Below are 56,419 nucleotides of genomic sequence, written 5' to 3' on the forward strand. Positions count from 1 at the left end.
GCCACCACCCACGGCCGCATCAGCAACGCCCTCAAGAACGACGGCGCCCCCGAGCTCGACATCCACGCCACCACCTCCCACGGCGACATCACCGCCCGCAGCCTGTGACCCGCGCCAGGTGGCCGGGGACCGTTGTCACGGTCCCCGGCCAGGAAGGCGTGTCGTCACGGCGGGAGAACTCACATCTGATAGGCCGCGGCCTGCAGCAGATACAGATCCGCGTACAGGCCGTTCAGCGCCATCAGACTCGCGTGATCCCCCGACTCGACGATGACGCCGTGGTCGAGGACGTAGATGCGGTCGGCGTAGCGGACGGATGCCAGCCGGTGCGTGATCAGCAGCACCGTGCGCCCCCCGGAGTGGTCGCGGATGCGCTCGAAGAGGGCGTGCTCGGCCCGGGCGTCGAGCGCCGCCGTCGGCTCGTCGCAGATGAGCAGCTCGGCGTCGCGGTGGAAGCCGCGGGCCACGGCGATGCGCTGCCACTGCCCGCCCGACAGCTCCTGGCCGTCCTTGAAGCGCCGGTCGAGCAGGGTGCGGTAGCCGTGGGGCAGCTCGTCGATCACCTCGGCGGCCCCGGCGACCGAGGCGGCGGCGTGCAGGGCGGGCTCGCCCCGGTCGGTGCCCATCGTGATGTTGTAGCGGGCCGTGAGGGGCCAGCGCGTGTGGTCCTGGGCGATGACGGTGACGCGTTCCCTGACCGCCCCGGGGCTGACGTGGCGCAGGTCGACGTCGTCCCAGAGGACGGCGCCCGAGTCGGGCTCGTAGAGGCCGGCGAGGATCTTGGACAGGGTGGTCTTGCCGGAGCCGTTCTCGCCGACGAACGCGATGACCTCGCCCCGCTTGATCTCCAGGGACACCCCGTTGAGCGCGGGCGTGCCGGTGCCCGGGTAGGTGAAGGCGACGTCGCGCACGCTGATCCGCTCGAAGCGTTCGGGCGGCGCGGCCGGGCGCGGGCCGGTCAGGCGGCGCTCGGCGTCGGCGCAGAACTCCAGGAAGTCGGTGAAGTACAGGCCGTTCTCGTAGAGCCGGTTGGTGGCGTACAGGAGCTGGGTCAGGGCGCTCTGCCCGGTCCGGATGGCGAGCACGGCGGTGCCGGCGACGGCCAGCGGGATCGCCCCGAGGGCCAGCAGGACGCCGAGCGCGACGTAGACCAGGCCGCTGCCGAGCCCGCCCAGCGCCTCGCCGCCGACCCTGGCCAGGGCCTCCCGCCGGGCCAGCCGGAGCAGCACCTCCTGCTCGGCCCGGGCCACCGCGTCGTACATGCGCAGCAGGAAGCCGCGCATGGTGAACGAGCGGACCTCGGCCGCCGGGGAGCGGTCGGCGAGCAGGTCGGCGATGATCCACTTGCGCCGGCGGACCGGGATGAGGGAGTTCATCGTCGAGTAGCGCATGCGGGCGCCACGCACGGCCGCCCACGCGTCGGGCAGCACGGCCAGCAGCAGGAGCGGCAGCAGCACCGGGTGGAGCACGCCGAGCACGCCGGCCACGGCGACGATGCCGACGGCGGCGGTCACGACGTCGATGGCCGACCACACCACGCTGTCGGCCATGTCGACGCCGCGCGACGAGGCCCGCTGGAGCGAGTCGTGGAAGTCGGGGTCGTCGTAGGCCACGAGCTCGACGCTGCTGGTCAGCCCGTAGAGGCGCTGCTCGGACTCGCGGCTGATCTGCGGGCCCAGGCGTGCCTGCGCCCAGCCGGCCCCGGCCTGCACGGCCGTGCGCAGGGCCGCCGCCGCGCCGACGAGCGCGAGGCTGGGCAGCGCCGCCCGCAACCGCTCGGGGGTGGGGCCCTGCTCGAACAGCGCTGTCAGGACCCCGGTCGTGGCCAGCAGCCCGAACGCGGTGAAGACGCCGCCGAGGATCTGCAGGACCATCGTGATCGCCGTGTCGCGCCGGCTGGCCCGCCACGCCATGGCCAGGGCCTGGCGGACGAGCGAGGGTAACCGGCGGGCGATCGTGAGAAAGCCCACCTGGTTCATGGTGTCGGAGTGGGCGTACCAGTCGGCGGTGGAGACCTCGCCGAGTTCCAGGGGCTCGTCCGGCATGTAGTGAGTGTTCCCGCGGGAGCCGGCACTTTCCCCTCTGGGAGGCCAGGCCGGTGAATCGCGTCGTGTTCCTCATGGTCCGGACGGGTATGCGGAGCTGTTACCGCGCACGCCTTGACGGCTCGGAGGCCGAAGTGGGTTGATGCCTTCTGACAACGTTGTCAATCAGGCGGCGTCGTCGACACGCGTTCTCGGGGGTTTCTCGAAGGGACGGTGCATGATGCGGCGTAGGTGGACAACCACCGTCGCGATCACTTTGGCGAGCGTGCTCACCCTCGCGGCCTGCGGCGGCAGCGGCGGGGGCCAGGGGGCGCAGCCCTCCTCGGGAGGGGGTGACGCCAAGAAACAGGTCGAGGTCTTCTCCTGGTGGACGGGGCCGGGAGAGGCCGACGGGCTCAAGGCGATGCGGCAGATCTTCGAGCAGAAGAACCCGTCGTACACGTTCTTCGACGCGGCGGTCGCGGGCGGCTCGGGCGACAAGGCCAAGGCGCTGCTGCAGTCGAAGCTCCAGGCGGACACCCCGCCCGACACCTTCCAGGGTCACGCGGGCGCCGAGCTGCAGGGCTACATCAAGGCCGGTGACCTGGAGGACCTCAACTTCCTCTACGACGAGCTGAAGCTGCGCGACGTGTTCCCGGCGCAGCTGGTCGACCAGATCAGCGTCCAGGGCAAGGTCTACTCGGTGCCGGTGAACATCCACCGCTCGAACGTCCTGTGGTTCAACCCGTCGGTGCTGAAGGAGGCCGGCATCGCGGGCGCGCCCAAGACGCTGGAGGAGTTCGTCGCCGACCTGGGCAAGGTCAAGGCCAAGGGCAAGATCCCGCTGTCGATCGGCTCCGAGTGGACGGTGACCCACCTGCTGGAGAGCGTCCTGCTCGGCTCGCTCGGCACGGACGCCTACAACGCGCTGTTCAAGCCGGGCGCCGACTGGAGCTCCCCGCAGGTCACCAAGGCCCTGGAGACGTTCAAGACGATCCTGTCGTACGCGGGCGACCCGCAGGACGACTGGCAGCCCGCGGCCAAGCAGGTCGCCGACGGCGAGGCCGCGTTCAACATCATGGGCGACTGGGCGTACGGCTACTTCCACAACCCGCCGGAGGGCGGCCTGGGCAAGACCTCGAAGACCGACTTCGACTGGGCGCCCTCGCCCGGCACCGAGGGCACCTACCTGTGGCTGTCCGACAGCTTCACCCTGCCCAAGGGCGCCAAGAACCGTGACGGCGCCGTCGCCTGGCTCAAGGTCGCGGCCAGCAAGGAGGGCCAGGACGCCTTCAACCCGAAGAAGGGCTCCATCCCGGCGCGCAAGGACGCCGACCAGTCGCTCTACACCGACTACCTGGCCGACGCCCTGAAGGACTGGTCGAGCGACAAGCTGGCCGGCTCCATCCAGCACGGCGTGTCCGTGAACCAGCCGTGGCTGGCCGCGATCACCGAGGCGGTCGGGCTGTTCATCGGCAGCAAGGACGTGGCCGCGCTGCAGAAGGCGCTGGCCGACGCCGCCAAGGCGAACGCCCAGTGAGCCGCGGGCCCGGCGGGCGCCCCTGCGGCGCCCGCCGCGCCTCCCGGATGACGTTCTGGAGGGATTCGCCGTGAGGCGGGCACGCACCTGGCTGCCGGGCCTGCTCCTGGTCGCGCCGTCGATCGTGGCGATCGGCGTGTTCGTGTACGGGATGCTGGGCTGGAACTTCCGGCTGGCCATGACGGACAAGCACGACGAGGTGTCCGAGGGGAAGTTCGTCGGGCTGGACAACTTCGCCGGCATCTGGGACCTGCCCAGATGGCACCTGTCGGTCAATCACGCGATCATGTTCACGGTCGTGTTCGTGCTGGGCGCGCTGGTGCTCGGCTGGTTCCTCGCCTTCCTCATGGAGAAGGGCATCCGTGGGGAGGGCACGTTCCGGGCGATCTACCTGTTCCCGATGGCCATCTCGTTCGTCGCCACCGGCATCGTGTGGCGGTGGCTGATGAACTCGGGCATGGGGGAGCGGGCGGTCGGGCTGAACCGGCTGTTCGACGCGATCGGGCTGCCGCAGTGGCAGTGGTTCCGGGATCCCGACTGGGGCATGGCCGCGATGGCATTACCGGCAATCTGGCAAATGTCGGGATATGTCATGGCGTTGTTCCTGGCGGGCTTCCGGGGCGTCCCGGAGGAGCTGCGCGAGGCGGCGCGGGTGGACGGCTGCGGCGAGTGGGGCGTCTACCGGCACGTGGTGCTGCCGCTGCTGCGCCCGGTGACGCTCTCGGCGCTGATCATCCTCGGGCACATCTCGCTGAAGGTGTTCGACCTGATCGTGGCGGTCTCCGGCAAGCAGATCATCACGGACGTGCCGGCGGTGTTCATGTGGGTGGCGGTCTTCGACTCCCACGACCCGGCCAAGGGCGCCACCATCGCCTCGTACATCGTGCTGAGCGTCGCGATCTTCGTCATCCCGTACCTGGTCTGGTCCGTGCGCAAGGAGAGGCGGTCATGACGGCGGTCGCCGCGCGGGGGCGGGTGTCGACCGGGGCGCGGCTGGTGATCCTGGTCGCGTTCGTGGTGGTCTTCCTGATCCCCGTGTACGTCCTGCTGGTCACCAGCTTCAAGCCGCTCACCGAGGCCGACCCCGGCCAGGCGTGGAACCTGCCGGGCACCTGGACCACCGAGGCGTGGCGGGTCGCCTGGGAGAAGCTGGCGCCCGGCCTGTGGAACAGCGTGCTGCTGGCCGTCCCCGGGTCGCTGCTGTCGTGCGCCCTCGGGTCGATGAACGGCTACGTGCTGTCGAAGTGGCGCTTCCCGGGCGCGGACGTGCTGTTCACGCTGTTCCTGTTCGGCATGTTCATCCCGTACCAGGGCGTGATGATCCCGCTGGTGCAGCTCCTCGTCGGCCTCAACGAGCTGACCGGGCTGCAGGGCGTCTTCTACGGCGGCATCCCCGGCCTCGTGCTCGCGCACGTGGTGTACGGCATCCCGATCTGCACGCTGATCTTCCGCAACTACTACGTCACGATCCCCGACGAGCTGATCGAGGCCTCCCGGGTGGACGGCGCCGGCATGCTGCGGACGTACTGGTCCGTGGTGCTGCCGGTCTCCGCGCCGGCCATCGCCGTGGTGGTCATCTGGCAGTTCACGTCGCTGTGGAACGACTTCCTGTTCGCGGTGTTCCTCACGGGGCCGCAGAGCTGGCCGGCCACGGTGATGCTGAACAACATCGCCGGCGCGCAGGCCACGCCGTACAGCCAGCAGATGGCCGCGGCGATCCTGTCGTCCATCCCCACCATGCTCATCTACGTGCTGCTGGGCCGCTTCTTCATGCGCGGCCTCATGGCGGGGGCGCTCAAGGGCTGACCGTGTCCCCGCTCCGGAGAAGGAGCGGGGACACCGGGCCGTCAGGACGTGGCGAACGACGGGTTCGCGCAGTGGGCCAGGGCCTCGCCGCGCACGTAACGCGCGACGTCGGCCGCCACGATCCGGGCCGCCTTCATCGCCGTCTCCTTGCTGGCGCCCGCCAGGTGCGGGGTCATCACCAGGTTGGGCGTGGTCAGCAGGCGCGACCCGGCCGGGATCGGCTCCTCGGGGAAGACGTCCAGGGCGGCGCCGAACAGGTGACCGGACTCCAGCGCGTCGCACAGGGCGTCGTAGTCGAGCAGCGCCCCCCGCGCGCAGTTGACCAGCACCGACCCGGCGGGCATCAGCGCGATCTGCGCCGCGCCGATCATTCCGGTGGTCTCGGGCGTGGCCCGCGCGTGCAGCGACACGAAACGCGAGCGCGACAGCAGCTCCGCCAGCTCCACCTTGCCGGGCACGTCGTCCACGTACGGGTCGTACACCAGCACCTCGGCGCCGAACCCTTCCAGCATGCGGCTCACGCGCCGCCCGATCGCGCCGTAGCCGACCAGGCCGACCGTGCTGCCCTCCAGCTCCGGCCCGACCATGTCGTAGCGGTAGTAGTCGCCCCGCCACACACCCCCGGCCAGGTCGGCGTGCGTCTGCGGGACCCGGCGGGTGGCGGCGAGCAGCAGCGCCAGCGTGTGCTCGGCCGTGGCCACGGCGTTGCGGCCGGGCGCGAACGTGACGGCCACGCCCGCCTCGGTGGCGGCCTCCAGGTTGGCGTTGACGGGGCCGCCCCGGCTGACGCAGAACAGCCGCAGGGCGGGGCTGGCGTCGAGCACGCGCCGGGTCAGCGGCGCCATCTGCGTGACGCACACCTCCACGTCGCGCAGCGCCTCGATCAGCTCGTCCTCCACGTCGGAGGCCTCTTTCACCTCGCCCACCGGGCCGAACGGGACGACCGGCCACGGCAGCGTCAGCTCGCGGATGTCCAGATCGCCGGGCACCTCGCGCTGGAGCGCGTCGATGAGCAGGCTGTTCTTCACGAAGTGGTCGCCCGCGGCGAGGACTCGGATGGTCAACGGTCGGCTCCAATCGGAGAGTTGAACTGCAGCATGGCGACCTGCCCGTCCCGCAGGCGCAGCTCGGTGACGGCGCAGTTGCCCAGGCTGGGGAACAGCCGGCGGTAGGAGCCGAGCGGCACCCCGATCAGCCGGCACAGGGCGAGCCTGATGGCGGTCGTGTGGGCCACCACCAGCACCCGGCCGTCCGGCTGGGCGGCGCGCACGTCCTCCAGCGCGGCCACGAACCTGTCGGCCACGGCGGCCGGGTCCTCGCCGCCGGGCAGCGGGTGCGCGGCGGGGTCGGCCTCGAACGCGGCGCGCGCCTCGGGGAAGCGCTCGTGCATCTCGGCCGAGGTCAGGCCGTCCCCCTGGCCGAAGTCGATCTCGCGCAGCCGCTCGTCCACGCGCAGCTCCACGCCGGCGGCCTCGGCGCTCGGCGTGGCGGTGATCACGGCCCGGCTGAGCGGCGAGGCCCAGACGCCGGTCAGCCCGGCGGTGGCGGCCCAGGAGGCCAGCTCGCCGGCCTGCTCGCGGCCGCGCGCGGTCAGCGCGACGTCGCTGAGTCCGGCGTAGCGGTTCTCGGCGTGCCAGACGGTCTCGCCGTGACGCACCAGAACGAGCCGAGTCAATGGGTGCTCCTCTTGCGGGCGTGGGCGGCGGCCGTGGCGGGCAGCCAGCCGCGGGTCTCCAGTTCGCCGACGAAGCGCAGGTAGTGCTCGCGCAGGTCGTCGCCGCCGTCCGGGTGGACGATCTCGCGGGTGCGGACCATCCCGTCCGTGGCGCCGGGGCCGGCCGCCAGGGCCGCCATGCCGAGCGCGGGCTCGGCGTTCTCCCGCAGGGTCACGGGACGGCCGAGGACGCCCGCGCGCAGCCGGTTCCAGTAGGCGCTCCTGGTGGCGCCGCCGGTCAGGATGATCTCGCCGTCGACGGGGGCGCCGAGCAGGTCGAGGTAGTCGAAGCAGAGCCGCTCGACGTACGCGGCGCCGCGCAGGATCGCGGCGTAGCGGTCGACGTCGTCGGCCACCTCGCCGAGCGTGAAGCTCTCCGCCTCCGGCGCGGCGAACGGGAACCGCTCGCCGCGCGAGACCAGCGGGTAGATGGTCGCGGCCGGTTCCCGGCCGCCGGGGCCGAAGCGGCGGGCGGCCTCCGCCGCGAGCGCGTCGAGGTCGCGGCCCGGCAGGTCGCGCGCCAGCACCCCGGCGCCGGTGCTGGACGCGCCGCCGGGCAGCCAGGAGCCGTCGGGCGCCCGATGGGAGTAGACGACGCCGAGCGGGTCGTGGACCAGCTCGGGGGTGACGCCCTTGAGGACGAGCGTCGTGCCCATCACGGAGTTCCAGCTCCCCGGCCGCAGGGCACCCGCGCCGAGCTGGGCGGCGCATCCGTCGGTGGTGCCGGCGACGATCGGGGTGCCCTCCGGGATGCCGGTCTCCTCGGCCGCCTGGGCGCACACCTGGCCGATCACGGTGCCCGGCCGCACGACCGGGGACAGCATCGCGGCGGGCACGCCGAGCGCGTCGAGCACGTCGTACGGCCAGCGCTCCTCGACGAGGTCCACGCCGGTCTTCAGCGCGTTGCTCAGGTCGGTGGCGACCTCGCGGCCGGCCAGGCGACGGTTGACGAAGTCGTTCTGGTGGGAAAGCCGGGCGCCCTCCGGGGCGTCGCGCAGCAGCCACAGCAGCTTGGGCAGCGCCCAGGTGGCCTGCATGCGCCGGTAGCCGAGCTTCTCCCACACGTGGGCGCCCGCCGCGTTGACCCGGTCCACCTCGCCGGCGGCGCGGCGGTCGTCGTACATGAGGCCGGGCGTCAGCGGGCGGCCCGCCCGGTCGGCGAGCAGGATCGTGCCGGAGGTGGCGTCCACGGCCACGCCCCTGACCCGTTCGGGCGCGACGCCGTCCAGCGCCTCGCGGGTGGCCGCGGCCAGCTCCTCCCACCACTGCTCGGGGTCCTGCTCGTGCCGGGGCCCGTCGCGGCGGCTGGTCAGCGACCGGCTCGCCGCGCCGAGCACCTGCCCGTCGGCGGCCACGGCCATCGCCCGCACGCTCTGCGTTCCGAGGTCGACGCCGATCCACACGCTCATGCCGTGCTCCCCGTCATGCCCGTCATGTCCGTCGTGGGGTGCGCCACCGTCATGCGCCGCTCCCCGTGCGGGCGCGCATCTCGGCCAGCAGCGGCCACGATCCCGCGGTGGTCTCGCGCAGGGCGAGGAAGTCCTTGTACGCGGTGCGGTACGCGCCCGGTTCGGGGCGCACGGTGTCGCGCAGCCGTACGTGCCGGTCGGCGGCGGCCTCGATGTCCGAGGCGGCGCCGGTGGCGGCCAGGCCGACGAGGAACGCGCCCCGGGCGCCCACCTCGGAGTCGGCCGAGCGGAGCACGGGCACGCCGGTGACGTCGGCGATCATCCGCACCCACAGGTCGCTGGCCGCGCCGCCGCCGCACACCCGCAGCTCGCGGGCCGGCGCGCCGGAGGCGGCCAGGCAGTCCTGGACGACCAGCGTCAGGCCCTCCAGCACGGCCCGCGCCACGTGCTCGCGGCCGTGCTCGAACGACATGCCCAGGAACGCGCCCCGGGCCAGCGGGTCGGAGAACGGCGCCCGCTCCCCGGCCGGCGAGAAGTACGGCAGGAACGCCAGCCCGGACGCGCCCGGCGGCGCGCCGGCGGCCAGCTCGCCCAGCTCGGCGGGGCCCGCCAGGCCCAGCATGCGGCACGCCCAGTGCAGCACCTCGGTCCCGGCGAAGGTGGGGAAGGCGCGCAGGTAGCCGCCCGGGACGGCGATGGTGATGCCCACGGCCGGGCCGTCCAGCTCGGGCTCGGCCACGACCGTCTCGGTGCACAGCGTGGTGCCGAGGATGCTGCACGCCTGCCCGGCCCCCACGGCCCCCGCGCCGATCGCGGTGGAGACGATGTCGTACGGGGCCAGCACGACCGGGGTGCCGGCAGGCAGCCCGAGCGCGCCGGCCGCCTCGGCGGTCAGGTCCGCGACGCGGTGCTCGTCGTCGCGCAGCTCCGGCAGCAGCCGCCGCGCCCACTCCAGGTCGAACAGCCGCAGCAGCTCGGGGGAGTAGGAGCGCGCCCGCAGGTCGAGGAACGGGGCGGAGGCGTCCGACTCGTCGGCCGCGAGCTCGCCGGTCATCCGGGAGAAGATCCACCCGCCGCAGGTCAGGAGCGCGGCCGAGCCGGTGATCCGGTCCGGGTCGTGCTCGTTCAGCCAGGTCAGGATGGCGTGCGGCAGCCCGGAGGCCGCCGCCGAGCCGTTGCCGCGGAAGGCGCGTTCGGCCAGGCCGGAGCGGTTCCAGCGGTCCACCACGGCGGCGGCGCGGGCGTCGTTCCACAGGATCGCCGGGCCGGTCGGGCGGCCGTCGCGGCCGACGAGCCAGGCGCCGTCGCCCTGCGCGGTGAGGGCGACGAAGCCGACCGGCCCGTCCACCTGGGACGCGACCTCGCGCACGGTGTGCGCGACCGCGTCCCAGACGTCGTCCATGTCCTGCTCGGCGTGTCCCGGCAGGGGCCGGGACACGCGGGTCTCGCGCCGGGCCACCGCGACCTCGGCGCCCTCCTCGTCGTAGCCGACCGCCTTGATCACCGTGGTGCCGGCGTCGACGCAGATGACGGCCATCAGGCCCTTCCGTGAGAGGTGCGCGACTTGCGCGCCACCGAGTCGACCACCACGGCCAGCAGCAGCACCACGCCCGTCACCACGAACCTGATCGAGGAGTCGAGGTTGAGCAGGGTCAGGCCGCTGGAGATGGACTGGATGACGATGATGCCGAGCAGCGCCCCGAACGCGGTGCCGCGCCCGCCGAACAGGCTCGTCCCGCCGATGACGGCGGCGGCGATGGCGTTGAGGTTGACGTCGCCGGCGCCGCTGCTCTGGTTGGCCGCGGCCAGCCGGGCGGCGGCCAGGATGCCGCCCACCGCGGCGAACGTCGAGCAGAGCACGAACACCGAGGTGTAGACGGCCTTGACGTTGATGCCGGCCCGCCGGGCCGCCTCGACGTTGCCGCCGACGGCGTAGACCGACCGGCCCCACTTCGTCCGGGACAGGAAGTAGTGCATGATCAGGACGAGGGCGACGAAGAAGACGAACATCCAGCCCACGCCGCGCGTCTGGCCGAGGTACCAGACTACGAACAGCAGCACGACGAGCAGCGCCGCGCTGCGCAGCGCGAGCACGGGCACGCCCTTGGCCGACAGCCCGGCGCGCCGGCGCTCGCGGGCGTGCACGTAGCCGGTGAGGAACAGCCCGCCCGCCGCGAGCACGGCGAACGTGTACGACAGCCACGCGGGCACGAAGTCGAGCTGGGCGAAGGCCACCAGGCCGGAGTCGAACGGCAGGTTGATCGACCCCTTGGTGCCCAGCACGTAGAGCTGGAGGCCGAGGAAGGCGAGCAGGCCGGCCAGGGTGATGACGAAGCTCGGCACCCCGAAGCGGTTGTAGAGCTGCGCGTACACCCAGCCGATCACCGCGCCCATGACCACGGAGGCGGCGATGGCCAGCCACACCGGCAGGTCCTGCCCGACGAACAGGACCGCCAGCACCGCCGCCGACAGGCCGCTGACGGAGCCGACCGACAGGTCGATCTCGCCGACGAGCAGGACGCAGACGATGCCGAGCGCGATGACGCCGACCGCGGCCGACTCCAGCGTGAGGTTGACCAGGTTGGCGCTGGACAGGAACACCGGGTTGAGGATCTGCAGGACGGTCCAGATCACGATCAGGCCGACCACGACGGGGATCACGCCCAGGTCGCCGCCGCGGGCGCGCTCCACCACGTCGGTGATCGCGCCGCGCAGCCCCTCGCGGCTCTGCAGCCGCTCGTCCTGGCGATCGGTGGTGAGCATGCTGTTCACGACGAGAGCCCTTCCTTGCTGCGCGCCTGCCGCTGCGACACCACGTTGTCGGTGGCGCCGGTGATGGCGGCGATGATGTCCTCGGTGGAGACGTCCGCGACGTCGAAGACACCGTTGTTGCGGCCGAGCCGGAGCACGGCCACGGTGTCGGCCACGGCCTTCACGTCGGCCATGTTGTGGCTGATCATGATGACGCCGAGGCCGTTCTCGCGGAGCCGCTCGACGAGGTTGAGCACCTCGGCCGTCTGGGCGACGCCCAGGGCGGCCGTGGGCTCGTCGAGGATGATGACCTTCGGGTCGCCGAGCAGCGACCGCGCGATGGCGACCGTCTGCCGCTGGCCGCCGGACAGCGACGCCACCGGCACCCGCACGCTGGGGATCTTCGCGGAGAGCTGCCGCAGCAGCTCCCACGAGCGGGTCTCCATCGCGACGTCGTTGAGCCGGAGGGGGCGCACCTCCTGGCCGAGGAACAGGTTCTGGATCACGTTGAGGTTCTCGCACAGGGCGAGGTCCTGGAAGACGGTGGCGATGCCCAGCTTGTGCGCCGCCGCCGGCGTCGGGATGTGCACCTCGCGCGACTCGAACGTGATCGTGCCCGAGTCCGGCGGGTGGACCCCCGACAGGATCTTGACCAGGGTGGACTTGCCGGCGCCGTTGTCGCCGACCACGGCCACGACCTGGCCGGCGGCCACGTCGAGATCCACGTCCGTCAGCGCCGCGACGGCGCCGAAGGTCTTACGGATCCCGCGCAGCGACAGGACGCTCTCGGCGCGCGGGGCGTCCGCCTGCTGGCTGTCTGCTTGCCGGATGGAGGACAAGGGGTCTCCTGTCGGTCTACTCGATGCCGAGCCGCTCGATGCGGGCTACTTGATGCCCAGCTCGGCGCAGCCCTTGGCGTACGCACCTGTGCACACGTCCGACGCCTTCATGATCCCGCTCTGGAACAGCACCTCGTTGATGTTCTGCCGGGTGACGACCGTGGGCACGAACAGCTCGGACGGGGTGTTGTAGAGGGTCGTCTTGCCGGCCGGCTTCTCGCCCTTCATGAACTGGTAGGCGACGTTCGCCGACGCCTCGGCCACGATCTTGATGGGCTTGGAGATGGTGTTGAACTGGTCGCCGGCGATGATCCGCTGGGCGGCGGCCGCCTCGGCGTCGTTGCCGGTGACCGGCGGCACCTTCACGCCCGCGGCCTTGAACGCGGCGATCGCGCCGCCGCCGGTGCCGTCGTTGGCGGCCACCACGCCCGCGATCTGGTCGCCGAAGCGGGTGATCTGGCCGCTGACCCAGGTCTGCGCCTTCTCGGGCTGCCAGTCGGGGGTGTCGTACTCGGCGAGCAGCTTGAAGCCGCTCGGGTCGATCGCGCTGTGGATGCCCTTCTTGATCAGGCCGGCCGCGGCGTCGGTGGGGGAGCCGTTGACCTCCAGCAGGCCGCCCTTGGCGTTCTCCTGCTTGAGGTGGTCGACCAGCGACTGGGCGATCATCGCGCCGATCTTCTCGTTGTCGAACGAGACGTAGTAGTCGGCGGGGGTGGCCGGGATGGGCCGGTCGTAGGCGATGACCGGCACCTTCTGGGACTGCGCCGTCTTGACGATCGTGGCCGCGGCGGCGGAGTCGACGGGGTCGATCACGAGGGCCTTGACGCCCTGCGCGAGGGCGGAGTTGGCCTGCTGCTGCTGCTTGGCGGCGTCGGAGTCGGCGTTCTGGTAGATGACCGTGCAGCTCGGGCAGAGCTGCTTCATCTTGGCCTCGAACAGCGGCTTGTCGGCCAGCTCGTACCGGGTGGAGGCCAGGTCCGGCATGAGGAAGGCCACCTTGGCGTTCTCCACTCCGCCGCCACCTGAGCCGGTGCCGCCGTTGGTGGAGCCCGAGCCGCAGGCGGTCAGGGAGACGCTCGCGGCGATTGCCGCCGCGGCGAGCGCGGAGGTCCGGATCTTGGCTCTGTTCACGGGTCGCTTCCTCACTTGCTAGGTCCTCGCGGAGCCGGTCGGGTCGGGATCCCGGGCACGCACGGATCGCTCACGGTCGGCGCCGTGCTGTGGTGCGTTTCACGCTAGCGCGACCTCGGAATATTTGTCCAGCAAAAGTGTTCACGGTATTTCCATGCGTTTGACCTGGGGTTCACCTAGGAACGTCGGCTGAGGGCATGGCGAGGCGCGCGCATGGCAAGGCGCGGGGGCGTGCCTTGGCGCGGGCGTGACAGGGCGCGTGAGAGGCGCGCGGGAAGGCGCGAGAGGGTCGTCGGGACCGTCGGGTCAGCGGGTGGCGGTGAGCAGGCTCTCGGCGGTGAGGGCGTCGGTGACGAGCTGGTTGAAGTAGCCGCCCTTGGCGCCGGCGACGATCGAGACGACCTTCTCCGGGCCGGCCGCGACCGCGATCGAGAACGGGATGCGGCGCAGCTCGTCCAGGCCGGTGGCGACCAGCCGCTCGCTGCCCGGGAAGCCCACCGTCTCGCCGTCGCGGTCGTAGAAGCGGGAGCAGACGTCGCCCACGGCCTGGCGCAGGCTGTCGGCGTAGCGGGGCACGAAGGCGGGCGTGACCTGCCGCATCAGCGGCGGCGAGCCGACGCCGACGATCGCGCACTTGGCGTGCGCCCACAGGTCCATGACCCGCCGGACCGACGGCTCGTGCTGGAGCGAGGCGAACAGCTCAGGGCCCGGCAGCGCGGGCGCGTAGAGGTAGCTGGGCACGCCGCCGACCCGCTCGGCCAGCAGCCGGGTGGTCTCGTTGGTCTGGAACCAGGGCTGCGGGTCCTCCTGCCCGCCCACGGCCGGCGCGATCGTCACGCCGGGGAAGTGGCCCAGGCTCTCGCGCGCGCACTCGTACACCGTGCTGCCGGAGGAGACGAGCACGGTGTCGCCGGACGTCAGCCCGACGCCCGCCAGCGCCCTGGCCAGCCCGGGGGCCAGCCACGGGCCCAGCGCCGGGCCGCTGACCTTGGGCACCAGGTAGACGCGCTGGAGCCGCAGGGCCTCGGCCACCTCGGCGGCGAGCGGGCCCTCCTCCAGGGTCGCGGGGCGGTGGACGCGGATCTCGACGATGCCGTGGCGGCGCGCCTCGGTGAGCAGGCGGCTCACGGTCGCCCTGCTGACGCCCAGCCGCTTGGCGATGTCGGCCTGGGTCGCGTCCTCCAGGTAGTACTGGGAGGCGGCCGCGTACATCAGCTCCTGAGGGAACCTGGTCTGGGCCTCCGGTGCGACGTCGGCGGCATTCATGCGCGCGTTCTCCCTGGGTGCGAGATCATCTGCGAGATCAGGTGCGTGAACACGTGTGCAGAACGGATGCGCACCGACTATACCTCCGCACACTCCGAGAAAAGGCTAGCGAGCCCCGGACCCCGGCGTGACCGGCACCGGCGAACCCTGAGGACGGCCTCAGGAAGACGACGAAGGCCTCCTCAGGAGAGCGACCCCGCGACCAGCGCGTCCCCCAGCGGCGTGCGCGTGTAGAGGACGGAGCGTCCGGAGCGCGTCCCGGTCACCAGACCCGTGCCGCGCAGGGCCGCGAGATGCCCGCCCGTGGTCCCGACGCTCTGCTCCAGCAGGGCCGCGAGGTGCGTGGTCGTCGCGGGCACGGCCAGCTCGGCCAGGATGCGCGCGCGGGTGCGCCCGATCAGCGCCGCGAGCCCCGCGTCGGCCGGCGGAGGCTCCACCGCCACGCCCCGCGCCGGGTAGATCAGCGCGTACGGCCACGCCTCCTCCAGGTAGGCGCCCACGTTGCCGGTGAACACCGACGGCAGGAAGAGCAGCCCGCGCCCGCCCAGCCGGTGGCGCTCGTCGGCGCCGCTCCTCATCGCGATCTCGATGCGCCCCTCGCGCCAGCGCACCTGCGAGCTGAGGTCGCCGAGCGCGGCGGCCCAGCCGTACGTGGCCAGCCGCCCGGCCCGCTGGATCACGTCCCGTTCCAGCGCCGCGTGGAAGCGCGGCCAGGCGTGGGAGACGATCTCCCGCCACAGCGTCCCGAACGCGTCCGCCAGCACCCGCACCACGTCCGGGCCGAGCAGCAGCTCCCGCACCCACGCGGGCACCGGCGGCCGGCCGGCCAGCACTGCGGTGATCTCCGCGTGGGCCTGCGCGACCGGCGTGGTGCGCATCGCGGCGAGCTCGGTCTCGAACGGCACGCTCATCCCGGCGGGCGGCGGGGCGACGAAGTCCACGTTGTCGCCCCGGTTGCCGGTGATCGCGGCCGTGGCGCGCAGCGCGGGCCAGGCGCGTTCGAGCTCCAGGTACGGCCCGCGCCACCGCTCCACCCAGCGCCGGTGCGGCCCGGCCGCCACCCGGCCGGCCAGGACCCACTGGGCGTGCATGGTCTCGATCAGCGGCGAGATGGCGAACCGGCTGGCGGCCACGTCCTGGGGCGTGACCTCGATCGTGAACACCTTTCGGTTATATCCGAAAGCTTCGCCACCCGACGTCCGCGGCCGACACCATCGGGAGTCCTGATGTGCCGTGGAAGGGGACGCTGTGAGCGGGCGTGGGGCGACGTTCCAGGAGGTGTTCGCGGTCCGCGAGTTCCGGGTCCTGTTCGGGAGCTTCGCGCTGATGATCGCGGGCGACTCGGTCAAGATGCTGGCGCTGTCGGTGCTGGTGTACGCGCGGACCGGGTCGCCGGGGCTGTCGGCCGCCGCGTACATGGTGGGGTGGCTGCCCTACATCCTCGGCGGGCTGTTCCTGCTGGCGCTGGCCGACCGGCTGCCCGCCCGGGGGCTCATGGTGGCCGGCGAGCTGGTGCGGGTGGCGGTCTGCCTGGCGCTCGCGTACGGCGGGCTGCCGGTGTGGGCGATGCTCGCGCTGGTGCTGGTGACGGGGCTGTTCTCGCCGGTGTTCGGAGCGGCGCGCAACGCCATGCTGCCCGAGGTGCTGCCCGGCGACGCGTTCGTGCTGGCCCGCTCGCTCATGGGGGTGACCTCGGCGGGGGCGCAGATCGCGGGGCTCGCGCTCGGGGGAGCGTTCCTCGCCGCCACGGGCCCGGAGGGGGCGCTCGCGGTCACGGCGGCGCTGGCGGCGATGGCCGCGGTCGTGCTGCGGGCGGGTCTGCCGCGGCGGCCCCCGAGGAGCGTGACGGCCGCCGACCAGGGCGCGCGCGGTGGGACGGTGCGCTCCACCGTGCGCGTGAACGGGCTGCTGGTGCGGGACCGGCGGGTGCGCGGCCTGCTGCTGGCGAGCTGGGTGCCGCCGGCGTGCCTGGCCGGGGCCGAGGCGATGGTCGTGCCCTACCTCGGCGGGCAGGGGCGGGCCGGCGCGGTGCTGGCGGCGGCGGCCGTCGGCATGGCGGCCGGGGAGTTCATGGTCGGCCGGTTCGCGGGGCCCGGGCTGAGGGAGCGGCTGTCGCTGCCGCTGGCCGTGCTGCTCGGGCTGCCGTGGCTGGGCTTCCTGGCCGGGCCGGGCACGGGCTGGGCGGCGGCGCTCGCCGCGGTCGCCACCGCCGGGCTGGCCTACCAGCTCGGGTTGCAGCGCCGGTTCCTGGAGGCCGTGCCGGAGGAGGTGCGCGGGCAGGCGTACGGGCTGCTGTCGGCGGGGCTGATGACCGGCCAGGCGGTGGGCGCGGCCCTGGTGGGGGCGCTCGGCGAGACGGCCGGGCCCCAGGTGGCGATCGCCGCGGCGGGCGCGGCCGGGGTCACGGCGGCCCTGGCGCTCATCCCGGTCTTCCGGGCCGGGCACGAGCCCGCGGAGACCGCCGCGGGAGCGGGGGACGGGGAGGTCACGGAGGCAGCTCGCCCGAGCCGCGGGGGACGAGCCGGACCGGGAGCGTGACGTGGCGCGGCGGGGCGTCCTCGCCCGACAGGCGGCGGAACAGCAGCTCCGCCGCGATCCGGCCCATCCCCGCCGGGTCCTGCGCCACCACCGTCACCCCCGGCGTCAGCAGGTCGGCCAGCTCGAAGTCGTCGAACCCGGTCAGCGCCATCGGCCGCCCCTCCAGCGCCCGCAGCGCCGTCACCGTGAGCCGGCCGTTGCCCGTGAACAGCGCCGTCGGCGGCCGGTCCAGGGACAGCATGCGCTCCAGGTCGGCGCGGACCGAGCCGGGCGTGGGCGTCCGCATCGCGACCAGCCGCTCGTCGTACAGGTGGCCCATCGCGGAGCGGTAGCCGTGCAGCCGCCGCGCCGCCGTGAAGATCGACGGGTCGTCGCCGAGGAAGGCGATCCGGCGGTGCCCGTGCGCGAGCAGGTGCCGGGTCGCCAGCACGGCGCCGCCCGCGTTGTCGCAGAGCACGGTGTCCACGTCGAGCCCCGGCCCCGGCGGCCGGTCCGCGAACACCGCGGGCGTGCCCGCCTCCAGCTCCTGGCGCAGGTACGAGTGGTCGTGCCCGGCCGGGACCATGATGAGCCCGTCCACCCGGCGCGCGCAGAACGTGCGCACCAGCTCCCGCTCCCGCGCCGGGTCCTCGCTCGACGAGGCGCTCAGCAGCAGGCAGCCCTCCCCGATGACGACGTCCTCGACGGCCCGGCCGAGCACCGAGTAGAAGGGGTCCGCGAGGTCCTCGATGACCAGGCCGACGGTGGACGTGCGGCCCGCGCGCAGCACCCGGGCGCTCTCGTTGCGGCTGTAGCCGAGCCGGTCGATGGCCTCGCGCACCCGCTCGGCCGTGGCCGGGTGGACGCCGGGCTCGCCGTTCACCACCCGGGACACGGTCTTGAGCGCCACCCCGGCGGCCGAGGCTACGTCCTTCATCGTCGGTCTCACGCCAGGATCATGTCCCATGCCGGTGAGGCGGACAACGTTGTCACCCGGGATGCCGGGTTGACCTTGGAGCGCGGGCCCCTGCTACCTTAGGTAAGGCTTACCTATTGATCTGCGGGAGTGTGGGCGACGTGGTGGCGACCGAGGTGCGCGACGTGACCGGGGTGCTGGAGCGCGTCGCGGCCGAGCGGGGCGGCGTGATCGGGGTGCCGCCGGGGCTCGTCGTCACGCCCGACGCGACGTGGACGCCCGCGAGCGAGCTGCTGCGCCCGCCGTACACGCTGCTGGGCGAGCTCGTCGAGCAGACCGCCGCCCGCTGGAACGCCCCCCGCCACGTCGGCGCGGCGCTGTTCTGGAAGACCTACGGCTACTGGCACACGCTGCCGATGGCGCTGGCCTGGGCGCTCGGCGGGCCGATCCCGGTCATGCCCCTCGCCGAGACGTACTTCAAGGTCTCCGAGGCCGGAGTGACCATCGGCGCGTCGCGGGTGCGCTGGGGCTCCGGGCCGGAGGCGATCCGCGAGGCCCTGGAGGAGTCGCAGGCGCCGCTGGTGCGGGTCCTCAGCGGGATGGCGAAGGTGGGGGAGCGCACGCTGTGGGGCTCGACCGCCGAGGCGTTCGCCCACCCGCTGACCCTCATGGTGCCCGGCGACTACATGGCGCTGCTGCGCGCGGTCGGACGGCCGGTCGACGGGCTGGTCGAGCCCGCCGGCGACGCGTACTTCCGCAGGACCTGCTGCCTGTGGGTGACCCTGCCGGACGTGGAGCCCTGCGGAAGCTGCTGCGTGCTGAAGCCGCGCCCCTGACCGGGGCGGGCGCTCAGGCTCTCGGGCTGCTCAGGCGACGGCCTCGTCCGTGACGGCGGCGGCCCGGCCGGCCCTGGCGACGGCCTCGTCCGCCGGCGGCGCCATGTCGTCGAGCGGGCGCAGCTCGTCGGCGTAGCTGACCGAGACGCGGCGCATCACGCCGGTCCCGTCGATCGAGTACTGCCCGAGCCGCCACAGCGGCGGCGAGTAGGCGTGGATCGAGACGCTGCCGTGCGTGGCGCCGGTCAGCCGGTGGATGTGGTCCGGGCCGAACGAGAACGAGCGGCCCTCCGGCACCACCGTCTCCAGGTGCTCGCCGCCGATGCGCGGGTTGCACTCCAGCAGCGCGCCCCGCACCACGTGCACCGCGCCGGACGACACGTCGTGGTCGTGCCAGCCCGTGTCGTCCTCCGGGCGCCAGCACAGCAGCCACACGTCCACGTACGCGTCCCGGTAGAGCGAGGCGTAGTGCCGCCCGCCGTCCTCGGGGAAGTCCACCTCGTGCTCCCACTCCTCGGGGCGGGCGGCCAGCGTGTCGACCAGTTGGCGCAGCTCGCGCCGGTCGAGCGTGCGCTCGGGCAGGTCGGCGCAGACACCCCCGTCCTGGGTCTGGCGCGCGTTGCCGTGGTCGATGTCCGGGGTGCCGGGTGCGGTGGCGACCGGGCGGATGGTCGGTTCGATGCCCTCGTTCACGTACGAGTCTCCTTTCTGGCGAGCAGACGACGGGGGTTGGTGACCCGGATGGCGTGCGCGGCGGCCTCGCCGAGGCCCGGGTCGGGTGCGGTGGCGTAGGGGGCGTCGGAGCCGTTGACGACGACGTCAACGCCGAGCTCGCGGACGATCGCGTCGATCGCGCGCGGGCCGTACGAGGAGGTCTCCACGAAGAAGCCGGGATCGACCCGGCCGCGCCCGCCGCCGCCCCTGGCGATCAGCCGTTCGGAGTGCAGCGGCGCGAGGCCGGCCAGCAGCGCGAAGCACACGCGCAGGCCGGGGTGGCGGGGGCGCACGACCGCGTGGAAGTAGTGCCAGGCCGCGTGCATCTGCTGCACGTACGGCACGACCGCCGGCCACCACGACGGCGCCTCGGCCGGCTGCGGCGCCTCGCCGGCGCGGGGCGGCGCGGCCGGGCCCGGATGGACGAACAGGGGCAGGTCGCGGTCGGTCAGCACCTTCAGGAGACGGTCGTCGGGCAGCGCCGTGGCGGGGATCTGCAGCCCGGCGAACCCCCGGTCGAGGTCGCGCGCCAGCCGTTCGGGATCGGGGTCGCTGTGGCAGGTGGCGGCCCACGCGCCGTACGGCTCGCCGAGGCCCAGCGCCCCCTCGTGGTAGGCGTCGATCAGCGGCCAGGACTCCTCGGGCGGCAGGAACTCGATGCCGAGCGGGCTCGACAGCGACACCAGCGCGAGGTCGAGCCCCGTGGTGTCGCGGGGGCCGTGGTCGGCCGGGTTCACCTCGTACGGGGGTTCGCCGTCGAGGTGGAGGGTCCAGCCGTCCAGGCGGGGAGGGGTCGTGCGGGCGCGCAGCGCCTCGATGAACCCGCGCGTCCACAGGTGCTGGTGCACGTCCACGGCCATGGCCGACCGCCTCCTCCCCGCATTTCCTACTGATAATATAGGTAACTGATCGCGTCTTCTGTCACGAAGGTGGTGAATCGCTTCAGTGATACGGTTCAGTGAACCGCTTCACCTCGCGGCTGTCAACGGGCGTTCGCCGGCGGTACGGGTTTCTGTCGGCGGCACGCAATAGGCTGATCCAATGCCCCGGAAGAGAGCGACGATCCGGGAAGTGGCCAAGGCGACCGGTCTGTCGCCGGCGGCCGTTTCCTACGCGCTGCGCGGCCTGCAGGTCTCGGAGGAGACCATGGAGCGGGTGCGCGCGGCGGCGGCAGAGCTCGGCTACGAGGCCGACCCCATCGCCCGGGCCCTGGCCAGCGGGCGCACCGGCATGATCGGGCTGCTGTGCGGCTCCCTCGAAGACCTCTGGCAGCAGTCGCTCGCCGTCGGCATCAGCCGGGGTCTGCGGGAGAAGGACCGCTACGCCCTGATCCTCGACGCCGTCGGCGACCCGGCCCGCGAGCGCGCGCTCGCCCAGCAACTGCGCGACCAGCGGGTCGACGGCATGATCGTGCAGCCGCTCGACCCGGCGGCGCCGTTCTGGCCCGAACTGTGCGAGTCGGTGCCCGTCGTGGCGATCGGCGACTCGCTGGCCGGCACGGCCGCCGAGGTCGTCTTCGACAACCGCAGCGGCGTCACCCTGGCCCTGGAGCACCTGCGCGAGCTGGGCCACCGGCGGATCGCGGTGCTGACCCCGACCCGGGCCAGCACGCCCGACCGGCCCGCCGACGTCCACGTGACGGCCGAGGCCGAGCGGCTCGGGCTCGACATGGAGGTGTTCACCGCCGCTCACGGCCTGGCCGCCGCCACCGAGGCCGCGCACCGCGCGCTGCGTCCGGGCGGCCCCACGGCGGTGTTCTGCTTCTCCGACTCGATCGCGTACGGCGTCTACGCGGCGGCGCGCGAGCTCGGCCTGTCGATCCCCGGCGACGTCTCGGTCATGGGCTACGACGACCACCCGATGTCCGGGCTGCTCACGCCGGGGCTGACCACCGTCGACTGGAACATCGACGGCATCGTGAAGGCGGCGGTCCGGCTGGTGTCGGCCGCCGCCGACGGGGGCGCCCGGCGCCGCCGGGTCGTCCAGAAGCCGACGCTCGAGGAGCGCGGCTCGGTGCGCGACCTGACCTGACCGGCGGAGCCGGGCGGGGGGTCAGGCGCCGTCGCCCACGAGGGCCAGGAGCTGTCTCGTGTGGCCCGGCAGTTCGACCTCCGCCAGGCCCGTGATGAGGTCCCTGAGCGGCACGGGCTGATCGACCAGGACCTTGTCCTTGGACAGGAGCAGGGTGGGCAGCGGCGTGTCGAGTTCGGCCTCGCCGAGCGCCGGCCCGCCGAGCGCGCACAGGGCGTCTGCTTGGCGGCGGACGCGGTCCCGGAGGGCCGCGCCGCCGCCGGTCAGCGCGACGACGCGGCCGATGGTCCACGTGTCGAGCGCCATGCGGTTGTCGTACGTCGCGTTGACCCCCGACGCGACCGAGGCGGCGGCGGCGATGGTGCCGGCGGTGACGAGGGCGACGTGCGCCAAAATCTGGTCGGCGTCCCACTCGCCCGGCGGCGGGCCGGGGCTCGGGTCGCCGGAGCCGGCCACCGTGGCGGCGGCGTCGAGCAGGGCGCGGTAGGCGTCCCGGAGCGGGGCGGTGTCCATGGGTGGGAGTTCCCTTCTCAGGAGTGCGCCGGGGACATCTCCCACGGCGCCTGCGGGAGGATGTCGCCCGTCTCCAGCAGCGACTTGAGGTTGGCCAGCACGGCCGGCCATCCGTGCGAGATCCCGTGGAACATGTCCATGTCGGCGAGGCTCTCGTGCGTCACGGTGAGGCGGACGATGTCGTGGTGCGGTTCGACGAGGAAGGTGACCACCGACGGCTCCTTCGGCGACCCGAGGTCCGCGGGGTCCTCGAAGGTGATGGCCAGGCGCGTCGGGGGCTCCGCCGCGATCACCCGGCCGACGACGTCGACGGCGTCCGATCCGTCGACGCGGCGGTGCTCCCAGGAGGAGCCCGGCTGCCAGTCCGAGACGTTGGCGTGCCCCCAGAAGCGCGCCGTCAGGTCCGCGTCGGTCAGGGCGTGCCACACCTGCTCCGGGTTCGCGCGGATGTAGGTGACGTAGACGTAGGTCGGCACGGATGCGGGTGCGTCGGTCATGGCGTACTCCTCTGCCTGGTTCTTGATCGCGCTGATGGCCCGTAGGCGGGGCCGGTCGAATCCGGAGATCCAGCGCTCCTCGATCTCGTGGAGCGGCATCGGGTTGAGGTAGTGGAGCCGTTCCCGCCCGCGCCGCACGACGGTCACGAGGCCGGCCCGCTCCAGGAGGTCGAGATGCTGTGTCGCCGACTGGCGCGCCATGTCCAGCCGCTCGCACAGCTCGCGCAGCGTCTGGCCGTTGTGCTCGCGCAGCCGGTCGAGCAGGAGCCGTCTGGTGGGATCGGCCAGCGCCTTGAAGACCGGGTCCATGTCACTCGCTTCGCGGCTCACACCTCGATTATGCAGGTATATGCCTGCATAATGTCAACCACGAGAGCAGCCGCGCGCGCAGAGGAGGTGGGCACGTCAGGGCCGTCGGTGCGCCTCAGCGTTCGCTAGGGCTGCGGATCCGGCTGCTCTGGGCGGCCGGTGAGGGCGAGGCGGCGCTGTTCTTCCTCCACGATCTGCCGGGCCAGCGACTGCTCCGAGATGTCGACGGCGTCGGCGGTGGACTCTGCCAGGTCGCTGCGCCGGGCGTAGGCGTCGAACAGCTCCGCCTTCGTGCCCAGGATGTCGAGCATGCGCTGGTCGACGGCGTCCACGGACAGCAGGCGGTGGACCTGCACGGTGCGTACCTGGCCCATCCGGTGCGCGCGGGCCACCGCCTGGGCCTCCATGCTCGGCTTCACCTGTGGCTCGCACATGATCACCACCGAGGCGGCCTGCAGGTTGAGTCCCACCCCGCCCGCCTGGACCTGGCTGAGCAGCACCGCATGCCCCTTGGCCCTGGTGAACGCGTCCACCTCCTCCTGGCGGCGGGCCGCGGTCAGGGAGCCGGAGATCGGGCCGTGGGCCCGGCCGTTCAGCGCCGTCCGCACGACGTCGAGGACGTCGCGGAAGTACGAGAAGACGATCACCTTGAGCCCGTTGGCCCGGGCGTCCGCCACCAGCTCCAGCAGCCGCTTGAGCTTGGCCGAGGTGTCGTGGGCGGCGTAGGCGGCCCGCCGCATGGCCATGAAGTTGCCCTCCGCGACGGCCTGGCGGTAGGCGGCGAGGTCGTCGCCGCTGAACTCCACCCACTCGTCCACCTCGACCCGCCCGGGCAGCTCCGTCAGCACGTCCTGCTGGTTGCGACGCAGGTAGGCGGGGGCCACGGCCTTGCGGAAAGCGTGCGCCCCGGCCACCACGTCGCCGCCGCGGAGCCGGGCGGCCAGGTCCGGCTGCAGGTACGAGACCAGCGTGCGGAACTCCTCGACCCGGTTCTCCATCGGCGTGCCGGTCAGGAACAGCACCCGTTCGGTGTGCCGGCACCATCCGGCGACCGCCTTGGCCCGCTTGGTCTGCGGATTCTTCACGTAGTGCGCCTCGTCCACCACCAGCAGGCCGACCTCTGTCACCGGGAGGCGGTGCAGGCTGTCCAGGGTCGTCACGGCGACCCCTCCCCGCCGTGCCCACTCCTGCCGGGCCGCGTCGCGGCCGGCGCCGTGGAGTGGGTGGACGGCCAGGGTGCTGCGTGATTCGATCTCCCGTACCCAGTTGACGAGCACGCTCGTCGGGCACACCACGAGGAAGTGGGTGGCCCCGCGCGCCTTCAGGTGGGCCAGGACGGCGATGGCCTCGACGGACTTCCCCAGGCCCATCTCGTCCCCGAGGATCACCCGGCGCTGAGCCAGGGCGAAACGGGCGCCGAAGGACTGGTAGCCGCGCAATGACACCCGGCGGTGGGTGTCGTCGAGCTCCTGAGCATCGACCTTGGCGAGCAGGTCGTCGGGCAGGGCTCCTCGATCGGCCACGACGGGTTCGCCGGCCACCTCCGCGAGCAGGCCGTAGTACTCCGCCGATCGGAGCTCGAAGTCCGACCACGCCTCAATGCCCGGCACCGCGGGCCGCAGCAGGTCGGCGGTCGTCTGGGCGAGCAGCAGCCTGGTCTCGCGCGCGTCCTCCAGCAGCTCAGCGAGCGATGCCAGCGCGGCGTGGGCCTGTCCGCGCCGCTCCCCTCCCATGAACAGCATCCGCAGCCTGCTGCGCGCGGGTCTCGCCTCCCGCAGCAGCCGGTCGAGGCGCGTGCCCAGCGTCCTCGCCACCTCCAGGGCGCGGGGCAGCTCCGGGCCGACGTCCACCAGCCGATGCAGGGCGATCACGAGCTCGGTGCTGTGCCGGTCCTGGTGCTCGATGTCCAGCCGGACGCCGACCGCCTGCTCGACGGCCGTGGCGATCTGGCGGGCCGCCGCGTGCACCTGTCCCGCGGTCTGCGCCCCGATCCCGGGCAGGAGCTGCAGCCGGTACGGCGTGGCGTCCAGGACCTGCCCCACCGTCGCGTAACCGGAGCGCTCCAGCGTGCCGATCCGTAACCGGCCATCGGTGACGTCCTTGATCCGGCTGACCGGGATCGACGCCAGCTCGGCCCGCGCCAGCTCGGCCCGCACGTCCGCCAGCGCCCGCCGGACCGCCCCCATGACCTGGGCGTGCTCCTCGACCAGGCTTCGAGCGTCGCCGAGGAGGAGGGCGGCGTCCGCGCACAGCGTCTTGACCTGCTTGGCGGTGAACCGCCTGTCCTCGATGTCGGCCACGCGCCGTCCTTCTTCGCTGAACGCCGGAGATGGAGGGTATCCGACGTGGCCGGGGCACGATCAAGTGCGGACGGGCCGGCGAGCGGAGCGCGAAAAGCAGAAGCCCCAGCTCGGAATCTTCCGAACTGGGGCTTCTCGTGTGGTGCGCCGCCAGGGACTCGAACCCCGGACCCGCTGATTAAGAGTCAGCTGCTCTGACCAACTGAGCTAGCGGCGCTTGCGACAGGTGTAACTGTAGCAGCCGCGGCGCACCACCCGCACACTCAGCCGAGGCGCGAGGCCAGCCGGGTGTAGGCGTCCAGCACCACGTCCCAGAACCTCTTCACGTCCATGGACGTCGCGACCAGGGCGTTCGCCTCTCGATCCGCCGCCTTGAAGTCCGTCACGGTCATCCCGGAGGTGTACCGGCCGGCGGTCTCCACCCGGACCACGGCCGGGACACAGGTGAACAGCGACGGGTCCAGGACGTAGGCGACCGCGCAGGCGTCGTGGATGGCGGGGCCGCCCTCGGCCGTGACCACGCCGTACGACGTGGCGGCCGGCACGACCAGGTCGGACAGCCGGCCCAGGGGGCGCATGCGCTCCAGGACGTCGGTGGTGACGAGGGCGGTCAGGGTGACGTCCAGGCCGAGCATCTTCACGGTCCAGCCCGCCTCGAACACGATCGCCGCGGCCTCGGGGTCGGCGAGCATGTTGAACTCGGCCGCCGGGTTGGTGTTGCCCCGCGTGTAGGAGCCGCCCATGATCACGAAGTCGCGGGCCCACTCCACGACGCGCGGCTCCTTGCGCACCGCGAGGGCGATGTTGGTCAGCGGGCCGATGGCCACGAGCGTGATCTCGCCGGGGGCCGCGCGCAGGGTCTCGATGATGAAGTCCACCGCGTGACCGTCCTCGGCCGGGCGGGTGGCGGGGGGAAGGACGGCGTCGCCGAGGCCGGAGCTGCCGTGGACGGTGGCGGCGCGGACGTCGTGCCGCAGCAGCGCCCCCGGGCTGCCCGCGACGACCGGCACCGCGCCGAGGTCCAGGAACTCCCGCAGGGCCAGCGCGTTGGCGGTGGTGAGGGAGAGGTCCACGTTCCCGCCGACCGTGGTGATGCCGGCGATCTCCAGGGACGGGGAGCCGGCGGCCAGGGCGAGGGCCAGGGCGTCGTCGATGCCGGGATCACAGTCGATGAGGAGTTTTGTCACGGATGCACCTTATGAGGCAGGCCGGTGACGCCAGACCCCGGGCATGAGTCGGGGCCGGGCAGTTCCCCCAAACCTGCCCGGCCCCGATCGAAGGCGGTCCAGGCCGACGCTTCCCCCAAAACGCCGGCGGTCCCGCACTGCGGACCACGGTCCCCCTCCGCGTCCGCTCGGTAAAGGCTCTTCCGGTCAGTCGGCGTACCTTCTGACCTGCCTCGACACTACCGAGAGGAATGCAACGGACGCGTCATAACGGGGTCGAATATCGGCCTAATCCGGCTAGGAAAGCTCCAAACGGACCTCCGTTCCCTCCTGCAGGGAACGGCTGACCGTGCAGTACTTCTCGTGCACCCGCTCCGCCACGGCTCGGTAAACCTCGCCGGCCTCCTCCGACGGCAGCTCGACGTCGTAGGTGATCGTCACGGGCCCGAGGAGGTTCGGCTCGATCTTCTCCGACTCCACCGTCATCGCCAGCCGCACCAGCCGGTGCCCACGCTTGGCCGTGAGCGGCTCCACGGTGACGATGTTGCAGCCGCCGACCGCGGCCAGCAACAGCTCGACCGGCGTGAAGACCCCGTCCTCGTCGCCGCCGCCCATCCGGACCTCGGCGCCGCGGGCGTTGGTCGCCCTGAAGCCGCCGTCATCGGTCCGCTCAACACGCACGTTAGCCATGATTTAGACCCTACTCAGACACCTCTCATGTTCGGCACGCATCGTTGATCCCATGGTTGGTAAGGCGAAGACGGATCAGTGGCCGATCCTGTTCTGGTGCGGGGTCGCCGTGGCGGAGTTCGGGGCGATCCAGCCGGGTCTGGGGTTCCCGTGGCGTCCGACGGCCTACGCGATGGCCGGCCTGCTGGTCGCCCTGGGACTGCTCGCGGTCAAGGCCGCGGACCTGGTCCGCTCCGAGACGGTCCGGCAGCGGCTGCGGCTCGCGACGTACCTGGCCGGCGTGCTGGTGCCGGTCCACCAGCTCAGCTCCACCGCGTACGTGACGCCGCTGAGCCGCACCGGCTCCCTCATCCTGTACGGCATGGCGGCCGTGATGGCCGTCTGGCACCACGCCACGCCGCCGCCGGCCAAGGGCGTGCTCGTGGTCGCCTCCGGCCTCGGCACCGCCCGGCTGCGGGCCCTGCTGGCCGAGCGCGCCGACGACACCGTGGTCATCTACCGCGCCGAGCGGATGACCGCCGAGCTGCGCGCCCTCCAGGACGAGTACGGCCTGACCCTGGTCGTCGGCGACGAGCACGACCCCCGTGCCAAGGAACGGGTCAGCGCCTCGGGGCTGCGGCGGCAGGTGCCCGACATCGGCGCCCGCAGGGTGGTCGTGGCCGGCCCGCGCCCCTTCCAGCGGTACGTGCGCGGCGCGCTGTCCCGCCTGGCCGTTCCCGGGGCCCGTATCCGCACGGCCCAGACGATCTGACCCGCCGGCGGATCACTTAGGGCGGCATTACGCCCCCTGTGGGACGGTGGCAGCCGATAGGCGAGCAAGGAGGCAAGGTGACGACTTTTCCCGGTGGCACCCGTGTCGAGATGATCGCCGGCGTTCCGGTCAGCGTGGACATCAGGACCCCGCTGCCCGTACGGGAGCTCACCCCCCTCCTCGACAACGCGTTCGCCTGGCTGCGCTGGGTGGAGGCCACGTTCCACCCCTCCCGCGAGGACAGCCAGATCGGGCGCCTGAACCGCGGCCGGACCATCGAGCAGGTGCCCGAGCTGATCGAGGTGCTGCACCGCTGCGACGAGCTGAGCCAGGCCACCGGCGGCTGGTTCGAGGCCCGCCGCGACGGCGTCGTGGACCCGTCGGGCTACATCAAGGGCTGGGCGCTGGAACGGCTCTCGCGCGCCCTGGCCAACACCGGCGCGGGCGACCACCGCCTCGACGCGGGCGGCGACATCAGGCTGCGCGGCTCGGCCGCCCCCGGCCGCCCCTGGGAGGTCGGCATCCGCGACCCGCGCACCGGCCTGGTGCGCGCGGTGGTGGCGGCGCACGACCTCGGCATCGCCACCTCGGGAGGCTCGCCCGTCGTCGATCCGCGCACGGGACGGCGGCGCACGGGCGTCGACTCCGTCACCGTGATCGGCCCCGACCTGGGCGTCGCCGACGCCTACGCCACCGCCATGTACGCGATGGGCCCGGTCCGCGCCCGGCGCTTCGCCGCCGAGACCGCGGTGCGGGGCCCGTACCAGAGCATGATCATCGAGGGGGACGGGCAGGAGTACACGACGCCCGGCTTCACCGCGCACATCGCGCAGCCCAGCCTGGCCGGATAGCCGGCGGGCCGCCCGCGCCCTCGCGGGGAGCGGGCGGCCCGGCTAGGCGTCCGGGTGCTTGGCCAGGTATTCGATGTAGATGGGCCGCAGCGCGTCGCCCAGCTCACCCTCACCCGCCGCCAGGGCGTCACTGAGCAGGGCCGAGACGCGGCTCAGGTCGGCGGCCGTCTCCTCCTCGTGGCCCGTGCTCGCCTCCGCGGCCGGGATGACCTTCAGCAGGTTCCACAGGAACCCCAGATCACCGTGGCGCACGGCGTATCGGACGGCGCGATCGTGCAGCTCGCTGGCGGGCAACGACTCCAGGCCCTCGGTGTTCATCTCATCTCCTCCCTGGGGCCTCCTTCCCTCCGCGAGCAGCCGATAACGGCCTCACCGGCCACCGCGGGAGGACGCGCCGTGATCGCCGGGCGCGTAGGGTCGAAGCACGTCGGCCTACCGGAGCGCCTGCCGGAATGGGAGGATCTTCCAGCGTGAAGTTCATCATCAGGACCCTGGCGGCCGCGGTCGCCCTGTGGGTCGCCATCCAGTTCCTGGACGGCATCCAGATCACCACCCCCAAGTACTCACCGCAGTACTGGGGAACGCTGCTCATCGTGGCGCTGATCTTCGGCCTCATCAACGCCATCGTGAAGCCGATCGTCAAGACCCTCGGCTGCGCGATCATCGTCCTCACGCTCGGCGTGTTCCTGCTCGTCATCAACGCGGCCATGCTGCTGCTGACGAGCTGGATCGCCGGGCAGCTCGACATCCCCTTCCACGTGGCGGACTTCTACCCCTCCGCCTTCTGGGGCGCGATCATCATCAGCGTCGTGAGCTGGATCCTCGGGCTCGTCCTCCCGGACGGCGACTGACCTCGTGGAGCGCGCTCCCGTGATCCTCGACGGCGCCGGGCTGAGCTGCGGCGACGTCCACGCGGTCGGCCACCGCCGCGCGGAGGTCGCCGCCGGCCCGGCCGGCCGGGCGCGCGCCGCGTGGGCCGCCGCCCGGGAGCTGACCGGGCCGGTGTACGGCAGGGCCACGGGCGTCGGCGCGAACAAGGACGTGGCGGTCGAGCACGGCGGCCACGACCTGCTGCGCAGCCACGCCTGCGGAGCCGGCCCGCTCGTCGCGCCCGAGCGCGCCAGGGCCATGCTGGCCGTCCGGCTCAACCAGCTCCTGGCGGGCGGGTCGGGGGTGGACCCGGCGGTGCTGCCGGTGCTGGCGCACGCGGTCAACGCCGGGTTCACGCCGCCGGTCCGTACGTACGGGGCCATCGGCACCGGCGACCTGACGGCCCTGGCGACGACGGCGCTGTGCCTGCTCGGCGAGCTGCCCTGGCGCGGCCCCGAGCAGGGGACCGAACAGGGCGAGGCGGCGGCATCGGAGGAGGCGGGGGCGGCGCCGGTGTTCGCGCTCGCGCCCGAGGACGCGTTGCCGTTCATCAGCTCGGGCGCCGCCACCCTGGCCGACGCCGCCCTCGCCTGCCATCGCCTGCGCGAGCTGCTCGACGCGGCCGTCGGCGTGGCCGCCCTGTCGTTCGCGGCGGCCGGCGCCTCGGCCGAGCCGCTGGCGGCGGCCGTCCAGGAGGCCCGCCCGCACCCGGGGCAGGCCGCCGTCGCCGAGCGCCTGCGCGCGCTGCACGCCCCCGGGCCGTCCGCGCGCGTCCAGGACCCGTACGGCTACCGCGCGTTCGCCCAGGTCCACGGGGCCGCGCTGGACGCGCTCGGCCGGGCCGAGCGCGCCGTCGAGACCGACCTGAACGCCGCCACGGAGAACCCCCTCGTCTCCGGCTCCCTCGCCTGGCACAACGGCAACTTCCACTCGGCGCCCGTCGCCCTGGCGCTCGACGCGCTGCGCGCCGCCCTGGTCCAGACGGCGCAGCTCGGCACGGCGCGGCTGGCCACGCTGATGGACCCCGCGTACACCGGCGGGCTGCCGTTCCTGGCCGACCGTCCCGGGGCGTCGGGGGCGATGATCCTGGAGTACGTCGCCCAGGACGCCCTGGCCGAGCTGCGCCACCTGGCGAACCCGGTGACGACCGGCACGGCGGTGATCTCCCTGGGCACCGAGGACCACGCGGGGTTCGCCACCCAGGCGGCCCGGCAGGCGCTGCGGTGCGTGGAGCCGTACGAGCTCGTGCTGGCCTGCGAGCGCGTCGCCGCGACCCGCGCCCTGCACGGCCCCGCCCCGGACCGCCCGCTGACCGGCGACCTCGACGCGGCCCTGTCCGCCCTCCGCGCCCCCTGACCGGCTCCCGGAGGGCTCGCGCTCACTGCGCCAGGAAGTCGCGCAGGGCCTCGACCAGCGCCTCCGGGCGGTCCTCCGGGATGAGCGTGTAGCTGTCGGCGATCTCGACCAGCCGCGCGTCCGGGAACAGCGCGGCCAGCTCCCGGCCGTGCTCGCGCGGCATCAGCCGGTCCTCGGGCGCCCAGACCACCAGCACCGGCCGGTCGAAACCGCGCATCCGCTCCGCCCAGTCGAGCAGCACCTCCTTGGCCGGCGTGGACCTGATGTAGGCGGCCAGGTCACGGCGGATCGCCGGGTCGGTCGCGGCCGGCCGGAACCAGCCGTCCATGACCTCGTCCGGGACCGGCCGCTTGCTCATCCACCCCCACCCGCCGGGGGCGCGGCGCATCGCCCCCAGGCGCAGCGCGTTCATGGTCAGCCAGAGCCCGCCGGGGATCCGCGCGGCGGCGGCGATGGTCCGGCCCGGCAGCCCCGGCGGGTAGTTGTCGAACGCCTCGCACGCCGTCAGCACCAGGCGGCCCACCCGCTCGGCCCGGCCCTCGGAGACGAGCACCTGCGCGCCGCCCCAGTCGTTGAGCACGAGGGTCACGTCGCGCAGCCCGAGCCGTTCCAGGAACTCGCCCACCAGCAGCGCGATGCCGCGCAGCGACAGGTCGGAGCCGGGCCGCATCGGCCGCCGGTGGCTGCCCAGCGGCAGGGTGGGCAGCACGCAGCGGTACTCGCCCGCCAGCCCGGGCACGACCTTGCGCCACACCGTGGAGTCGATGGTCAGCCCGTGCAGGAGGACGACGACGGGCAGATCGCCGCCGGTGTCCGTGTACTCGATCACTCCCGCGCCCAGCTCGATCTCCGGCACGTCCGCCTCCGCTCGTCAGGACCCCAGCGATGATCGTTCTTGATAGATCGCTCTAGCGATAGAGTAGCGACCATGAACGCGGGGCCCGCGACGGGGAGACCGTCCACCAAGGAGCGCATCGTGACCGCCGGCGCCGAGCTGTTCCGGCGGCAGGGCTACACCGGCACCGGCCTGAAGCAGATCGTGGCCGAGGCCGAGGCGCCGTTCGGCTCCGTCTACCACTTCTTCCCCGGCGGGAAGGAGCAGCTCGGGGCTGAGGTGGTGCGCACCTCCGGAGCCGCGTACGGCGCGCTGTTCACCGCCGCGATGGAAGCCGCGCCGGACCCGGTCACGGGCGTCCGCGACTTCTTCGCGGGCGCGGCGCGCACGCTGGTGGAGACCGGCTACGCCGACGCCTGCCCGATCGCCACCCTCGCGCTGGAGGTGGCGAGCACGAACGAGCCGCTGCGCGAGGCCACCGCCGAGGTCTTCACCGGGTGGATCGCGCTCGGCACGGCCGCGTTCGCGCAGGCGGGGATCGGGGAGCGCGCGGCGCGCGAGCTGACGATCGCGCTGCTGTCGGCGCTGGAGGGCGCGTTCGTGCTGGCCAGGGCGCTGCGCAGCACCGAGCCCCTGGAGGTCGCCGGGGAGTCGGTCGCCGCGCGGGCCTCGGCCCTGCTCACCGCGCCGGACGCCGGGCGGGGCTGACGCCTCGCTGGTCAGGCGCCGGCCGCGAGCGTGTCCCGGACGGTCATCAGGGCGAAGCCCAGCAGGTTGGTGCCCCGCCACGTCGACGGGGACGCGGCGCGCTCGTCGCCGGCCGTCAGGCCGATGCCCCACACCCGGTCGTTGGGCGCCGCCTCCACCAGGACGCGGCCGGCCGTGCCCGCCAGGAAGCGCCGCAGGTCGTCGTGCTGCCCGAACTTGGCGAGGTTGCCCTGGACCACGATGTCGAAGCGGTGGGCGTTCCACCGCTCCTCGTCGAAGCCCCGCACGGTCCGGCCCAGCTTCTTGGCCTCGCCCGGGTGCTCCGCGGCGAGGATCGCCTCCGCCGCCTCGTCGTCGCCGAACAGCCACGCCTTGTGGGCCATCATGTAGTGCTCGGCCGAGGCGAACGCGCGCCCGCCGGAGGTGAAGGTGACCGGCCACCACTGCGACAGGCAGCCGGGGCCCGCGCCGCCGTCGCGGGCCGGGCGGTGGCCCCAGAAGTAGAGGTAGCGCAGGGCGCGGCCGGCCTGCTCGGCGGCGACGGCCTCGTCGAGGGTGCGGGGGAGGGGACCGGACATGGTCCACACCGTGGCACATCGGTCCGTACGCGGTCGAGCCGATATCCCGGCTGGACGAAATGCGCTGGTCGGCGGCGGACGGGGTCTGGTCGCGTGGAGGCATGGGGGCGACGACGCGGCGGAGCTGGGAGGAACTGCCCGCCGGGCTGCGGCGCGAGGTGGCGCGGCGGCTCGGGGGAGAGCTTCGGGGCTTCGGCGACCGGCCGGGCCAGGCGTCCTGAACGAATCCGGAACGCCCGCGCGGAGGACGGGCGTTCCGGAAGGAGGCGTCAGGTGCCGTCGATGAGGCGGACGGCGATGGCCGGGCTGAACTGGCCGGCCGGGACGCCGGGCGCGATGCCGCAGTTGCCGTCCGAGTCGCCGGGCACCTTCACCCACAGCAGCATCTCGGCCGCCCCGCCGGCCTGGGCCGGGACGCCGAGCTTGCGGCCCGCCGGGTTGCACCACTCGCCGTTGGAGCCGTTGCCGTTGCGGCTGGTGTCGATGACGAACGTGGCGGTGCCGCCGAGCGCCGAGTTGACGGCCTTGGCGTAGGTCGCCGACTCGCTGGTGGTGTAGTAGTTCGAGACGTTCACCGAGAAGCCGCGGACGTTGCGCACGCCCGCGTTGGCCAGGCGCGTGGCCATGGTGCCCGCGGCGACCCAGCCGGAGTTGCCGCCGTCGAGGTAGGCCCACGTGCCGGTGGCCTTGTCGCGGAACTGCTGGGTGGCGTACGTGAGCATGCGGTTGCGCTCCTGGACGGCCGCGTCGCTCATGCAGGTGAGGTCGCCGAGGCTGTCGGGCTCGATGACGACGACCGCGGGACGGCTGCCGATGCCGGAGGCGAACGCGGAGATCCACGTCTTGTACGCGGCCTCGCTCCCGGCGCCGCCGCCGGAGTGGCCGCCGCAGGCGTCGCGCCCGGGGATGTTGTAGGCCACGAGGACGGGCAGCTTGCCGGCCTTGTCGGCGGCGGCCACGTAGGAGGACACGGCCGAGCCGATGTCGCCGCTCCAGTTGCCGAACCAGCGGGCGATCGGCTTGGAGGCGATGGCGGAGCGGATGCGGGCGGCGCGGGAGTCGCCGGAGTTGTCGCGCACCCAGACGGCCGGGTTGGAGTCGGGGTCCACGTAGAAGCCGTCGGTCTGGGCGAGCGGCCCGGAGCCGGGCTTCGGCGTGGTGGTCGCCGTCGTCGTGGGCGTCGGCTTGGGGCTGCTCGTCGGCGTGGTGGTCGCCGTCGGCGTGGGGGTCGGGGTGGCGGAGGACGTCTCGGTGAGGGAGACGTTGTCCACGGAGAAGGTGAAGCCGGCGTGGCCGCCGAGCTGGAAGGACACCTGCCCGCCGGTCGTGGCCAGGGTGGAGGTGAAGGGGAGGCTGTACCGCTTGCTCGTGGTGCCGAGCGTGAAGGTCTTGGTGAGCGTCCGCGTGTACGGCGAGGCGGCGAGCTGCACGGTGGTGACGGCGCTGACCGGGGCCGAGGCGGAGGCGTCGAAGGAGAGCGTGTAGGTCCTGCCCTTGGCCAGGGTGATGGCGTTCTGGCCGATCATGGCGTCCCAGGCGTTGGCGGTGCCGCCGGCCACCTTGACCTGGAGCCTGCCGCCGCTGACGGCCATCGAGGTGTCGGCGGAGTTCCACCACGGCGTGGTGCCGCCGGCGAAGGTGCCGTTGACCACGAGCTCGGCCGCCGCCGAGGCGGGCGTGGCGGCGGCGGCCGTGGCCACCGTCGCGGCCGAGGCGGTGATCGCCAGCACGCGGGTTAACAACCGCATGTATTCGTCCTTTCGGGCGATGCAGTAACGGAGATCCAACTATCACAGGTGATCAATGATCACGTGACGAAATGTCGGAACATTGGTCAGAACGCGTGGAGGGGGGCGGGCCGCAGGTCAGGGGTATATACGCTGGCCAGTAGGGGTTTATGCGACTCGGGTGTCTTGGTAGGAATGATCCACCCTGAGGAGGTTCCGCGCATGGATCTCGTACCGCTCGAACTCGAAGCGCTGGACGCCCGGGTCGCCGCCATCGGCGGCGACCGATGGCTCGAACGCCTCCACCGGGGCACCCGGTGGGCCGAGGGCCCGGTCTACTTCCCCGCCGGCCGCTTCCTCGTCTGGAGCGACATCCCGAACGACCGCATGCTGCGCTGGGACGAGCTGACCGGCGCCGTCGGCCCGTTCCGCACGCCCTCCGGCTACGCCAACGGCAACACCCTCGACCGCGAGGGCCGGCTGATCTCCTGCGAGCACGGCGCCCGCCGCGTGACCAGGACCGAGCACGACGGCCGGATCACGGTGCTCGCCGACCGGTGGGAAGGCCGCAGGCTCAACAGCCCCAACGACGTGGTGGTGCGCTCCGACGGCTCCGTCTGGTTCACCGACCCGCCGTACGGGATCCTCGGCCACTACGAGGGGCACCGCGCCGAGCAGGAGATCGACGGCTGCCACGTCTACCGGATCGACCCGGTGACCGGCGAGGTGCGCGTCGTGGCCGACGACTTCGCCCGGCCGAACGGGCTCGCGTTCTCCCTGGACGAGAGCCGCCTCTACGTCGCCGACACCGAGCGCGGCCACGTGCGCCTCTTCGACGTCCACGACGACGGCGGCCTGTCGGGCGGCAAGGTGTTCGCCGAGCACACCGGCAGGGGCGGCTTCGACGGGCTCCGGCTGGACGAGGAGGGCCGCGTGTGGGCGTCGGTCGGCGCGGCGATCCACTGCTACCACCCCGACGGCGCGCTCCTGGGCCGGATGATCCTGCCGGAGGAGACCTCCAACCTCGTCTTCGGCGGCCCCAAGCGCAACCGGCTGTTCGTGACGGCCACGACGTCCGTCTACTCGATCCTGCTGAACGTCAGAGGAGCCCGCCCGGTGTGGGCGGGCTCCTGACCGGACTTGTTCGATCAGGCGAACGCCCAGGCGAACAGGTGCAGCTCCCCGTCCTCGGGCGTGGAGAACGTCACGCTCTTGACCGTCTTGGCCGGGTCCAGCGCGATGGGCTGCGCCGCGAACACGTGCGTGCCGATCGGCTGCAACGCCCACGATCCCCAGAACAGCCGGAACGGCGCGCTGGCCACGATCTCGTTGCCGAACGCGGGCTGCGCCCCGCCGAAGTCCAGGATCCACTCGCTGAACCCGAGCTTCCCGGTGCCGGTCGAGCCGTCGGTGTAGGTGATCGTCACCTCCGTCTCGGGCCAGCCGTTGACCCCGGCGCCCAGGAAGGCCAGCTTGGTGGCCCCGGCGGGCGCGGCCATCTCGACGGGCTGGGTGCCGGGCCGCAGGTTGTCCACCTGGCCGGGCTTGCGTTCCGGCCAGGTGAAGCTGAAGCCCTTCCAGGCGACCGTGGCGCCCGGCTTGAGACCGGCCTCGGCCAGCGAGTGCGCCGGGTAGCTGAAGCCCGGCCCGTCGATGTTGGCCTCGTCGGGCCCGGCCACGTCGCCGATGCCGGCGTTGTTGTGGTACCAGGCGATCGTGCCGCGCCTGGCCACGTTGAGCCGCGTGCTCGCGGTCAGCTCGCCCACGCTGCTCCCCGCCGCGTTGGCCACGCTGACGGGCACGGTCACCAGGTCCAGCGCCGTGCCGGCGGCCACGGAGATCCGCACCTTCACCGCCGCGCGGCCCCCGGCCGGCACGCTGAGCATCCCGCTCGCCGGTGACACGGTGATGCCGGCGGGCGGCTTGGCCTGCCAGGCCACGGTGGCCGCCGCGCCGAGCGACTGGACCGACAGCTCCGCGTCCACCGCGCCGCCGGGCTCGACGGGCGCGGCGCCGGGGGTGAGACCGGCGAGGTACGGCTTGGAGCCCTGGCCGAACGACGGGGGCGCGTTGCGCGGGTCGGCGCCGAACGCCGGGTTGGGCCACGCGCCGAGCGTGAAGTCGAGCCGCCCGCCCTGGGTCGCGAACGACTCGGGCAGCCACGCCCTGCTGGTCGAGACGCCGTTCACCCGCAGCGTCTGGATGTAGCGGTTGGCGGCGTTGGGGGCGCTGACGACGATGTCGCCGGCCGGCCGGGAGACCGTGATCTTGTCGAACAGCGGCGTGCTGACCAGCAGCTCGGCCCGGCCGGGGATGGCCGGGAACAGGCCCATGGCCGACCAGACGTACCACGCGCCCATCGTGCCGAGGTCGTCGTTGCCGACGAGCCCGTCGGGGCCGGACTTGAACAGCTCCTGCTGCACCCGGCGCACCACGTTCTGCGTCTTGTACGGCTGGCCCGCCCACGCGTACAGCCACGGCGACTGCAGGGCGATCTCGTTGCCCAGGTAGGCGTACGCCTCGCGCGGGCCGGCGTTCAGCTTCTTGAAGTACTCGTCGAGCCTGGGGACGACCTTGCCCAGGCCGCCCATCGCGGCGAACAGCCCCTGCGGGTTGTGCGGCACCATCCAGTGGTACTGGGCGCCGTTGCCCTCCATGTAGACGTCCGGCGCGGCCGGGTCGAAGGGCGCGGTGAACGACCCCTCGCCCATGCGCGGCTGGATCCACCCGTTGCCCGGGTTGTACAGGTTCTGCCACGACTGGGCGCGCTTCATGAACTCCGTGGCCGTCGCCTGGTCGCCGAGCCGGCCGGCGAGCTGCGCGATCCCGAAGTCGGCGACGGCGTACTCCAGCGTGGACGACGGGTCGGACGGCACGTAGCCCTTGGCCATGTAGTCGGCGTTGCCGGGCCGCTCGTCGTACTGCGCCTCGGGGTGGCCGATGTCCTTCGCGCCGACGCGCCGGGCGGCCTCGGCCATCGCCTTCAGCGCCGGGCCGGCGTCGAAGTCGCGCGCGCCGAAGGCGTACATGGTGGACAGGATGCTGTGGTACGGGTCGCCGACCATGACGCCGGTGACGGCCGTCTGGTGCGACCAGCGGTCCCAGACGTTGCCGATCGCCTGGGCGTTGTCGTACATCGACTGCGCGATGTCGGCGCCCACGTCGGGCGCGAGCAGCGCGAGCAGCTGCGCCTCCGAGCGGTAGATGTCCCAGCCGGAGAACGTCGCGTACTGGTGGTGGCCGGGCCGCACGGTCCTCGGCTTGCCGTCGAAGCCGGTGTAGGTGCCGTCGACGTCCTCGAAGACGTACGGCTGGAGCAGCGCGTGGTACAGGTTGCTGTAGAACGTGCGCCGCTGGTCCTCGGTGCCGCCGGCGATCCGCACCTGGCCGAGCCGCTCGTCCCAGACCGCCGTGGCCTCCTGGCGCACCTGGTCGAGACTCTTGTCGCCGATCTCCTTGCCCAGGTTGTTCCGCGCGCCCTCGATGCTCACGTACGACAGGCCGACGCGCATCTGCACCGGCTTCGCCGGGTCGAACTCCAGGTACGCCCCGGAGCCGGGCCCGTTGACGGTGACGTCCTCGCCGGTGACCAGGTCGGCCCGGGCGCGGGCCGTCGAGGCGTCGTCCGTGGTCTGCGTGCCCGGCCGCACCTCGTCGTCCTTCCACGTGCCGTAGCCGGTGAACGGCTGGTCGAAGGTGGCGTGGAAGTACACCTTGTAGCGCAGGGGCGGGCCGCAGAAGCCGCCGGTCTTGATCCAGCCCTCGACCGTGTTCTGGCCGACGCGGGTCTCGCCGTCGTCCACGCCGTTGATGGAGCCGCTCGTGTTGAGCAGCAGCGTGGCGGGCTTGCCCGCCGGGAAGGCGAAGCGGGCGACGCCGGCGCGGGCGCTGACCGACAGCTCCGTGGAGATGCCGGTGTCGAGCGTGCTGCTGTAGAAGCCGGGCGCGGCCTTCTCGTTCTCGTGCTTGAACGTCTGGACGTAGTCCATGCCGTGCGTGGCGGGCGAGCGGCCGATCTTCCCGGAGAACGGCATGACGGGGAAGTCCTGCGCGCCGTTGCAACCGGGCCCGGAGATGTGCGTCATCGAGAAGCCGCGCAGCCGGTCGTCCTCGTACCGGTAGCCGCCCCCGGCGCTCTCCACCGTGTCGGGGCTCCACTGCATCATGCCGAACGGCAGGACGGCGCCGGGGAACGTCATGCCGCCGCCTCCGCCATGACCGAAATCGAGCGCCGCCTCCTTCGTGCCGTGGAACACGTTGACCAGCTCCACCGGGCTGATCACGCCGCCCGCGTCGTCGTCGGCGACGGCGCGCGGAGGGGCGCCGGGCGGCAACGCCAACGCGGCGAGCAGGACGGTGACAGTGGATACGGATAAGGACCACGGGGACATGCGGGCCTCCAAAAGGCGGTTTGCCACATGGAAACGCCGGCCCTCGGAGGCGGTCAACGAGCAGAAACGACGGCCGGAGCCTGCCAGTGGCACGGGCCGCCGGAAGCCCGAATAGGGGTTGGCGCGCCCCCGGGGCCGTTGGCACATTCGCAGAAGGTCCCTGTGCCGCACCCCAGCCGGAGGAGTTCCCGCGATGACTGTCTCGCCCCCGGTCCCGATCGGCGACTCCACAGACTCCCTGCTCGACGGCCGGGCACCGCAGGTACGGCTGGGACGGCTGCTCGACCCCGGCTCGGCCGTGCCGCTCCACGACGACGACGGCAGCGGCGTCCAGGCCGTCCACGGCCTGATCGACGGGCTGCCGGCCGTGGCCTACTGCACCGACGCCCGGCTGATGGGCGGCTCGCTCGGCGCGGCGGGGGCGCGGCGCGTCGCCGAGGCCATCGACACGGCCGTCCTGCACGGCTGCCCCGTGATCGGCCTGTGGCACTCGGGCGGCGCCCGGCTCGCCGACGGCGTCGAGTCGATGGACGGCGTGGGCCGGATGTTCGCCGCGATGACGCTGGCCTCCGGCGTGGTGCCGCAGATCTCGGTCGTGCTCGGCCCCGCGGCCGGGGCCGCCGCCTACGGGCCCGCCCTCACCGACGTCGTCATCATGGCGGAGGACGCCCGGATCTTCGTGACCGGGCCGGACATCGTGCGCAGCGTCACCGGCGAGCAGATCGACATGGCCGGGCTCGGCGGCCCCGGCACCCACGGCCCCAGGTCGGGCGTCGCGCACCTCACGGTCGAGGACGAGGACGAGGCGTACGCGCGGGCGCGCCGCCTGGCCGCCTTCTTCAGCCGGCCGGGCACGTTCGACCCGACCGCCCCGGCCTCGCCGGTGCCGGATCCGCGGGTGCTGCTGCCGCAGTCGCCGCGCCGCGCGTACGACGTGCGCCCGCTCGTGCACGCCCTGCTCGACCGCGACGCGGGCGGGCCCGTCTTCGAGGAGCTCCAGCCGCGCTGGGCGGCCAACGTCCTGACCGGGCTCGGCCGGCTCGCCGGCCGGACCGTCGGCGTGCTGGCCAACAACCCCATCCGCAAGGGCGGCTGCCTCGACTCGCTGTCGGCCGAGAAGAGCGCCCGGTTCGTGCGCATGTGCGACTCCCACGGCGTCCCGCTCGTCGTGCTGGTGGACGTCCCCGGCTACCTGCCGGGCGTCGACCAGGAATGGGGCGGCGTCGTACGGCGCGGCGCCAAGCTGCTGCACGCCTTCGCCGAGTCCGTCGTGCCCCGCGTCACGCTGATCACCCGCAAGGCGTACGGCGGCGCCTACATCGCGATGAACTCCCGCTCGCTCGGCGCCACCGCGGTCTTCGCCTGGCCGGGCGCCGAGGTGGCGGTCATGGGCGCCGAGTCGGCCGTCGGCGTCCTGCACCGCAAGCGGCTGGCCGCCGCGCCGGAGCACGAGCGCGAGGCGCTGCGCGCCGTCCTCACCGAGGAGCACCGCCGGATCGCGGGCGGCGTGGAGCGGGCGACGGCGCTGGGCGTGGTCGACGAGGTCATCGCGCCGGAGACCACGCGCGTCCGGCTCGCCGAGGCGCTCGCCCGCGCGCCGCGGGCCCGGGGGCGCCACTCCAACATCCCCTTGTGAACCCTGCCGTCCACCAGGAGGCACCATGTCCCACACCGCGTCCCAGCAGATCACCGCCGTCCTCGTCGGCGGGCCCGACCACCTGCCGGTGGACCGGCGCGTCCAGCGGATCAGCGCCGGCACCGACACGCTCAAGCTGCCGCACGGCGCCGGCTACGAGCACTTCCGGCACCACGGCGAGAGCACCACGCTCGACGGCGCCCACGCCCTGGTCTTCCAGTGGGTCATGCACACGGCCATCGCCGAGTGACGCCGACGCCCCGCCGGGCGATCCTCCCGGCGGGGCGCCGGCGCGTTCAGACCTGACGGCTCATCAGGTCGGCCGGCAGCTCGGTCCGGCGGGTGACGTTGAGCTTGCGGTAGATCCGGGTCAGGTGCTGCTCCACCGTGCTGACCGTGATGAACAGCTTGCCGGAGATCTCCCGGTTGGAGTAGCCGTCGGCCGCCAGCGCGGCGACCCGCCGCTCGGCGTCGCTGAGCACGGGCCGCAGCCCGGCCGGCTCGGCCTCGCCCCCGCCGCCGTCCTGCCCGGGCTCGAGGTCCGGGTCGAGCACCGTGATCTGGCACTCGTCGGCCAGGGCGCGCGCCCGGCGCCCCACCATCCACGCGCGCCGGAACTCGCCCATCGCCCGGTACGCCTCCGTGAGGTCGCCCAGGGTCCTGGCCAGCTCGTACCGGTCGCCGCTCGACTGGAGCAGCTCGGCCGACTGGCGCAGCACCATGACCCGGTGGCGCGGCTCGCCGGTGGCGGCCAGCAGCCGGAGCCCGGCCCCGTGGACCCGGGTGGAGCGGCGGTCGCAGCGGGCGAGCTGGTCCTCGACGAGCAGCCGCGCCTCCTCCGGCTCCTCCAGCACGACCAGCGTCTCGGCCACGTCCAGCCGCCACGCGATGAACCCCGGCGCGTCCAGGCCCCACGCCCTCATGAGCTCGCCGCACAGCCGCAGGTCGCGCAGCGCCTGCCGGGGCTGGCCGGCCATCAGGTGGAAGCGGCCCCGGCCGTACAGGTAGTGCAGGCCGAAGCGCGTCTCCAGCATCGCCTCCGGAACCGGCCGGTCGGCCTGGGGCAGGAACTCCTCGAAGCGGCCCATGGCCGCGCCCGCCAGCAGCAGGCTGCCGAGCGGCCCGCCGACGGCCACGCCCCAGCTCGCCGGCGGGATGATCTCCAGGGCGCGGCGCGCGTCGGCCACGGCGCCCGCGAGGTCGCCCCGCCGCAGGTGGATCTCCGCGCGGATCGCCGACAGCCGCGCCTGGCGGCTGGGGGCGTGGCGGGAGGCGGCCTCGGCGATGAACGCGTCGCACCACGGCGCGGCCCGGTCCGCCCGGCCCGTGTAGGTGAGGGTGAGCAGCGCGCTCTCGACGGTGTCCATGGACATCTCGTCCAGGCGGCAGCCGCGCAGCACCCGCTCGGCGGTGGCCGCCGGCTCGTCGGGGCACTCGCCGGCCAGCGCGCGGGCCAGCGCCCCCGCCGACTCCAGGCGGCGGCCCACGGTGAGCGAGTGCGCCGCGCCGCTGGCCTGCTCCTCGCTGAGCACCGGCAGATGGGACAGGAACGACGGGTAGCTGCTGCGGAACCAGGCGCGCGCCGCGGCCAGCTCGGCCACCGTCTCGCGGTCCGGTTCCCCGAGCTCGGCGAGCCGGGCCAGGACGTCCTTGGCATCGGCGTCGTGCCCGTGCCACAGCAGCGCCTTGGCCAGCACCACGGCGTCGCCGCCGCCCAGGTTGCCGTTGCGCAGGGCGGTGGTCAGCTCGGCGAGGTGACCGGCGGGGGTGCTCGGGTTGATACGCCACTTGGCGCGTACCAGCGTGGTGGTGATCCGGGCGCGGCGCCGCTCGTCGGCGCACGCCTGCCAGGCCAGCTTGAGGTACTCGATGGCGGGCTCCACGTCGCCGTCGCGCAGCGCCTGCTCGGCGGCCTCCTCCAGCACGGGCAGCGCCCACGGCCGGCCGGCGTGGCCCGCCTGGAGCAGGTGCTCGGCCACGACCGCCACGGGTGCGCCGTCGTGGTAGGCCAGCTCGGCGGCGCCGCGGTGCAGGCGGGCGCGCTCGGCGCCGTCCAGCCCGGCCAGCACCGCGCTCCGCGCCGCCTCGTGACGGAACCGGCCGCCGTCGAGCAGCCCCGCCCCGGTCAGCGCCTGCTCGGCCCGCGCCGCGTCGGCCTGCCCGTGGAGCCGGTCCGGCTCGCCCGCGTGCGTCCGGTCCGCGTGCGTCCGGTCCGCGTGCGTCCAGGCCTCGTGCGTCCGGGTCTCGTGCGTCCGGGCCGGCTGACCCCCGTACAGCCGGTCAGGGTCGCCGTCGTCCGTCCCGGCCCGGCCGAGCAGGCGGGCCGCCGCGGACGTGGTGCCCGTGACGGCCAGCGCGCGGGCCATGACCAGCGCCTCCGGCCCGGCGCGGTGCAGGCAGGCGACCACGGCCTCGCCGTAGCGCTCGCCCGGGGCACCGCTCTCCTGGAGGTCCTCCAGCGCCGCGTCCACGAGGAGCCGGTTGCCGCCGCTCACCTCGTGGCAGCGCGCCGCGTGCCGGGCCGCCGCCTCCTCGCCCGCCAGCAGCGTCACCCGCTCGGCCACGCCCTGCCGCGAGAGGTGGCCGAGCCGCACCTGCCGGCAGTGCGGCTGGCGCAGCACCTCGGTGTGCAGGAGGTTCGGCGGGTGCCCCTGGTGGCCCGGCGTGCCGAGGACCAGCATGATCCGCGCGTACTTCACCCGGCGCGCCAGGTAGGCCAGGCAGAGCTGCGAGGCGCGGTCGGCGTGGTGCATGTCGTCCACCGCGACCACCAGCGGGCAGCGCTCCGCCAGCTCCAGCAGGACCGTGCAGAGCGCGTCCACGATCTGGACGTCCACGTGCTCGATGGCGTCGGCGCGCGGGTCGCTCGCGAGGTGCGTGCGCGCGCCCTCGTGCAGCAGGCTGAGCGTGGTGGCCCGGTGCTCCTCGGTCATCGGGGCGTTGTGCAGGAGCTGCGCCAGCACCCCCAGGGGCAGGTCCCGCTCGGCGCGCGAACCCATGGCGCTCAGCGGGAGCGCGCCGTGCTCGAACGCCTCGTCGGCGAAGCCGTACAGCAGCCGGCTCTTGCCGGTGGCGATGGCGCCCGTGACGACGGCGATCCGCCCCCGGCCGGCCACCGCCTCCTCCAGCAGACCGTGCAGCAGGGATGTCGCCCGCCGCTCGTCGTCCACGGCCATGATGGCCCTCCTCGGGTGTCGTCGGTGGTGATGGCCCGTGCCGGTCAGTGGCCCGCGCGTTCGAGGGGGCGCCGCCGCGCGGAGCAGCCCGGGCGGCCGGACGCCGCCGCGTGCGGCTGCGCCGGGAGGGCCCGCTCATGGAAAGCGCTGTCCGGTACGGCACGGCCTTCGGCGGCGGGGACCAGCCGGGCGCACGCGGCGCGGACCGCGGCGTACGCGGCGGCGGGCACGTCGCGGCCGATGCCGGCGCCCCACGCCGCGGCCGGGCCGGAGCCGCACTCGGCGTAGATGACGACCTCCTCCGGCGACCGGTCGCCCAGCGCGGGACGGTCGGGCGTCATCCGGCGGTCGTCCAGCGCCGGCGCGGTGCGGTGGACCGCGCGGACGTCGATGCCCCACGGCGCGAGCACCGCCCCGATCGTGCGGACCGCGTCCGCGCGCGCCCCGCTGACCTCGAACCCGCCGTCGACGTACAGCGTCGTCGTCACGGGCGCGCCGCCCGGCGGGAGGGGCTCGGCCGGGTCGCCGCGGTGGAGGTACTCCTCCTCGAACAGTGCGCCGATCCGGCTCGGCGACAGCTCGCCGCCCTCCGCGTCGGCCCGCGCCTGGACCCTTCCCGCCAGGTCGGCCTGCAGGCCGCGGGGCAGGTTGAGGCCGTGCCAGGCGCTCATCACGTACGCCACGCCGCCCTTGCCGGACTGGCTGTTGATCCGCACGACCGCCTCGTACGTGCGCCCCACGTCGGCCGGGTCCACCGGCAGGTACGGCACCCGCCAGGGCAGGTCGGCGGCGCTCACGCCGTCACCGGCGGCGCGGCGTTCGAGGTCCTCGAAGCCCTTGTTGATGGCGTCCTGGTGCGAGCCGGAGAAGGCGGTGTAGACGAGGTCGCCGCCGTAGGGGTGGCGCGGGTGGACGGGGAGCTGGTTGCACTGCTCGACGGTGCGCCGGACGGCGTTGATGTCGGAGAAGTCGATGCCCGGGTCGACGCCGTGGGAGTACAGGTTCATGCCGAGCGTGACCAGGCAGACGTTGCCCGCCCGCTCGCCGTTGCCGAACAGGCAGCCCTCGATCCGCTCGGCGCCGGCGAGCAGGGCCAGCTCGGCGGAGGCGACGCCGGTGCCGCGGTCGTTGTGCGGGTGGATCGACAGGCACACGTGCTCGCGGCGCGACAGGTGCCGGCCGAGCCACTCGATCTGGTCGGCGAAGACGTTCGGCAGGGACCGCTCGACCGTGGTGGGGAAGTTGAGGATGATGCCGCGCCCCGGTCCGGGCTGCCAGACGTCCATGACCGCCTCGCAGACCTCCAGCGAGAAGTCCAGCTCGGTCTCGTTGAACAGCTCGGGGGAGTACTGGTAGCCGAGGTCGCAGTCGCGCAGCGTCCGGTCGGCGTGCTCCATCATCACCCGCGTGGCCCGGACCGCGAGCTCCTTGCAGCCGGTCCGGTCGAGGTCGAAGACCACCTCGCGGAACAGCGGCGACGTCGCGTTGTAGATGTGGATCATGGCGCGCGGCGCGCCCCTGAGGCAGTCGAGCGTGGCCCTGATCAGCTCCTCGCGGGCCTGGGTGAGCACGGTGATCCGCACGTCGTCGGGGATGCGGTCCTGCTCGATGAGCCGGCGGACGAAGTCGTGGTCGTCCTGGCTGGCCACCGGGAAGCCGACCTCGATCTCCTTGTAGCCCATGGACACGAGCAGGTCGAACATCATGAGCTTGCGGTCGGGGCTCATCGGCCGGGCCAGCGACTGGTTGCCGTCGCGCAGGTCGGTGGACAGCCAGCGCGGCGGCGAGGTGATGCGCCGGCTCGGCCAGGTGCGGTCGGTGAGGTCGAGAGGGGTGAATCCGGTATAGCGTTCGGCACCCTGCATCGTCGGATTTCCTTTCCGGGGACACGGCTTCGCCAGGAGGATCACAACGGTGGAATCGCGGCGCGGTCAGCGGGTCTTCCGCTTTCGCCGGCCCCGGGGTTAGAGTGCGAATTCCGGAATACTAGGGTGGGCACGAACATTCTGCTGGGGAGGGCCGGTCATAATCTCGGTGCGATGGCCCTGAAGCTATAGGGGTCGCCGGGGCCCGGCAAGACGGTGGACCAGGAGTTCAGGGGCGGATATCCAGGGGAGTACACCCGGGTATCGAAAGGCGCACCCCCGGCTACACCTTTCGGGTTACTCCCTTAACCGGGCCCCGGTCCCGAGGTCACAATCCGGGCTATGGCCGCTTCCTGGACATCCCCGGCCCCTCGTTCCCCTCTCTTTCTCGCCGCCTTGCGCGTGCCGCTGCTGTGCGTCGCCGAGGCCCGTCCCGGGGTGCTCGCCGTGTCGGCGCTGCGCTATCTGGCGGGGGTGGCGCTCGTGCTGCCCGCCGTGCCGGACCCCGATCCGCTGAAGGTCCTGCGGGGCGGGCTCGCGTGGGTCCTGTCCATCTTCGCCGTCTACCTGTTCAACGGGGTCACGGACGTGGCCGAGGACCGGATCAACGGGTCCGGCCGGCCGATCGCGCGCGGGCGGCTCGCCCCGCGGACCGCCGGTGTGGTGGCCGTGGCGGCGGGGGCGGCGTCGCTCGTGGCGACCGCCGGGCTGCCGCACGCCATGGTGTGGATCATCGCGGCCAACCTCGTGCTGGGCTTCCTGTACTCGGGGCCGCCGTGGCCGCTGAAGGACAGCTGCGGCGGCACGGTCGTGGTGCTGTGCCTGTCGGGGCTGCTGTCCTACCTGGCGGGGGCCGTGGTGGCGGACTCGGCCGCGATCGGGCTGGTGGCGGACCCGGCCACGGTCGGGCTGGTGGCGGACCCGGCCACGGTCGGGCTGGTGGCGGATTCCGTCACGGAGCAGCTCGTGGCGGGTGCCGTGGCGGTGGGGCCGGTCACGGTCCAGCTCGTCGTGTTCGCCGGGGCGGCCACGTGCTGGATGGTGCTCGTGGGGGTGCCGGCCAAGGACCTGTCGGACATCCCGGGTGACGCGGCGGCGGGGCGGCGTACGCTCGGGGTGCTCCTCGGCGAGCGGCGCGCGCGTCGGGTGATGGTGGCCGCGGCGGTCGGGGTGCTGGCCGCGTTCGGGCTCGCGGTGGCGCTCCTGCGGGTGCCTCTGACGGCGGTGCTCGCGGTCATGGCGGTCGGGGTCGTGGCGGTGGTCCTGGCCGGAAGGATGACCGGAACTCAGGCCGGATCCGAGGCGGGATCTGGGACCGGATCTGACGCCGGAACACTTGCTGCGGGAAAGCGTACAGGTAGTGCCGGTCGTGGCGTCCGCCGCCGCCCTTACCGGGCATTCATGTTAACGCAGCATCTACTCCACATTACCCCTCTTCTGACTAATATATGGCCATAAGTGTTGCATTAGTGTGCCCGCTGCGCGATGCTAGGCTCACTCGTGCACTCCCCATGGCGGAGGGTGGACCTTGGACGCGGCACACGGGGCGGCGGAGGATCCGGCGAGATTCGTCGAAGCATGTCGCGAAGAAGCTCTGGCGGAATTCGAAAGCGCACTCAGCAGCAGCGGAAACGCGCTCTTCGCCGATTCCGTCGCGCGCGGTCAGGCTCTGTCCACGGCCCGTTACGTTCTGGACGACGTGGCTGCTACGCTGCGCGCAGGAAAGATACAGATAAGTAGTCTTTCGAAATTGCACGCCTGGGAGGTCGGGAACGCCCGGGCGGCGGGCGGCGTCCATCCCAAAACGTCGCTTGAGGCAGGCTCACTTTTCTTCAGGATAGCGCTTTCGCACCTGACGCGACATATCTTCGCGGAAACCGGCGCGTGCGCCGAGACATTCCTGCTGGCCGCGGCCGGTCTGGAGGCGAGCCTGTCGCGCCGCATCCGCGAGGCCGCCGACAGCTACCACGGGTTCCTGCTCAACCAGGTGCACGAGGCCCAGGAGGCCGAGCGCCGCCGGATCGCCCGCGAGCTGCACGACCGCATCGGCCACGGCACGAGCGTCGCCCACCAGCAGCTCGCCCTGTCGGAGGCGTACCGGGCGACCGACCCCGCCCGCGCCTCCGCCAAGATCGTGGTGGTCCAGCAGGCCATCCAGGAGACCATGGACAACCTGCGCCAGATGACCTCCGAGCTGCACCCGCAGACGCCGGTGAAGAACCTGGAGAAGTCGCTGCTGGACTTCCTGGAGGCGGTCGGCGACGACTCGGTCTCCATCGCGTTCGACGTCAACGGCGACGAGTCGTGGGTCGAGCCGCGGGTGCTCGACGAGTCGTTCCTCATCCTGCGCGAGACCGTGCGCAACGCGCTCACCCACGGCGACCCGACGATCATCCTGCTCAAGGTGGACATCGCCCCGCACGCGCTCATCGCGTCGGCCCGCGACAACGGGCGGGGCTTCGACCCGGCGAACGCCCGCGAGCGCGGCGGCGTGGGCCTCACCTCCATGCGCGAGCGCGCGGAGCTGCTCGGCGGTACGGTGGCGGTCTCCAGCGAGCCCGGCGGCGGATGCCTCGTCGAGCTGTACATCCCACTCAGAGGACAGGCCGGTGGACCGGACGACGCCTAACCCCATCTCCGTCGCCTTGGTGGACGACCACACGCTGTTCAGGGAGGGCCTGCGCGAGATCCTGGAGTCCTTCGGCGGCATGGACGTCGTGGGCGAGGCCGGCGACTCGGGCTCCGCGATCGCCCTGGTCGAGGAGGCCGAGCCGGACGTGGTGCTGCTCGACGTGGAGATCCCGGGGGACGAGGTCACCGAGACCGTGGCCCGGATCCGCAAGCTGTCGCCCGAGACCCGGATCATCATCCTCAGCATGTACGACGGGCCGCAGCTCCTCACCCGGCTGCTCGCCGCCGGCATCCGGGGCTACCTGCACAAGAGCGTCCACCGGGACGAGCTGATCGCGGCCGTGCGCAGCGTGTACGAGGACGAGTCGAGGCTGGTGCTCGCGGTCTCGCGCAGCAGCCTGGCCCACGTGGAGGCGCCGGCCGGCGGGGTGCTGTCGGAGAAGGAGCTGGAGGTGCTCCAGCTCGCCGCGCAGGCGCTCAGCAACAGCCAGATCGCCCGCCGCCTGGGCCTGGCCGAGGCCACCGTGAAGCGGCACATGCGCAACATCTTCCTGAAGCTGAACGCGGTCTCGCGCATCGACGCGGTCAACAAGGCGCTCGCCGGCTCGCTCATCCTGCCTCAGACCAGGGGCGACGGCGACTGATCCCAGTCGTCGAGCGGGAAGACGCCGGCCAGCTTGTCGCGCACCTCGGGCGGCAGCTCGACGGCGGCGGCGGCGAGGTTCATCTCCAGGTGGACCTGGCTGCGCGTGCTCGGCACCGGCACCGTGTGCTCGCCCTGCGCGAGCAGCCAGGCCAGCGCGAGCCGCCCGGCGCTGAGGTCGAGCTGCGCGGCGGCGGCCTCCAGCGCCTGGAGCCCGGCGCAGTGGCGGCCCTGCTCGGGCCCGAAGCGCGGGTCGTCGCGGCGCCAGTCGCCCGCCTCGAACCGGGCGTCCACCCGGACCCGGCCGGTGAGGAAGCCCCGCCCGAGCGGGCGCGCGGCCACCAGCGCGACGCCCAGCTCGCGCGCCGCGGCGACCAGGCCGGGGTCGGCGTAGCGGCCCCACACCGAGTACTCGACGCCCAGGGCGGTCACCGGGTGGACGGCGTGGGCCTCGCGAAGCTGCCGCAGCGTGCCGTTGGTCAGCCCGACGTAACGGATCTTCCCGGCCCGCACCAGCTCGGCCAGGCGGCCCATGCTCTCCTCGACCGGCACGCGGCCGTCGCGGCAGTGCAGGTAGTACAGGTCGATGCACTCGGCGCCGAGCCGTTCGAGCGAGGCGTCGCAGTCGCGCTCCAGCGCGCCGGGGTCGTCGTCGTGGAGCACCCGGCCGTCGGGCCCCAGGGCGCGCACGCCGCCGCGGGTGCTCACCACCACCCCGTCCGACCGGCCGGCCAGGGCCCGCCCGATCAGCCGCTCGACCCGGCCCCCGGCGTAGAAGGCGGACGTGTCGAACAGGGTCACGCCCGCGTCCAGCGCCCGGCGGAGCAGCCGGTCGGCCTCGCCCTCGTGCACCCTGCCGTAGGCGCCGGCCAGGGCCAGCGAGCCCAGCCCGATGGCAGAGACGACCGGCCCCGTCCGGCCCAACCGCGTGTAACGCACCGAAATCCCTCCGTGCGCCTTTCCCGATCACCGGCTCCGATCGGGGACCGGAAAATCGGGGAACGAATGCAGGTCTTGCGCGGGAGCCCAGGCGCGGGTGTCGATTAGCGAGCTTCAGGTGTTACCCAATAGTAGGGGAAGCTCCGGCGTACGCAACGCCCAATACCCCTATTGAACCCCTTAATAGCCAGCATGGACCCATAAAGAGTTTTGTTGGTCTTTTGGGCTATTAGCCGCATTGGCTACTGTGCGAGTGTTCCGTGCGGACGGTGGTCAGGAGGTCGTGTGATCGAGAAGATCCTGCCGGCGACCGTCAAGGCATTCGAGGCCTTCAACGACCCGCCCGAAGCCGCCCTCTTTCCCGAGGAGGCCGAGCTGGTGCGCCGCGCCGCCGACAAACGCCGCCGCGAGTTCACCACGGCCCGCCACTGCGCCCGCAAGGCCATGGAACGGCTCGGCGTGCGCCCGGTCCCCGTGCTCAGCGGCCCGTACGGCGAGCCCTGCTGGCCGCACGGCACCACCGGCAGCATCACCCACTGCGCCGGCTACAGAGCCGCGGCCGTCGGCGCCGGCCCCGCGCTCATCGGCATCGACGCCGAGCCGGACGCCCCGCTGCCGCCCGGCGTGCTGGAGGCCGTCTCCGTGCCCAAGGAACGTGACATGGTCCGCCGGCTCGGCGAGCGGCACCCGGGCACGTCCTGGGACCGGCTGCTGTTCAGCACCAAGGAGGCCGTCTACAAGGCGTGGTTCCCGCTCGCCGGGCGCTGGCTGGACTTCCAGGACGCCGCGGTGACCCTGGACCCGCTGCGCGGCACGTTCACCGCGCACCTCATGGTCTCGGGGCCGCGCTGGCAGGGGGAGCGGCTGACCGGCTTCACCGGCCGCTGGACGGCCGGCCGGGGCCTGCTGCTCACCGCCATCGCCGTGGCCGGGACGCCCCGCGGCGCCGCCGCGGGCGCCCACCGGGCGGGGGCGCGGCCATGAGGTTCGGGGTGGTGCTCATCAGCGAGGGCGGCACGCGCGCCCAGTGGACGGCCACGTGCCGCCGCGCCGAGGCCCTCGGCTACGACGTCATCGCCGTGCCCGACCATCTCAACCTGATGGCGCCCTTCCCCACCGCCCTGCTCGCCGCCGAGGTCACCGAGCGGCCGGTCATCGGCACGTACGTGCTCAACGCCTCCTTCCACCGGCCCGCGCTGCTCGCCCGGGAGGTGGCCACCATGGACCTGCTCGTCGGCGGCCGGCTGGAGCTGGGGCTCGGCACCGGGTACGTGCGGGAGGAGTTCGAGGCGGCCGGCCTGCCGTTCGGCGCCGGACACCGCGTACGGGCCCTCGAACGGCTGACCGGCGAGCTGGACGGGCTCCTGGGCGGCCGGATGCCGCCGCTGATGGTCGGCGGGCACGGCGACCGCGTGCTGCGCCTGGCCGCCCGCCGCGCCGAGATCGTCAGCTTCACCGGCGCCCCGTTCCGCCCCGAGTACGGCAGGACGGCCCTCGTGGACGCGCGCGAGCTGACCCGGCGGGTCGCCTTCGCCCGGCGGGAGGCCGGGCCGCGCGCCGCCGACCTGGAGCTGAACGTCCTGTCCAAGGCGACTGTGCTCACCCGCGACCGGCGGGCCGGCGTGGAGGGCCTGCGGCGCTACGCCCCCGACCTGACCACCGAGCAGCTCCTGGAGGTGCCCATGCTGTTCGCCGGGACGCCCGAGGACATCGCCGAGCAGGTGCGCCGGCACGAGAAGACGTTCGGCTTCACCTACTTCACGGTCATGGAGCCCGCCATGGACGACTTCGGCAAGGTCATCGAACTCCTGCGGTGAGCAGCGGCACCCGCGCCCGTGGCGGCACGCCGTACGCGGGCCCGTGGGCCAGGCCGTGCAGGCAGGCCGTCAGGCTGCGGGCCTCCACGTTGAGGTAGTAGCTGTGCCGCAGCAGCTCGTCGATCTGGTGCAGCGCCAGCCAGCGGAACCCGGGGTGGCCCGGCAGCGGGTCCTCGTCCGTCTCGACCACGACGTAGCGGTTGCGCGCGTGGTAGAACCGGCCGCCCTCCTCCGACAGGACGGTGTCGAAGCGCACCCGGCCCGGGGCCGCGCCCGCCAGGGCGTCCAGCACGAGGTCCACGAGCGGCGGGCGGGCCGCCGGCGGCAGGTGGTCGTAGTTGCCCGGCGTGCACTGCACGGTCGGCGCCAGCTCCACCACGTCGGTGTAGCCGGGATCGACGCGCGCCCGCACGAGCGCGTGCACGACCCCGCCGATCCGGCGGACCAGGAACGCCACCAGGCCCGTGCCCACCGGCGCGAGCATCGGCTGCGACCAGCCGGACACCTCCCGCCCGCGCGCCGCCACCCGCACCCCGATCACGTCGAAGAAGCGGCCCGACTCGTGCGAGATGCGCCCGCCCGACCGGCGCCAGCCGCGCACCCGGTCGAGCGGCACCAGCGCGGCCCGCACGTCGGCCGTGGAGCGGGCCCCGCTGAGCCAGCTCAGGATCTCGCCCAGCTCGTGGCGGGCCCCGCGCGAGGCGTCGCGCGAGCGGGCCACCGCCGCCGCGAAGCCGCCCGCGGGCTCGGCGCCGCGCTGGGGCGGCAGGCAGGACAGCACGGTCCGCGCGTCCATGTTCACCCGGTCCGGCACCGCCAGCAGCCCGTACACCCGCGCGAGCGGCAGCCACCGGAACCCCTCCGCGGCCGGCACGTGCTCCGCGACCTCCACCACCATGTTGCGGTTGCGCTTGCGGTAGAACCACGCGCCCTGCTCCGACTGGCGCGTGTCGGCCAGCACCCGGCCGCGCGGCTCGCGGAAGAACTCGAGGTACGGCACCGGCCGCCCCTGGTGGACCCGCGTGTAGTTGCTCCGCGTGGCCTGCACCGTGGGGGAGACCTGAGGGCCGTCGGGATTGCCCGGCTCGTTCTTGGCCTGCGTCAGCACGTACGGCACCCCGTCCACCCGCTTGAGCAGGATGCCCAGGATGCCGGTCTCGGGCTGGTTGATGATGGGCTGGGTCCAGGCCGGCACCGGCTCGCCGGGACGGCGGACGTCGAGCCCCTCGACGGTGAAGAAACCGCCGCTGTCGTGCCGCAGGTTGCCCGTCGCCGGGTCCGTGTGCCAGCCGGGCAGCTCCTCCAGCGGCAGCCGCGTCACCTCCATGGAGGTGTGCCCGGCGACCTCGTGGAGCCAGTCGTGAACGTCGATGATGGCAGGCTCCTCACCCCGGGGTCCTGTCGTCCGAGCCCGAAGCTGTCACGCCCCGCGGCACCCCTCAACCCCTGACCGCCCCGCCCGCCACCCCAGCCCCTCGCGGGCCCCGGCGACCCCGGCAGGATAGGGGTTCTGCGGCGGGCGGCCCCTTCGTAGCCTTCTAGGGTGGACGCCATGACCGATCATCGGGACGTGCGAGCCAGTGACCAGGACCGCGAACGCGTGGCGGAGGCGCTGCGGGTGGCGGTGAGCGAGGGACGGATCACGCTGGAGGAGCTCAACGAGCGGATCGACCACACCTACCGGGCGCGCACACTCGGCGAGCTCGACGAGGTCGTGGCCGACCTGCCGAGGGACGGATCGCTGCCCGCGGTCCGCACCGCGGCCCCCGTCCAGGGCTTACCGGGGCCTGCCGAGCTCCAGCTCCACACGGGCAGCGGCAAGGTCGCGCAGGTGGGCCGCTGGGCGGTGCCCCGGCACATCAGCGCGAAGGCCGGCAGGTGGGGCACGGTGCGGATCGACTTCACCCTCGCCGACTGCCCCCACCGGGAGGTCCATCTCGACGTGGAGATCACCTCGTGGTTCGGCGACATCGTGGTCGCGGTCCCGCGGGGCTGGCAGGTCCGTGACGAGCAGGTCGTCCGCCGGTGGATGGGCGCCGTCCACAACCGCCCCCCGGCGCCGCTCGCGCCGGACGGCGTCACCGTACGGCTCACGGGCTACGTGCAGACCGGGGACGTCTGGGTGAGGTACCGCCGGCCGGTCACCTGAGCCGGCCGCAAGCTGAGGAGGAACGCATGGCGTGCCGGATCTGTTCGGGCCGTCTCCACCAGTTCGCCGACTTCGGGAGCCAGCCGGTCTCGGACGCCTTCGTCACCCCCGGCGACCCCGCCGAGGAGTACATGTTCCGGCTGGCCGTGGGCGTCTGCGAGAGCTGCTCCATGGTGCAGCTGCTCGAAGAGGTGCCCCGCGAGCGCATGTTCCACGAGGGCTACCCCTACCTGTCGTCCGGCTCGGCCGTCATGCGCGAGCACTTCTGGAGCCTCGCCGAGCGCTTCCTCGCCACCGAGCTGTCCGGCGACGACCCGTTCGTCGTCGAGCTGGGCTGCAACGACGGCACCATGCTCCAGCGGGTGGCCGAGGCCGGGGTGCGGCACCTCGGCGTCGAGCCGTCGGGCGGCGTCGCCGACCTCGCCGCCGCCAAGGGCGTGCGGGTGCGCAAGGACTTCTTCGAGGCCGCCACGGCCGCCGCCATCCGCGCCGAGGACGGGCCCGCCGACGTCGTCTACGCGGCCAACACCCTCTGCCACATCCCGTACATGGACTCCATCCTCAGCGGGGTCGCCACGCTGCTGCGGCCCGGCGGCGTGTTCGTCTTCGAGGACCCGTACCTCGGCGACATCGTCGAGCGCGCCTCCTACGACCAGATCTACGACGAGCACTTCTACTTCTTCTCCGCCCGCTCGGTGCGCGGCATGGCCCGGCGGCACGGGTTCGAGCTGGTCGACGTCGAGCGGCTGCCCGTCCACGGCGGCGAGGTCCGCTACACCCTCGCCCGGCAGGGCGCCCGGACTCCGTCCCCGGCCGTGGCCGAGCTGCTCGCCGCCGAGGACGCCGCCCAGATCAGCGACCCGGCCACCCTGCGGGCCTTCGCCGAGCGCGTGGCGCGCAACCGCGACGAGCTGGTGGCGCTGCTGACCCGCCTGCGCGACGAGGGCGCCCGCGTGTACGGCTACGGCGCCACGGCCAAGAGCGCCACCGTGCTCAACTACTGCGGCATCGGCCCCGACCTCGTCACGTTCGTCTCCGACACCACTCCCGCCAAGCAGGGCCGGCTCACGCCCGGCTCGCACATCCCCGTGCGCGGCCCCGAGGCGTTCGCCGACCCCTACCCCGACTACGCGCTGCTGTTCGCCTGGAACCACGCCGAGGAGATCATGGCCAAGGAGGAGGCGTTCCGCGAGGCGGGCGGGGCCTGGATCCTCTACGTGCCCGAGGTCCGGCTGGTCCGGGACCGATGAGGAACCTGACGAGCCCGGTCATGAGGCATCGGCGGCTGGCGGTGGACGGGGCGGTCGAGTTCGCCCCCGAGGTCTTCCACGACGAGCGGGGCGACTTCGCCTCGCCGTACCAGGAGCACGTCTTCGCCGCCGCCGTCGGCCGCCCGCTCTTCCCCGTCGCGCAGGTCAGCCGCAACGTGTCGCGGCGCGGCGTCGTGCGCGGCGTCCACTACACGCTCGTGCCGCCCGGCACCGCCAAGTACGTCTACTGCCCGGCCGGCCGGGTCCTCGACATGGTGGTGGACCTGCGCGTGGGCTCGCCCACGTTCGCCCGGTGGGAGGCGGTCGAGCTGGCCGCCGACACCGCCCGCGCCGTCTACGTCCCGCCCGGGGTGGGCCACGCCTTCGCGGCGCTGGAAGACGGATCGGTGGTCTGCTACCTGCTGTCGCGCGAGTACCGCAAGGAGCACGAGCTGACCCTGTCGGTCTTCGACGAGGAGCTCCGGCTGCGCCTGCCGGCCGGTCTCGGGCCGCTCGTGCTGTCGGAGCGGGACAGAGAAGCCCCCACGCTCGCCGAGGCGGCGGCGCGGGGGCTGCTGCCGGAATACACCCGCTGAGCGGGCCGGGAGCCGTCAGTGCCGCAGGACCTCGCGCAGGGCGTCGATGACCTTGTCCTGGACGCCCCTCGGCAGCGACGGGTACATCGGCAGCGAGAAGATCTGGCCGGCCAGCTCCTCGGTCACCGGCAGGCTGCCCCGGCCGTAGCCGAGGTGGGCGAAGCCCGACATGGTGTGCACCGGCCACGGATAACTGATGTTGAGATGGATGTCGAACGCCCGCAGCGCCTCGACGATCTCGTCGCGGCGCGGGTGGCGGACCACGTACACGTAGTACACGTGCGTGTTGCCGGCGGCGGTGACCGGGAGCACCAGCTCGGTGTCGCCCAGGCCCTCCTCGTAGCGGGCGGCCACGGCCCGGCGGTCCTCGACGTAGCGGTCGAGCCGGGTCAGCTTGCGGCGCAGGATCTCCGCCTGCACCTCGTCCAGCCGCGCGTTGTGGCCGGGGGTCTCCACGACGTAGTAGGTGCGCTCCATGCCGTAGTAGCGCAGCCGCCGCAGGTTCGCCTCCACCTCGTCGTCCGAGGTGATCGTCGCCCCGCCGTCGCCGTACGCGCCGAGCACCTTCGTCGGGTAGAAGGAGAAGGCCGCCGCCCGGCCCATCGACCCGGCCGGCCGGCCGTGGTGCAGCGCGCCGTGCGCCTGCGCGCAGTCCTCCAGGATCGCCAGGCCGCGCTCCTC

Annotated in this window: 50 protein-coding genes and 1 tRNA gene (1 of these 51 cut by a window edge); 22 read left to right on the plus strand and 29 right to left on the minus strand. The window is 73.2% G+C overall.

The annotated features are described in order from the left end of the window. Positions 1–179 precede the first annotated feature (179 nt). A complete protein-coding gene (locus tag HT134_RS18795) occupies positions 180–2,045 on the minus strand; it encodes an ABC transporter ATP-binding protein (protein WP_175601738.1) in 1,866 nt (621 codons plus the stop codon). A 217-nt stretch (positions 2,046–2,262) separates the two neighbouring features. Here HT134_RS18795 and HT134_RS18800 point away from each other — a divergent pair, with 217 nt between their 5' ends. From HT134_RS18800 to HT134_RS18810, 3 genes are all read left to right on the plus strand, one after another. Beyond that, positions 2,263–3,564 carry an ABC transporter substrate-binding protein gene (locus tag HT134_RS18800; protein ID WP_312888223.1) on the plus strand — a complete coding sequence of 434 codons (1,302 nt, stop codon included), beginning with the start codon at positions 2,263–2,265 and terminating at the stop codon, positions 3,562–3,564. A gap of 70 nt (positions 3,565–3,634) precedes the next feature. Continuing rightward, positions 3,635–4,516 carry a carbohydrate ABC transporter permease gene (locus HT134_RS18805; protein WP_175601739.1) on the plus strand — a complete coding sequence of 294 codons (882 nt, stop codon included), beginning with the start codon at positions 3,635–3,637 and terminating at the stop codon, positions 4,514–4,516. Continuing rightward, on the plus strand, positions 4,513–5,370 hold the full coding sequence (locus tag HT134_RS18810) for a carbohydrate ABC transporter permease (protein WP_175601740.1): 858 nt from the start codon (positions 4,513–4,515) through the stop codon (positions 5,368–5,370). Before HT134_RS18805 ends, HT134_RS18810 begins: the two co-directional genes overlap by 4 nt. Positions 5,371–5,411: 41 nt before the next feature. Here the strand turns inward: HT134_RS18810 and HT134_RS18815 are convergent, their stop codons facing one another. From HT134_RS18815 to HT134_RS18855, 9 genes are all read right to left on the minus strand, one after another. Continuing rightward, the gene (locus tag HT134_RS18815; protein WP_175601741.1) at positions 5,412–6,434 is read right to left on the minus strand and encodes a 2-hydroxyacid dehydrogenase; all 1,023 of its coding nucleotides are present in this window, start codon (positions 6,432–6,434) and stop codon (positions 5,412–5,414) included. After that, a complete protein-coding gene (locus tag HT134_RS45725) occupies positions 6,431–7,045 on the minus strand; it encodes a histidine phosphatase family protein (protein WP_175601742.1) in 615 nt (204 codons plus the stop codon). Before HT134_RS45725 ends, HT134_RS18815 begins: the two co-directional genes overlap by 4 nt. Beyond that, on the minus strand, positions 7,042–8,493 hold the full coding sequence (locus tag HT134_RS45730; RefSeq protein ID WP_175601743.1) for an FGGY-family carbohydrate kinase: 1,452 nt from the start codon (positions 8,491–8,493) through the stop codon (positions 7,042–7,044). Before HT134_RS45730 ends, HT134_RS45725 begins: the two co-directional genes overlap by 4 nt. A gap of 49 nt (positions 8,494–8,542) precedes the next feature. Further along, positions 8,543–10,030 carry an FGGY-family carbohydrate kinase gene (locus tag HT134_RS18830; protein ID WP_175601744.1) on the minus strand — a complete coding sequence of 496 codons (1,488 nt, stop codon included), beginning with the start codon at positions 10,028–10,030 and terminating at the stop codon, positions 8,543–8,545. Further along, a complete protein-coding gene (locus tag HT134_RS18835; protein ID WP_246364738.1) occupies positions 10,030–11,256 on the minus strand; it encodes a sugar ABC transporter permease in 1,227 nt (408 codons plus the stop codon). Before HT134_RS18835 ends, HT134_RS18830 begins: the two co-directional genes overlap by 1 nt. Positions 11,257–11,261: 5 nt before the next feature. Further along, positions 11,262–12,083: an ATP-binding cassette domain-containing protein gene (locus HT134_RS18840; protein ID WP_217708081.1), complete on the minus strand. Its 822-nt coding sequence runs from the start codon at positions 12,081–12,083 to the stop codon at positions 11,262–11,264. A gap of 45 nt (positions 12,084–12,128) precedes the next feature. After that, complete coding sequence (locus HT134_RS18845; RefSeq protein ID WP_175601746.1) at positions 12,129–13,214, minus strand: ABC transporter substrate-binding protein; 1,086 nt, start codon at positions 13,212–13,214, stop codon at positions 12,129–12,131. 306 nt (positions 13,215–13,520) lie between these two features. After that, positions 13,521–14,480, minus strand: a complete 960-nt coding sequence (locus HT134_RS18850; RefSeq protein WP_175601747.1) for a sugar-binding transcriptional regulator — start codon at positions 14,478–14,480, stop codon at positions 13,521–13,523. Positions 14,481–14,662: 182 nt separating this feature from the next. Continuing rightward, a complete protein-coding gene (locus HT134_RS18855; RefSeq protein ID WP_312888225.1) occupies positions 14,663–15,643 on the minus strand; it encodes an ArsR/SmtB family transcription factor in 981 nt (326 codons plus the stop codon). An 85-nt stretch (positions 15,644–15,728) separates the two neighbouring features. Between HT134_RS18855 and HT134_RS18860 the strand changes: the two genes are divergently transcribed. After that, positions 15,729–17,018 (plus strand): MFS transporter, encoded by a 1,290-nt coding sequence (locus HT134_RS18860; protein WP_312888226.1) that lies wholly within the window; start codon positions 15,729–15,731, stop codon positions 17,016–17,018. Here the strand turns inward: HT134_RS18860 and HT134_RS18865 are convergent. Then, entirely contained in the window at positions 16,966–17,946 is a 981-nt protein-coding gene (locus HT134_RS18865; protein WP_312888227.1) for a LacI family DNA-binding transcriptional regulator, read from the minus strand. The genes HT134_RS18860 and HT134_RS18865 overlap by 53 nt on opposite strands. A gap of 119 nt (positions 17,947–18,065) precedes the next feature. Between HT134_RS18865 and HT134_RS18870 the strand changes: the two genes are divergently transcribed. Further along, the gene (locus HT134_RS18870) at positions 18,066–18,749 is read left to right on the plus strand and encodes a hypothetical protein (RefSeq protein ID WP_217708082.1); all 684 of its coding nucleotides are present in this window, start codon (positions 18,066–18,068) and stop codon (positions 18,747–18,749) included. Positions 18,750–18,779: 30 nt separating this feature from the next. Here the strand turns inward: HT134_RS18870 and HT134_RS18875 are convergent, their stop codons facing one another. Then, positions 18,780–19,442 (minus strand): cysteine dioxygenase, encoded by a 663-nt coding sequence (locus tag HT134_RS18875; protein ID WP_312888229.1) that lies wholly within the window; start codon positions 19,440–19,442, stop codon positions 18,780–18,782. Then, complete coding sequence (locus HT134_RS18880) at positions 19,439–20,323, minus strand: amidohydrolase family protein (RefSeq protein WP_175601749.1); 885 nt, start codon at positions 20,321–20,323, stop codon at positions 19,439–19,441. Before HT134_RS18880 ends, HT134_RS18875 begins: the two co-directional genes overlap by 4 nt. 181 nt (positions 20,324–20,504) lie before the next feature. Between HT134_RS18880 and HT134_RS18885 the strand changes: the two genes are divergently transcribed. Next, on the plus strand, positions 20,505–21,494 hold the full coding sequence (locus tag HT134_RS18885; RefSeq protein ID WP_175601750.1) for a LacI family DNA-binding transcriptional regulator: 990 nt from the start codon (positions 20,505–20,507) through the stop codon (positions 21,492–21,494). A gap of 21 nt (positions 21,495–21,515) precedes the next feature. Here the strand turns inward: HT134_RS18885 and HT134_RS18890 are convergent, their stop codons facing one another. The 6 genes from HT134_RS18890 to HT134_RS18915 all read right to left on the minus strand — a co-directional run bounded on the left by HT134_RS18890 (position 21,516) and on the right by HT134_RS18915 (position 26,969). Further along, positions 21,516–22,007 carry a hypothetical protein gene (locus tag HT134_RS18890; RefSeq protein WP_175601751.1) on the minus strand — a complete coding sequence of 164 codons (492 nt, stop codon included), beginning with the start codon at positions 22,005–22,007 and terminating at the stop codon, positions 21,516–21,518. 17 nt (positions 22,008–22,024) lie between these two features. Beyond that, the gene (locus tag HT134_RS18895) at positions 22,025–22,834 is read right to left on the minus strand and encodes an ArsR/SmtB family transcription factor (RefSeq protein ID WP_312888230.1); all 810 of its coding nucleotides are present in this window, start codon (positions 22,832–22,834) and stop codon (positions 22,025–22,027) included. A gap of 104 nt (positions 22,835–22,938) precedes the next feature. Further along, complete coding sequence (locus HT134_RS47035) at positions 22,939–25,113, minus strand: DEAD/DEAH box helicase (protein ID WP_312888231.1); 2,175 nt, start codon at positions 25,111–25,113, stop codon at positions 22,939–22,941. Between the two features lie 140 nt (positions 25,114–25,253). Next, positions 25,254–25,330: transfer RNA gene (locus HT134_RS18905), tRNA-Lys, on the minus strand. Positions 25,331–25,376: 46 nt separating this feature from the next. After that, positions 25,377–26,300, minus strand: a complete 924-nt coding sequence (locus tag HT134_RS18910) for a nucleoside hydrolase (RefSeq protein ID WP_175601752.1) — start codon at positions 26,298–26,300, stop codon at positions 25,377–25,379. Positions 26,301–26,576: 276 nt separating this feature from the next. Beyond that, a complete protein-coding gene (locus tag HT134_RS18915) occupies positions 26,577–26,969 on the minus strand; it encodes an OsmC family protein (protein WP_175601753.1) in 393 nt (130 codons plus the stop codon). 52 nt (positions 26,970–27,021) lie between these two features. On the opposite strand from HT134_RS18915, the gene HT134_RS18920 reads away from it, so the two are divergent. Together HT134_RS18920 and HT134_RS18925 are read left to right on the plus strand one after the other, a co-directional pair. Continuing rightward, complete coding sequence (locus tag HT134_RS18920; protein WP_175601754.1) at positions 27,022–27,720, plus strand: ferredoxin reductase domain-containing protein; 699 nt, start codon at positions 27,022–27,024, stop codon at positions 27,718–27,720. 77 nt (positions 27,721–27,797) lie between these two features. Beyond that, positions 27,798–28,571: an FAD:protein FMN transferase gene (locus tag HT134_RS18925; protein WP_175601755.1), complete on the plus strand. Its 774-nt coding sequence runs from the start codon at positions 27,798–27,800 to the stop codon at positions 28,569–28,571. Positions 28,572–28,613: 42 nt separating this feature from the next. Here HT134_RS18925 and HT134_RS18930 read toward each other — a convergent pair whose 3' ends face one another. Continuing rightward, positions 28,614–28,889: a hypothetical protein gene (locus HT134_RS18930; RefSeq protein WP_175601756.1), complete on the minus strand. Its 276-nt coding sequence runs from the start codon at positions 28,887–28,889 to the stop codon at positions 28,614–28,616. 152 nt (positions 28,890–29,041) lie between these two features. Here HT134_RS18930 and HT134_RS18935 point away from each other — a divergent pair, with 152 nt between their 5' ends. Continuing rightward, entirely contained in the window at positions 29,042–29,422 is a 381-nt protein-coding gene (locus HT134_RS18935; RefSeq protein ID WP_175601757.1) for a phage holin family protein, read from the plus strand. Between the two features lie 4 nt (positions 29,423–29,426). Further along, positions 29,427–30,797: an aromatic amino acid ammonia-lyase gene (locus HT134_RS18940; protein ID WP_175601758.1), complete on the plus strand. Its 1,371-nt coding sequence runs from the start codon at positions 29,427–29,429 to the stop codon at positions 30,795–30,797. A 22-nt stretch (positions 30,798–30,819) separates the two neighbouring features. Here HT134_RS18940 and HT134_RS18945 read toward each other — a convergent pair whose 3' ends face one another. Beyond that, complete coding sequence (locus HT134_RS18945; protein ID WP_175601759.1) at positions 30,820–31,653, minus strand: alpha/beta fold hydrolase; 834 nt, start codon at positions 31,651–31,653, stop codon at positions 30,820–30,822. A 72-nt stretch (positions 31,654–31,725) separates the two neighbouring features. Here HT134_RS18945 and HT134_RS18950 point away from each other — a divergent pair, with 72 nt between their 5' ends. Continuing rightward, complete coding sequence (locus HT134_RS18950; RefSeq protein ID WP_175601760.1) at positions 31,726–32,340, plus strand: TetR/AcrR family transcriptional regulator; 615 nt, start codon at positions 31,726–31,728, stop codon at positions 32,338–32,340. Between the two features lie 11 nt (positions 32,341–32,351). On the opposite strand, the gene ybiA is transcribed toward HT134_RS18950, so the two are convergent. Both ybiA and HT134_RS18960 read right to left on the minus strand, forming a co-directional pair. Continuing rightward, positions 32,352–32,918: a riboflavin biosynthesis intermediates N-glycosidase gene (ybiA, locus tag HT134_RS18955; protein WP_175601761.1), complete on the minus strand. Its 567-nt coding sequence runs from the start codon at positions 32,916–32,918 to the stop codon at positions 32,352–32,354. Between the two features lie 269 nt (positions 32,919–33,187). Further along, a complete protein-coding gene (locus HT134_RS18960) occupies positions 33,188–34,666 on the minus strand; it encodes a glycoside hydrolase family 6 protein (RefSeq protein ID WP_175601762.1) in 1,479 nt (492 codons plus the stop codon). A 201-nt stretch (positions 34,667–34,867) separates the two neighbouring features. Between HT134_RS18960 and HT134_RS18965 the strand changes: the two genes are divergently transcribed. After that, a complete protein-coding gene (locus tag HT134_RS18965; RefSeq protein ID WP_175601763.1) occupies positions 34,868–35,779 on the plus strand; it encodes an SMP-30/gluconolactonase/LRE family protein in 912 nt (303 codons plus the stop codon). Positions 35,780–35,793: 14 nt separating this feature from the next. On the opposite strand, the gene HT134_RS18970 is transcribed toward HT134_RS18965, so the two are convergent. Beyond that, positions 35,794–39,036 carry a GH92 family glycosyl hydrolase gene (locus HT134_RS18970; RefSeq protein ID WP_175601764.1) on the minus strand — a complete coding sequence of 1,081 codons (3,243 nt, stop codon included), beginning with the start codon at positions 39,034–39,036 and terminating at the stop codon, positions 35,794–35,796. 193 nt (positions 39,037–39,229) lie between these two features. Here HT134_RS18970 and HT134_RS18975 point away from each other — a divergent pair, with 193 nt between their 5' ends. Together HT134_RS18975 and HT134_RS18980 are read left to right on the plus strand one after the other, a co-directional pair. Continuing rightward, complete coding sequence (locus tag HT134_RS18975) at positions 39,230–40,672, plus strand: acyl-CoA carboxylase subunit beta (protein WP_175601765.1); 1,443 nt, start codon at positions 39,230–39,232, stop codon at positions 40,670–40,672. Between the two features lie 25 nt (positions 40,673–40,697). Continuing rightward, entirely contained in the window at positions 40,698–40,922 is a 225-nt protein-coding gene (locus HT134_RS18980; protein ID WP_175601766.1) for a DUF5988 family protein, read from the plus strand. Positions 40,923–40,968: 46 nt separating this feature from the next. On the opposite strand, the gene HT134_RS18985 is transcribed toward HT134_RS18980, so the two are convergent. Then, a complete protein-coding gene (locus tag HT134_RS18985; RefSeq protein ID WP_246364680.1) occupies positions 40,969–43,848 on the minus strand; it encodes a helix-turn-helix transcriptional regulator in 2,880 nt (959 codons plus the stop codon). 44 nt (positions 43,849–43,892) lie between these two features. Further along, positions 43,893–45,713, minus strand: a complete 1,821-nt coding sequence (locus HT134_RS18995) for a 2-isopropylmalate synthase (RefSeq protein WP_175601767.1) — start codon at positions 45,711–45,713, stop codon at positions 43,893–43,895. 402 nt (positions 45,714–46,115) lie between these two features. On the opposite strand from HT134_RS18995, the gene HT134_RS19000 reads away from it, so the two are divergent. From HT134_RS19000 to HT134_RS19010, 3 genes are all read left to right on the plus strand, one after another. Beyond that, on the plus strand, positions 46,116–47,171 hold the full coding sequence (locus HT134_RS19000; RefSeq protein ID WP_312888294.1) for a UbiA family prenyltransferase: 1,056 nt from the start codon (positions 46,116–46,118) through the stop codon (positions 47,169–47,171). Positions 47,172–47,463: 292 nt separating this feature from the next. Further along, the gene (locus HT134_RS19005) at positions 47,464–48,342 is read left to right on the plus strand and encodes a sensor histidine kinase (RefSeq protein ID WP_175601769.1); all 879 of its coding nucleotides are present in this window, start codon (positions 47,464–47,466) and stop codon (positions 48,340–48,342) included. Continuing rightward, positions 48,323–48,988, plus strand: a complete 666-nt coding sequence (locus HT134_RS19010) for a response regulator transcription factor (protein ID WP_175601770.1) — start codon at positions 48,323–48,325, stop codon at positions 48,986–48,988. The genes HT134_RS19005 and HT134_RS19010 overlap by 20 nt, the downstream gene beginning before the upstream one ends. Here HT134_RS19010 and HT134_RS19015 read toward each other — a convergent pair. After that, positions 48,964–49,926, minus strand: a complete 963-nt coding sequence (locus tag HT134_RS19015) for an aldo/keto reductase (protein ID WP_175601771.1) — start codon at positions 49,924–49,926, stop codon at positions 48,964–48,966. The genes HT134_RS19010 and HT134_RS19015 overlap by 25 nt on opposite strands. 285 nt (positions 49,927–50,211) lie before the next feature. Between HT134_RS19015 and HT134_RS19020 the strand changes: the two genes are divergently transcribed. Together HT134_RS19020 and HT134_RS19025 are read left to right on the plus strand one after the other, a co-directional pair. Further along, positions 50,212–50,910, plus strand: a complete 699-nt coding sequence (locus HT134_RS19020) for a 4'-phosphopantetheinyl transferase family protein (RefSeq protein WP_175601772.1) — start codon at positions 50,212–50,214, stop codon at positions 50,908–50,910. After that, on the plus strand, positions 50,907–51,743 hold the full coding sequence (locus HT134_RS19025; RefSeq protein ID WP_175601773.1) for a TIGR03621 family F420-dependent LLM class oxidoreductase: 837 nt from the start codon (positions 50,907–50,909) through the stop codon (positions 51,741–51,743). The genes HT134_RS19020 and HT134_RS19025 overlap by 4 nt, the downstream gene beginning before the upstream one ends. Here the strand turns inward: HT134_RS19025 and HT134_RS47680 are convergent. After that, positions 51,724–53,070 carry an NDP-hexose 2,3-dehydratase family protein gene (locus tag HT134_RS47680; protein ID WP_175601774.1) on the minus strand — a complete coding sequence of 449 codons (1,347 nt, stop codon included), beginning with the start codon at positions 53,068–53,070 and terminating at the stop codon, positions 51,724–51,726. The two genes, HT134_RS19025 and HT134_RS47680, sit on opposite strands and share 20 nt — an antisense overlap. A 225-nt stretch (positions 53,071–53,295) precedes the next feature. Between HT134_RS47680 and HT134_RS19035 the strand changes: the two genes are divergently transcribed. Genes HT134_RS19035 through HT134_RS19045 form a run of 3 tightly spaced genes read left to right on the plus strand, consistent with a single transcriptional unit; the run spans position 53,296 to position 55,738 of the window. Then, a complete protein-coding gene (locus HT134_RS19035; protein WP_175601775.1) occupies positions 53,296–53,892 on the plus strand; it encodes a DUF1707 SHOCT-like domain-containing protein in 597 nt (198 codons plus the stop codon). Between the two features lie 26 nt (positions 53,893–53,918). Further along, positions 53,919–55,142, plus strand: coding sequence for a class I SAM-dependent methyltransferase (locus HT134_RS19040; RefSeq protein ID WP_175601776.1), 1,224 nt, complete (start codon positions 53,919–53,921; stop codon positions 55,140–55,142). Between the two features lie 20 nt (positions 55,143–55,162). Continuing rightward, complete coding sequence (locus tag HT134_RS19045; protein ID WP_175601777.1) at positions 55,163–55,738, plus strand: dTDP-4-dehydrorhamnose 3,5-epimerase family protein; 576 nt, start codon at positions 55,163–55,165, stop codon at positions 55,736–55,738. 15 nt (positions 55,739–55,753) lie between these two features. Here the strand turns inward: HT134_RS19045 and HT134_RS19050 are convergent, their stop codons facing one another. Beyond that, positions 55,754–56,419, minus strand: the 3' portion of a protein-coding gene (locus tag HT134_RS19050; RefSeq protein ID WP_175601778.1) for a DegT/DnrJ/EryC1/StrS family aminotransferase. It continues 441 nt past the right edge of the window; the window shows 666 of its 1,107 coding nt (coding positions 442–1,107); the start codon falls outside the window, past its right edge; it ends in the stop codon at positions 55,754–55,756.

Origin of the sequence: Nonomuraea rhodomycinica, assembly GCF_013363995.1 — a bacterium.
Classification (GTDB): Bacteria; Actinomycetota; Actinomycetes; order Streptosporangiales; family Streptosporangiaceae; genus Nonomuraea; species Nonomuraea rhodomycinica.

Excerpts from the sequence above, each read along its gene's own strand:
- HT134_RS18795 (WP_175601738.1), bottom strand. The coding sequence starts at position 2,045 with ATGCCGGACGAGCCCCTGGAACTCGGCGAGGTCTCCACCGCCGACTGG.
- HT134_RS18800 (WP_312888223.1), top strand. The coding sequence starts at position 2,263 with ATGATGCGGCGTAGGTGGACAACCACCGTCGCGATCACTTTGGCGAGC.
- HT134_RS18810 (WP_175601740.1), top strand. The coding sequence starts at position 4,513 with ATGACGGCGGTCGCCGCGCGGGGGCGGGTGTCGACCGGGGCGCGGCTG.
- HT134_RS45730 (WP_175601743.1), bottom strand. The coding sequence starts at position 8,493 with ATGAGCGTGTGGATCGGCGTCGACCTCGGAACGCAGAGCGTGCGGGCG.
- HT134_RS18830 (WP_175601744.1), bottom strand. The coding sequence starts at position 10,030 with ATGGCCGTCATCTGCGTCGACGCCGGCACCACGGTGATCAAGGCGGTC.
- HT134_RS18835 (WP_246364738.1), bottom strand. The coding sequence starts at position 11,256 with ATGCTCACCACCGATCGCCAGGACGAGCGGCTGCAGAGCCGCGAGGGG.
- HT134_RS18850 (WP_175601747.1), bottom strand. The coding sequence starts at position 14,480 with ATGAATGCCGCCGACGTCGCACCGGAGGCCCAGACCAGGTTCCCTCAG.
- HT134_RS18880 (WP_175601749.1), bottom strand. The coding sequence starts at position 20,323 with ATGGCCGTGGACGTGCACCAGCACCTGTGGACGCGCGGGTTCATCGAG.
- HT134_RS18885 (WP_175601750.1), top strand. The coding sequence starts at position 20,505 with ATGCCCCGGAAGAGAGCGACGATCCGGGAAGTGGCCAAGGCGACCGGT.
- HT134_RS18890 (WP_175601751.1), bottom strand. The coding sequence starts at position 22,007 with ATGGACACCGCCCCGCTCCGGGACGCCTACCGCGCCCTGCTCGACGCC.
- HT134_RS18915 (WP_175601753.1), bottom strand. The coding sequence starts at position 26,969 with ATGGCTAACGTGCGTGTTGAGCGGACCGATGACGGCGGCTTCAGGGCG.
- HT134_RS18920 (WP_175601754.1), top strand. The coding sequence starts at position 27,022 with ATGGTTGGTAAGGCGAAGACGGATCAGTGGCCGATCCTGTTCTGGTGC.
- HT134_RS18930 (WP_175601756.1), bottom strand. The coding sequence starts at position 28,889 with ATGAACACCGAGGGCCTGGAGTCGTTGCCCGCCAGCGAGCTGCACGAT.
- HT134_RS18950 (WP_175601760.1), top strand. The coding sequence starts at position 31,726 with ATGAACGCGGGGCCCGCGACGGGGAGACCGTCCACCAAGGAGCGCATC.
- ybiA (WP_175601761.1), bottom strand. The coding sequence starts at position 32,918 with ATGTCCGGTCCCCTCCCCCGCACCCTCGACGAGGCCGTCGCCGCCGAG.
- HT134_RS18960 (WP_175601762.1), bottom strand. The coding sequence starts at position 34,666 with ATGCGGTTGTTAACCCGCGTGCTGGCGATCACCGCCTCGGCCGCGACG.
- HT134_RS18965 (WP_175601763.1), top strand. The coding sequence starts at position 34,868 with ATGGATCTCGTACCGCTCGAACTCGAAGCGCTGGACGCCCGGGTCGCC.
- HT134_RS18970 (WP_175601764.1), bottom strand. The coding sequence starts at position 39,036 with ATGTCCCCGTGGTCCTTATCCGTATCCACTGTCACCGTCCTGCTCGCC.
- HT134_RS18975 (WP_175601765.1), top strand. The coding sequence starts at position 39,230 with ATGACTGTCTCGCCCCCGGTCCCGATCGGCGACTCCACAGACTCCCTG.
- HT134_RS18980 (WP_175601766.1), top strand. The coding sequence starts at position 40,698 with ATGTCCCACACCGCGTCCCAGCAGATCACCGCCGTCCTCGTCGGCGGG.
- HT134_RS18985 (WP_246364680.1), bottom strand. The coding sequence starts at position 43,848 with ATGGCCGTGGACGACGAGCGGCGGGCGACATCCCTGCTGCACGGTCTG.
- HT134_RS18995 (WP_175601767.1), bottom strand. The coding sequence starts at position 45,713 with ATGCAGGGTGCCGAACGCTATACCGGATTCACCCCTCTCGACCTCACC.
- HT134_RS19025 (WP_175601773.1), top strand. The coding sequence starts at position 50,907 with ATGAGGTTCGGGGTGGTGCTCATCAGCGAGGGCGGCACGCGCGCCCAG.
- HT134_RS47680 (WP_175601774.1), bottom strand. The coding sequence starts at position 53,070 with ATGGAGGTGACGCGGCTGCCGCTGGAGGAGCTGCCCGGCTGGCACACG.
- HT134_RS19035 (WP_175601775.1), top strand. The coding sequence starts at position 53,296 with ATGACCGATCATCGGGACGTGCGAGCCAGTGACCAGGACCGCGAACGC.
- HT134_RS19040 (WP_175601776.1), top strand. The coding sequence starts at position 53,919 with ATGGCGTGCCGGATCTGTTCGGGCCGTCTCCACCAGTTCGCCGACTTC.
- HT134_RS19045 (WP_175601777.1), top strand. The coding sequence starts at position 55,163 with ATGAGGCATCGGCGGCTGGCGGTGGACGGGGCGGTCGAGTTCGCCCCC.